Raw genomic sequence first — 57,671 nt, forward strand, 5'->3', positions numbered from 1 at the left:
TAGAACTCTTGTCGTATACATTTGTTGGGAAAAGCTCTGAGTCGTTAGATTCGGGGCTTTTTTTATGTCTGGAGGGAAAGTCTGGTTTTCTACATATGAATTGGAAATAGTTCTCATTTGTGGTTGGTTCACATTTTTAAGCGTCCATGGATGGACGCGTTAGCGAATTCCGACCTGGATGGGAGGATGAGCGAAAAATGCGAACCATCTACAAATGAGTTAACAAAGTGCGGAGCTCGCCAGAAATTCAGCTGGCAGGAGTCAGGAAGGCATTCTGCTGCTTATGCCTTTGTAATCTTTATCCCATGTTTACGAAATATATCTACCATTTCCAAAAAAACTCCAGCGGATTGATGTTTGAGAATCTTTAAAAGCAGAAAAAGAGCTCGCTCATTGTTTGTGACTTCTTTGTAGGCGATATAAAATGCGATCAATTCAAGAGGATATTGCAATTGATAATGGTTAGATGGTTTTTGATTCCATTCCTTCCAAAAGGTAGAACGCTGTAAACGAAATCGTTCCCAAAAGAACCGAAATAAAAATAGAATGACTTGAGAAGTTTTCAGAGATTTCCAGATGGTTTTGAATGTTTGCCATTGCATTCGATAAAAAAAAGGAAACAAGCTTCTTGTAACTGGCATGGTAAAGTAATTTAGATTGCCTTAATAAAAAAACAATTTGTTTTCGACAGTGATACTAAGATTTATCTCGTCGCAACTGCCTTCATTTTACTATTATTGGTTTCGGAAAAATATGAAGATAGGTAAGAATCCCTATTTGTTAAAGCAATCACCAAATATTTGGTAGGTGAAAGTTCCTGATATTCTGATGCATTTTTGGTTTCAATGTAAGTTTACTGAAGATATATATTTCTAATAAGACATTAGTGAAAGAGGAAGTAAACCGTAAGCCATATTAGGTGGAGTGGGTTGTGTTTACTGAATCATAGGGTTTTCATCAAAATTTCGATTAAAAATGAAAGAAAATGAATCGACAACTCGTCAGTAGGATAGAAAAAATAACGTTTGTCTTTATTTTTATAGAATCAAAAAGGAAATTTTAGGAACCAATGAAGAAATTAATTTTCGTAGTAACCTTGTTAGTTTTAAATATTCAAATATTTGCGAAAACTCATACTTTGGATGAGGGAAAGATTTCCTTTGAAACAGGTGATGAATTCCAACCTTTTTCTCAGGAAATAATCGATTTAAAATATCCTTCTAAACGAGCTCCTAAGTATGTGATTGGAACAAAGTCCACCAAAACATCAATTGGTTTTGATATAAAAGATAACCAAATCGAAGAAATCAATCTAGAAGATGCAAGAAAAACAATGTCGGATACGTTTTCAAAAATTATCCCAGGAATCAATTGGATTAAAAATGAACTAATAGTTGTTAATAAGAAGAAGTTTATTCTTTTTAATTTTTTATCAAATGCTATCGATACAAAAATAAATAATACAATGTTGGTTACGAATTATAATGGAAAAATGTTATTGTTTAACTTTAATTCAACGATAGATGAATACCCGAAATACAATAAGACTTTTGACCAGATCATAGAATCGATTAAAATTGAAGAAAAACAATAGGTAATTTGGCATAGGAGTTTAGTAATGAAAAAAGTAAAATACATAGGTATCACTGCGAGTATCTTGATTCTTCTTGGAGTTGTTTTTTATGGTTATATGGGTGGATTCCAGGACGTAGTTGTGAGTCGTGAATCGTTTGGTCCAACAGAGATTTACTATGCAACTCATAAAGGACCTTATAAAGAAATCGGAACTAGTTGGGAAAATTTTCAAAAAGAATGGGAGTTGCTAGGGATTACCAATTGCGATAGCCTTGCCATATATTTGGACGCACCCGATACAGAACCATCCAAGTTACGATCGATTCTTGGATGTCGATTAGAAGGATTTACTCCTGAACAAAAAAAACAAATTTCTGGGAAGTTTCACACATTTTCAATTCCTAAAATGACTGGATTGAGTGCGTCGTTTCCATTTAAGAATTTTTTATCTTATTTTTTAGCACCAACCAAAGTGTATCCAAAATTCCAAGAGATTTTAACCGTTGAATCTTCGCAAACTTCCGTCGCAATTGAAATTTATGGTGGGTCTTCTGAGTCAGTGAATTCCATTGGATTTTTTATGCCCGTAGGTGTTAGTCGAGAAATTTTTCGTTCATTGGAAGAGGCGTTTCACTAATGGTAGGGCTCTTTGCGCTAGGGATAAGAAGGGCTTGGTCTGCCGTAAGGCAGACGGAAGCGTAGCGGACCCCGGAGTAGCCCGACCCTTATTCTTTTCATCAAACAACAAGATCGATTTGGGAGCGCCCAATCTATGGTTTTGTTTTTATTTCGTTTGTTGATTTTTGATCGAAAACTTTAGAAACCTTCTAAATAAACGTATGTTAAACTAAGGATGAACGAAACAAGATTTCTTGACTTTCGTTGACCAGCCAGTCATAATGAAATTGGAAAGTGGATGAATATAAATAAGATTTTGAAATCTAAATCGAGAGAGGTTTTGTAATGTGGAATTTTAATGCAGAGGCCGGAACGACAACAATCGAAGGGATTGGAATATGGTTCCTTGTTTTTTTTGCCCTTTTCGTTTTTAATGAATTTGCAAGGAGATGGAAATGGGCTGGGTTTTTTAGTTTCATAGTCCTTCCAACGTTTCTGTCTATACTTTGGTTTTTCTTTATGAAGGAACAAACCTATACAGATTGGTTCCATTTGGTAAAAGTATACTCTGCACTTGCAGGTTGCCTTATTTTTTGGGCGATTCGCCATATTCAGAAAACTGATACAAAAGGAAATGTGCGTTGGCGATTAGCAAATGTTAAACTAGCTTTGTTTTTTCCTGCTTTGATATTGGCGGTGAATATCGTTGAGGCAGTCACGAGAGATTTTCAAGTGGGAAAGATTTATTGGAATATTTTTTCTGGGCCTATTGAAGGAGAGGTGACTGGAGTTCTTGGTGGACCTTGGAATTATATGAACGCCATTGCTGGGATTCTTAACACGGTTACTATCACTGGTTGGTTTGGCATTGTCATTCGAAAGGAAACGGATTCTGATAAGAGCAGGGATATGTTATGGCCTGACATGCTTTGGTTTTGGATTGTTGCATATGATTTGTGGAATTTTTCTTACACATACAATTGTATTCCATCCCATTCTTGGTATGCAGGTTTAGCTCTTCTTTTGGCGCCAACAGTTTGTGCGTTCACAATTGGAAAAGGAGCATGGTTGCAACATAGGGCACAAACGCTTGCTATTTGGTGTATGTTTGCACAAACTTTCCCTTCATTTTTAGATTCAGGAGCTTATCTCGTTCGCTCAACCTACCAACCTTGGATTTATAATTCTGTTGCCGGACTTGCGCTGGCAAGTAATGTTGCTGTGTTCTGTTATATGCTGTATAAGTGGATTAAAACAAAAAGAAATCCATATACTGGAGAGATTTACACAGACTTAAGTGAATACAAAACTATAAAGGCTTTGGCAGAATCTTAATTCAAATATTTAAGTTTATTGAAAAGGGTCATTCTGTCTGTGACCCTTTTTTTACATCAGATAAAGATTGATATAAATCAATGAGCTTTGAGGTGATTGATTTTTTATATGGCCAAATCATTGGCTTTTCTTTTGTTTTATTAGATTAAAATGATTTCTAACTTTTCTCTATATGGTTCTTTTGTCTTGTGAAGTATCTGTTTTATTTGGAATTCGTTACTTTGGTCTTTTTGGTTTCGAATTGCTCAAAGGTAGATTCTAGAATCATTCAAGAAACATCTGAATTTGAGATAGTAGAACCTCCTTCGGATTTTTTTCTTTCTTCGCTTTGTCCTTCCGGATGGAAAACAGTGAAAGGTCTCTGTGTTATTAATTATCAGTATATAAATTCCTTAGAAAAAAACGGTGGCTTAGGGCAAACTCTCCCCGATGTCAAACTAGATCCGAAGGTGATTGATTTAGGAAGGTATTTGTTTTTTGATCCGACCCTTTCTAGCGATAAACAGTTGTCATGTGCTCATTGCCATCACCCAGCCTATAGTTTATCGGATGGTCGAAAACAAAGTATTGGGAAAGATGGGACTGGGTATGGACCAGAACGCAAAAATGGAGTGGTATTAAAGAGGTCAGCTCCAAGTTTGTGGAATGTTCTTTATATGAAACATTTGTTTTGGGAGGGGAGAGCCGCAAATTTGGAAGACCAAGCAGAAGGTCCACTGTATTCTCCTGATGAAATGGGTAGTTCTCCTACGATCATCGAATCACGGTTAAATGAAAATCCTTTTTATCAAAAAATGTTTCGCCAGGCTTATGGCCTGAAAGGAACTAAAATTTCGGCAGAGTTAGTGGTTGATGCGATTTCTTCTTTCGAAAGATCGCTTGTTTCATTTAGCAGCAGGTTTGATAAATGGTCAACTGGAGATAAAGATGCACTTAGCGAAGAAGAATTGTTAGGTTATAATGTATTTCGTTCTTTTGTTGCCAGATGTGCAGAATGCCATCCTCCACCAATGTTTACAAATAATGTTTTTGCTACCATTGGCGTTTTGGATTCGGGGGTTAGGGATTATGGACGAGAAACCATTACCGGTCAAGATCTGCTTCGGGGATCTTTTCGTGTTCCTAGTTTACGGAATATAGCAAAAACTGCACCTTATATGCATGCAGGAAATTTGGAAACGCTTGAGGAAGTTGTAAATTTTTATAACGAAGGTGGTGGTCGGGGGAATGGTGCACCGAGCGACCTTCGAATTCATTGGCATGTTAGAAAAATGGGCCTTAGTCAAAATGAAATTACATCTCTCATTTCTTTTCTAAAGACATTGACTGATGAATCGAGTATGCCAAAATTTCCAAAGTCCGTTCCATCAGGTTTACCAGTAGCACTTGAATTAGAATCATATCATCGGAGTTCCAAAAAGTAATGAGTTTTAAAAAACTTTTCCAGTCTATTCTTTCTTTGCAAAATCGAAAAACCTATCTTCACCTATGGTTTGTTATCTTTCTAACTTTTGTCTTCACGTCCCAAGTTTTTTCACGCACAGTGGAAGTTCATGAAGGGGAGTCAATTCAGAAGGCAATTGATTCGTTAGAAAAAGGAGATACCGTAAAAGTGTTTCCTGGTATCTATCAAGAGTTTTTGTTCGTGGACAAAACTCATTTTACTCTATCGGGTGTGATTGTCAATGGCAAGTGGCCAGTGTTAGATGGAGAGGCGAAACTGAATGATGGTGTGATTGGGTCTGGTGCTAATTTTCTAATCGAAAATTTCCACATCAAAAACTATAAAGCAAATGGAGTGATGACCCAAGGTGCAGGTAATATCATTATGCGCAAACTCATTGTGGAAAATACAGGAATCTATGGAATTTATCCAACAATGGGAACTAACGTAGTCGTTGAAGATACGGTTAGTTTGGGAATTGCTGACGCGGCAATTTACATTGGGATGTGTCACAATGTTGATGTTAGACGAAATGAAGTCTACGGAAGTGTGATTGGAATTGAAATCGAAAACTCAACGAACGTTTTAATTGAAGGGAATACTGTGTATGATAATTCAGCGGGTATCGTTGCTTTTGCTTTGCCAGGCCTTCCTTTGAAAAAAGTTGAGAATGTAATCATTCGAAAGAACTTTATATTTGATAATAATCATAGAAATTTTGCTGAACCGGGTGCTCTTGTTGCCGGTGTTCCTCCTGGGATAGGAATTGGTGTTATGGCTGGTGACGCAGTTACGATTGAAGGCAATATCATTCGTAGAAATAGTTTCGCCGGAATTGGAATTGGAGATAATAATTTACTTCCTAATTCAAAATCACCTGATCCAGATGTAGAACCAAATCCTGACCGAAACAAAGTCCTTGAAAACGTTTTCATTGATAATGGATCTCGGAAGTGGAACGATTTTGTCTCTTGGATATTTTATGTGATACGAGTTGTATTTTCTGGCAATCCGATCCCTGAATCTCCTAACGGTGGGAAGGTGGGAATTTTCCCGGAAGGATATGATATTGTGGCTTCCGGGAAAGGAAAGGGCAATTGTTTGTCCTCTCCTGATTCAGTAACAAAAATCGGAACTAGCGGATACGGAATTTGTTCACCAAAAGAATCCACTGAGCAAATCAAAACAATGATTGGTGACCCTAAGTTGGGAGAAGCTAAATCAGATGCTCGGGAGCTAGGGAAACAGGTGTTTGGTGCCGTTTGTTCTGGTTGTCACTCGATGACTTTACGAACTGTGGGCCCTCCAATTAAGGAAATACAGGATAAATATAAAAAAGATGTATATGGCGTTGTTTCCTTTGCATCAATGCCCAAAAAAGTTCGAGAAGGTTTTATCGAAATGCCTTCTCAAAAGTACTTAGGAAACGAAAAGTTAACGGCAGTTGCTAATTATATTTTGAACTTGAAAGATGAAGGATCCAAAGGGGCGGCAAAATAATATGAATGCAGAAATAAAACTTCCTCAGATGAATCCGTTTCGCGGTGGGTTGATTTCGATCATTCGTTTGTTCACACCTCCGATATTAGCCTTTTTCCTAATTGTATTGGTTTGTTATGTTTCAGGTGATGTTTCTTGGAAACGTAATCTTTTGGCGGTTTCGTTTCTTTGTTATTATGTTGCCGTTTCAGTTTTGGGAACTTTACGTGCTGCATCAGCAGTAGAAGATATCCTTGGTGAAGAAGATGTTGTGGAAGATAAAACATCAAGAATGAGACGTGCAAGACATTCTGTTCGAGTTTTCTTTTCTCTTTGGTTTGTAGGTGGAGTTGCAATCCTTGCTGGATTGTATGTAGGGATGAATAAAAATAGATGGGATATGCCCATTCCACTTCCTTCGTTACAAATATTAAGTTCGATTGTTTGGGCTATTCTTTCTTCGTTATTATTACAACTAATGAGTTTTCATCGGGGCATTGTGCTTACAAAAGGTGGGTCGACAAAAGGGTATATTGCGCAAAGTATTTCCATTTATGGATTTCTCATTGTCCTGTTCCCAATTTATTTTCTGTTGTATGCAGGGAATGGTAAAATATTGAATATTCCCTATCTCGTTGCCTTCACGTTACCTACAAATATACTATTAGTTTATTTGATTATTAAAAAATATAAGTCTGTCTTAGGCATTCTTGGAGAAAATTCAGAATTATTTTTTCATCCTGACATTAAATATGCTGCAAAAAAAGCCTTTGCTGTTTTTTTCATACTCTTTCTTCTAATCAGTTTATTCTTTTTGGATTATTCACGACGAAGGAAATTGCTCTGGATTTATTCCGCTAAAGAAAATCATATTTTTCTATTTCAAGTTTTGCGTTTGACGGGCGTAAGTGTTAATGAAGTGGATGAACATAAATACACTCCACTTTTTTGGGCGATCCAAGGTGGGTCACTTCCATTTGTGAAGTCGATCATTGAAGATGGAGCAAATTTGGAAGCAACCAATGAATTTGGTCAAACTCCTTTGATTCTTGCTGTTTTACTTCAAAATGAGCCTATAGTAAAGGAATTGATATCCTTGGGATCTGATCCTAACCGGGCCGATACACTGGAGGGACAAACTCCTTTGATTTTGGCTGCAAGAGATGGGAATTTTGAAATCGTATCATTTCTCTTAGAAAAAAAAGCAAATCCATCGCTTAAAAATAAGAAAGGTAAATCAGCATTGGACTTAGCTTTAGAAAACGGTCATCTTAAAATAGTCGATTTACTAAAAAACCGATAAACAATTAGAGTCGATCTGAAATTATTTTAAATACTTTTTATTCTTCTGTACCTTTTGTCCCGTTTGTGGATGGGTTGTTAATAGATAAAATAATTTCAGATATGATCTGTGCATGGGTATGCAAAAAAGTCAATTCGAAGTTATACGATGTATATGCCTCGGTTGGTATTGTACATTCAAAAATTAGTGGATCATGCAGATATTAAATGCACATTAATCTATCTACATCTGAGTCCCAATTCTCTTCTACAAATCACAAGCCTACTGGAAAAAATTGGTAATATACGATTGGGAAATTTAGAAAACCAAAATCAGTATGGATTTCAATTTCGTTGAGATTGGTTTGAGCTGAAACGTATGAGGTGATGTCAAAACTTTGCCTGTTTCATTCGACAGAGTGCCACAATCTTTTTTATATTAGGTTCTGACATTTCAGTCGCTTCAGGTAAGTTCCCCATGTGGCTTAGACCCACGTGGATGTACCCTTTTTTCTCTCTGTTTAAAACCACCAAACAATCGGAAGCTGGAAGATTTAATTTTTTTCGAATCTTTTTCTCTTCTTCTTCTGCGGACGCAAAACCAGCTTCGGTATTTTCAAACTGATATTGTTCAATTCCGACACTGGTTTTACTTACTAGATTTACCTTTTCCATTGTCAAAATAATTTTGTCATGTGAAAGAACGATCATAGTAAAAACCAAAAGAAACTCAGACATAGAAATTACTCCTTGGCGATTTCATTCAGTATATCACATAATTCTTCTGGTTTGCTAAAAAAAGGAGAATGACTGGAATCAATTTGAAAAACCCGATCACAGGGAGAATCCTTTTGCATCTTCCTTTGGAGAAACAGTGTAACTGCTCTGTCTTGCAAACATTCGATGTAAATTTTCGGAATTTTACCATAACGTTCTTCAGTTAATTTCAATTTTTCAAATCCACCTAAGTTTGGTTCTGGTGTGAGTAAAACATTGGCTAACTCAGTGATCTCGAGTGGGCAATCATGATAAAGTGCATCATGGAAGATATGTTGGCTCAAACGATGAGTTCTGTATTTTTTTGGCAAAAAAAGATCTATCAATGTTTTTTTGTAACCAGTATAATCTTTAATCAATCGACTGGCTAGTTTTAAGGAAATTTTTGGAATTGTGTTTTGAATCACTAAAGACTTCCGATCAAGGAGAGCATATTCCATCATTGACCTTCCGTTTGGAATTAAATAGGATGCGAGGTAAATTAATTTCTCAATTTTTTCCGGGATTTTCTCAGCAACTCTGGAAATGACAATTCCGTTTCGACTATGGGCAAGTAAAATCACTTTACCTTCGATAGCTTGGATCACCTCTACCGTTTTGTTTACATAGTCACTAAGTGTTGCAAAATGTATTTTTTTTCTGTCTAGTCCATGCCCTGGCATATCAATGCTTATCGCTTGGTGTCCAAGTTGTTGTAATAACGGAACTATTTTATGCCAATTCCAAGCACCGTGGTAAGAACCATGTAGTAATATAAATGTTTTCATCTCATCTCCAAAAATGGAATGAGAATAGTTTAGGTTGAATTCAACGATTCGAAAACCCGATTCTTGCTATTTCTAAAAAAAAGTCTCGCATAGCTTAGGAAACTTACGTTTTATGAACCTGTTGGTCTATGAAACGTATCACATTATTTTTATTTAGTTTGTTTGTCCTAACAAGTGCAGTCTTTTCAGAAAAACTGGAATTAAAATCCAATCATCCCAATGAAGTCACAGAAATTACAGTGGCAGTTGCTGCGAATTTTAAAAATCCGATGGAAGAAATTCGGACCTCATTTTTAAAACAAAACCCAAAATATAAGGTCACAATCATTTGGGGTGCTTCAGGCCAACTCACAAGTCAAATTCGAAGTGGTGCACCCGTTGATTTATTTTTATCTGCTGATATGGATTTTCCAGAAGCATTGTATAAAGAAGGTTTTAGCAAAAACCAACCCAAAGTTTATGCCATTGGAAAATTGATACTCATGTCAAAAATGGGAAAAAATAAATCGAATTCGATTCAAGAACATTTGGTTAATGAGAATACCAAGTATATAGCAATCGCTAATCCAAAAACTGCACCGTATGGTAGGGCAGCGGTTGAATTACTGCATTATTATGGAATTTACGAAAAGGTAAAGGATAAACTTGTGTTTGGTGAAAGTGTCACCCAAGTAAACCAATTTATATCCACAGGATCTGCCGATTTTGGTTTTACCTCACTTTCGACTGCTCTCTCTAAAGAGAATACAAACCAATTTTGGTTGAATGTTGATCCTTTCTCTTACACACCGATCCATCAAGGTGTAATCATCATAGAAATAAATAAAAATCGATCAAAGGAAGAATTCAATTTATCCCACCAATTTTTCGAATACTTATTTTCTAAAGAAGTTCATCGTATACTCTCTGTATATGGTTACACTGCACCTCCAATATGATTGTTGTATTTGTATTATTTTGCAAAAAAAATCTTATATTTCGAGAAAAAGATGATTTTAGATTTTGATCCTCTTTGGTTGACATTAAAATTGGCACTACTCACAACTTTCGTTTTGAGTATCATCACTATACCCATTGCTTACTGGCTTACTTTTTCTTCATTTCGATTTCGTTTTGTAATAGAAACAATTTTGAACTTACCTTTGGTATTACCGCCGACTGTACTTGGCTTTTATCTTCTCATTTTATTTAGTCCCAATCATTGGTTAGGCAGATGGATTGAGGATGTATTCCATTTTCGAATTGCCTTTAGTTTTTTGGGAATTTTGATTGGATCCGTTTTGTTTAGTTTACCATTTATGTTACAAGCTTTCCAAGTTGGATTTTCGTCAGTATCTCGAATCTATATAGAAACTGCGATGGTTTTGGGAAAATCAAAGTGGACTATTTTGTTTAAGGTAATTCTTCCTAATTGTAAACCCGCAATCCTTGTTGGTATGATCTTAACATTTGCACACACCATTGGCGAATTTGGCGTCGTTCTTCTTATTGGTGGAAGTATTCCAGGTAAAACAAAAGTAGCATCCATTGCTATCTTTGAAGAAGTTGAGGCAATGAATTATCAATCTGCTCATATCTATTCAGCAATTTTGGTAGCTATATCAATGTTTGTTTTATTGGTAATTTTTCGATATAAGAGAAGTTTAACAATGGCGTTGACTTCAAAAAAATAATGCTTCGAGTTTAGAATGATCAAAGTAAATATCCAAAAGAAGTTTTCTTCAAGAGATCAGAAAACTATTGAACTTAAGTTTGAATGTGAGATTCCATTACACCAATCAAACTCTCTTTTTGGTCCATCTGGTGCAGGTAAAACCACGTTTCTAAAAATGTTAACTGGATTAGTGAAGCCAGATCTAGGTTCTATTGTTGCTGATGGACAGGTTTGGTTTGATTCTGAAAAGAATATAAACTTACCAATCGTTTCTAGGTCAATTGGATATCTATTTCAAGAATCTTCATTATTTCCAAATATGAATGTTCGGGAAAACTTGGAATTTGCTTTTCAAAAGGGAAAAGAAGATAAGAATTTCTTACAGAGGTTAATGACTACAGCCGAAATAGATAATCTTCTAAATCATAAAGTAGAAGGATTGTCCGGTGGTCAAAAACAGAGAGTTGCCCTCGTCAGGTCGCTTATCCAGAAACCTAAATTCCTTTTTTTAGATGAACCCTTTTCTTCTTTAGACCAAAGGATTCGAAGTCAACTTGTTTCACTTGTTGAATCTTTACAAAAACAGTATCAAATGACAGCCATCCTGATTAGTCATGAAATTCCAGAGGTCATCAAACTTACTAAAAAAGTTTATATGATATCCAATGGGGAAATTGTTTCTAGTGGTGATCCGATTGACTGTTTTCGACAAAAACATCATGACTTATTGGAAGGGGAAGTGATTGGCAGGACATCGAAGGATGAAGTAGCAATTTGGTATCCCAATCCTTTTGTTGTTTTAAAAAGAAATGAGAAAGATCCAATATTGAAGATCAATGAATTTTGCCTTACACAAATAAAAATCAAAAACAAAGGTGATTGAATTTTATTTCCTCCAAATCAATTTGAATTCATATAAAACTCAAGTAACTCATTACAAAACCCCCTGAACAGGGGGTATGATAAACTAAAATATTTATTCCCAACCTTATGAATTGAAACAAAGTCATCAGAATTCTTTGCAATCGTTATCAAATTTCGAAGAGCAATCGTAATTTAAACTGAGGATTTCATGATTCCAATTCCTGATCTTTCGACAATCCCCTCTACAATCGAATATTTTTGGTACAAACTTCCTTGGGCGATACCAAACTTTTTTACGACCTTTGTCGGATTGACACTCACTTCACTAGGGATACTTGCCCTCAAAAGATCTGAAAATCGCAAACTTCTATTCAGTTTCGTTTGTTTTTCATTTTCATTTGCTTCACTTGGATTTGTTTTATCATTACGTACGTTAATCCAAGACCAACCTACATTGTTATTTTGGAATCGTATTTGCTACTTTGGAGTAGTTTTATTATCCCCAGCTGCTGCTTTTCTAACGTACTATTTGACCAACCAAAAATATCGATATTTAATGATCTCCGGTTTTTTGGCTATGTTGACTCTTGCATTTGGATATTACGGACTTTTCACTCATTATGATTTTACAGGTGGTTGGTTTATATATTCTTTTGGCAAATATCCGATTGCGGAACTTCCTCTTAAGATTTGGGGGGTTGTTTTATTCATTAATTATATATTTGTATACACTCCTACCTCCATTCATTATTGGATGAAGCATCAAGTAGACTTTGAATCAAAGAAGATTATGTTCTTAGGTCTTCATATATGTAGCTTTTTTTTGATTACCAATTTGTTGAGTTTGGTAGGATACCCAGTATTTCCGCTGAGTAGTTTCGCATTTCTTCCGTTATCAATTCTCGGATATGGAATTTTTCGATCAGATTTTTTAAATCTAAATGATTTGTTATTCAAACAAAGGGGATTGTTTTACTTTCTATCGGGATTTATCACAACGATTTTAATCATAATCGCATATTTAGTTTCTTTTTACCTTCATCCGAGTGAACAGATAACAGCATACACTCGACCTTATTTTTTGATTCCACTTCTCTCTAGTGTTGTGGTATTTGCTTTGGCCATTTATATCGCTGGAAGTAATCCTGATATTAAATTGAATATGTTGGCTTCCATATCATTTTTTTTAGCAGGTGCTTTTACTATCGTAATGGTTACATTTAAATTTGATTTGCCATTAATTGTTCATAGAAGGTTAGAACAAATTTTTTATACATTGTTTGTATTCACTCCAGGCATCCATTTGCGTTTCTGTTATGCATTATTCGGTCAAAAGTCTCCGAAACTAATACGGTTTTTTGATTTTGGATCTTTGCTTTTGGCTTTTATCGTTTGGACTCCTTATTTTTTTAGTGGATTTTATGAATACTCCTTCGGTCGGATGTCTGCAGGTGGCCTTGGTCTGAATGCCTTTGGATTACTTGGTATGATAGGGATGGTATTTTTTTTTAAAGATTGGATCCAGATATGGAAAGAGACCCATAATCAAATGGCCAATCTTATTGTGCTTTCTTTGTTTTTCGGAGACTTCCTTATTTTCTTCAATTTACCCGCAACAATGGGAATTCCGTTGTATTCAATTGGTGAATTACAATTTATCCCTGCACTTTTGATTTCAATTTTTATTATCAAACTAGGAGCCATTCCAACTTCAGGACAAGCGACTTTAATTGGAAATCGCGTTTCACTAATGATACTATTCTTTGTGCCGATATCAATGTCCTTTTATGTTTTAAACTTAATAGATGTTTATCCATTAAGTATTGCAATTTATCACGCAATATTTGTAGCATCACCGGTTGCACTTGCTTTTTACCTTGTATCATTTGTATTTTTACGTTCTACCGCAGTAAAGTTAGATCAAACAATACTTGCACTGGCCAAAGAAAAAGTGAAAGCTGATAATGCTCTTATCCAATCTGAAGAAGCCAAAAAAGAAATTGAAGCCATCAATCATTTAACTAATTTAATCAATACTGAATCTGAATTGCCAAAAATCATTAGTGCCATTGCAGAATACGTGAATCAAAAATATGGGATTTTGGCTTCTTGGTTATTTTTATTAGATGAAAACCAAGAAGAAATCAAAAGTGTGCATGCTGAAACATTTGTTGATGCCTCTGATGAACAAAGAGCATTTGTAAATAATTTAAGGATTCCTTTGAATGAATCAGGGGGAGTTGCTTATTTGGTATGGAAGCGGAAAAAAAGTATGATACTTCCGCAAGTCAAACGATTTGGATTCGAAATTGATAAACAAATCAGTGAAGGCGTTAAAGCTACTTCTTTTTTACATGTTCCTTTGGTTTTAAAAGGTGAAACCATTGGAATTATCATGTTCTCTAATTTTATAGAGCGATTGGATTTAACAAAATCTCAAGCAAGATCCATTGAACATCTCTGTGCACAAGTTGCAGGTGTCATTCAGAGAGTTCACCTCCTAAGGCAAACGGAAAAGCAAAAGAAAGATATCCTAGCATTGAATGGATTTATCAAAGATATCAACGAAAAAATGGATATCCATTTGATCATGAAAAAGATACACAACTATGTAAAAACGAATTTTGGAATTATGTACTATTCGTTGTTAGTTGCAGATGGTGAAAAAAAATACTTACGTTTTATAGAAATGGAGATCCCTGAGTATGTTACGGAATTCCAGAAAAAAAGAATTTATGAAATGAGAGTGCCTTTGAAGGGCGCAGCAGGAGGCCACCAGATGACCCTGCGTAAGAAAAAGCCTATTTATATGTCGAAAGATCTGGAAAAGATAGAAAGATTGCTTTCAGAAGATGAAAAATGGGTGATTGATGTTTGTAAGATCACATCGTTTCTTTTTATCCCAATGATTTTGAATGGAGAAGTTGTAGGGTTACTTGATTTATCAAATTCAGACAAATCGATGGACTTAACTGATGAGGATATTTCAAAACTCTCTATCTTAGGAGAACAATTAGCGGGCATTATATATGGTTCTGCTTTATTTCAAGAATTGGAGATTTCTAGAAATATTGCCGAAGAAGAGAGACGGAAAAACGAAAAACTTTTGCTCAATATTTTGCCTGTTGATATTGCCCAGGAGTTGAAGGAAAAAGGTGCCACAGAACCAATCTTATACGAAAATGTGAGTGTTATGTTTACTGACTTTAAAGGATTTACGCAAATCGCAGAAGTTTTATCGCCACAAGAACTGATTCGAGATTTGGATGCTTGTTTTGTTCAGTTCGATAAAATTACAGAAAGATACAAACTAGAGAAACTGAAGACGATTGGGGATAGTTATATGTGTGCTGGAGGAATTCCAAAGCGTAACCAAACACATGCAATCGATTCTGTTCTTGCCGCCTTGGAAATCCAGGCATTTATGAATCTCATGAAACAAATCAAAGAGGATCAAGGATTGCCATTTTGGGAACTCAGATTAGGAATTCATTCAGGTCCCTTAGTTGCAGGTGTCATTGGAGAAAAAAAATTCGCCTATGATGTTTGGGGAGATACTGTGAACACTGCGTCTAGGATGGAATCTTCCGGGACTCCAGGAAAAATCAATGTGAGTGGCGAAACATATGATATGATTAAAGATGTTTTTGAATGTGAATACAGAGGAAAAATTAATGCCAAAAACAAAGGAGAGGTGGAAATGTTCTACGTTCTAGGATTAAAAACGGAATTTTCCTTATCTGAAGACAAACGGACTCCTAATGAAAATTTTTGGAAGTACTACGAAACATTGGCAGGAACGAGAGAACATGTCGCATAAAAACGAAAGTATAAACGATTCTAATGCGATCAAAATTGGAATTTTAGAAAATGACAATTTCTTTCTGGAAGAGCTAAAAAACCGAATTTCTGAATTGGACAATGTATCGGAGATTCTCTCATGGAAAACAGGAGAGATGCTTTTACGCGATCCTCAACATAAAAACATCGATATTCTATTTTTGGATATCATGTTGCCTGGCATTAACGGAATTGAGGTGGTTAAAATTTTATCAGAAAAAAACGAAAACATAAAAGTAATTATGTTAACCAACATGAATTCCGATGAGATGATTTTTAATTCGATTAAAAATGGAGCACTTGGTTACCTCTTAAAATCTGAGTTAGGACAAATAAAAAATATTGCTGATGTTTTATTAGGTGGTGGTGCTTATATTACACCAACCATTGCGCTAAGAGTATTTTCTAGCTTTAGGCGTCCTATCGATAAACCAAAAATATATTTAACAGATCGGGAAAAACAAATTCTTGAATTATTAATCAAAGGAAAAACAATTCCTTTGGTCTCAAAGTTTTTGGACTTAAGTGAACATACTGTGCAGGGTTATGTAAAATCAATTTATCGAAAATTACAGGTCCATAATCGATCTGAATTAGCACTTAAAGTGCAAGAGTTTTCTATTTTATAATGAAATGTATTGGAAAGATTTTTATATTTTTGATTATTACAACAATTCCGGTAAATTGTTACCAAAGATTAGCGGAAAAATACCAAAATTACGCTTACATAGATTTATCTGAAACCAATTGGGAAACTGCTCTTCCGATTAATTTATCATCTGGTTGGGAGTTTTATTGGAACCAGCTTTTGGATCCAAAGGATTTCCTGAATAATTCTACTTTTGGCGATGTGCCAGTAGTAGAATTCCGGCCTTGGACGAATCTAAGTTTTCCCGATCGGAAGTTTCCAGCAAAAGGTTATGCTACCTATCATAAAAAAATAAAGGTTCAAAAGAGTTTTAAGGTAAAACAGTTCTCAATTTATTTTATGCATTTGTTTTCTTCTTCTAAGGTTTACATCAATGGTGAACTGATTCAGGAAAAAGGAAAAGTTTCGGCGCAACTTTCTGAAATTATACCTGATAGAACAAATTCAACTATTGAGTTTCTAACAGATCAATTGGATTTAGATATTGTGATACAAATTGCCAATCAAGACTTTTATCAGGGTGGTCCAAGAGGTGAGTTTTTGATTGCTTCTCCTTCACGAATGCATTTGTATAAAAGTAAAAATCTTATCGTTGAAATTTTTGTCTTTGGGCTTATATTTGGATCGGTCTTATATCATTTGTCATTTTATTTTATTAATCGTGAGCAGCGGGCATTTTTATATTTTTCAATCGTTTGTATTACCTTCCTAATAAGAATCCCTTTTTTAAATAGTAAATCACACAGTTATTTTATTCCTATACAAAGTTTTGAAATTCAATCTATATGGCTGCATTATGTAAATATTTTTTCCTTTGTTTTTTCTATTTTATTTTTGAGCGAGTTGTTTAAATCGAAACAATACAAATACGTAAAAAATTTCTTTTATGTCGGTGCAATTTTGGCTTTGTATTTTCCTTTTGTTCCCAAAACGTTTCAATACTATTTGAATTTTCTTTATCTAGTTGTTTATTTGGTAATGTTTTTGGCGTTCTCTTGTTTTCTCCTTTATAAACATAAAAAAGAGGCTCAAGGATTATATTCGATGGCAATTGCCCTATTCTCACTTGCATTGTTTTGTACTTTATCGATTTCACTTAACTTTTATGGCGTTCATGGAGGGTTATATTTAATTATTGGCTATTTGTTTTATGTAATTTTCCAAACGGTGTCTTTAAGTAAATTTTTTGCCTATGCGATTGAATCTAGAGCAAATATAGAAATGGCCCTATACGAAGAATCGTTACATGCATTGTCAAAACAAAGGGCCGAAATGCAGTTGATGGTTCACGACCAATTGGGCGCAAATCTGACGGATTTAAAAGTCTATTTGGAAAGAAAACTGGCCAATGTGAGTGATTCAGTGAAGTATACTTTTGATTTGGATCATATCTATGATCGAGTTGTTTCAATCATTCAGTCACTTCGGAACCAATTACTTTATATCGAAGATCAGAATTTAATTTTTGAAAACTTTGTCACTGGTTTGCATTTAACTTTGTTAAGAAGGTATTCCGATGTGGGAAGAGAATTTGAGTTTTTACCTTCAAATGATTTTTTAAATTATTTCAGCGAAATAAAAATTATTGGTAAAAACCAAAGTTATTTTTTGAATATATTTTATATGTTGTATGAAGTTTGTACGAATGATATCAAATACGGTAGAGGAGAATCTGTTTGGGAGTTAGATTATGAGAACGGTTCCTTTTGTATTGATCAAAGAAATTTATTGAACTTACCACTTGAAAAGCAAAAGAGTAATCTAGAGTTAAAAAGCATCAAACAACGATTATCGCAATTAAATGGGAAATTGGAGGTTCGGATTTTGGATGAAAGTTATAAGTTAAAAATTCAATTTCCTACTTGAGTAATTTTTAAATAAACCGTTCCATTTATTATTTATTTTCTGTTGATTCCCAGCCGCTATACCCTCCATCAAAACGAAAGACATTAATTTCACGCGATTGCAAAAGATTCATTGCATTCACAGATAACAAACAAAGTGGTCCTCGGCAATATACGATCACCTCTTTGGTTTTAGGAAATTTGTGTGTGAAAAGGTCGTTATATGGGACATTGATTGCATCTGGGATATGTCCTTTTTTATATTCTTCTTTCGAACGGACATCAATGAGGAGGGCTCCCCCTTTTTTAATTTTTTTTTGGAGTTCCGAGAGGCTCATATTGTTTTTTATATTTGGTGTATTTCCCCTGGTTGTGCTTTGTCCTTCGGCAATACTAAACAGAGCAAACTTTTCTAAAGCAAAGAATAAATCTTTCAATGGTCCTTGTTCCCAACGGTAAAGAATTCTTTTCCCATCTCGTCTTGTGGTGACCATAGTCGCTTTTTTCAAAGCCTGGAGGTGTTGTGAGGTATTCGCAACAGGAATACCGGATTCTTCGGACAAAATCTCTACTGATTTTTCACCATTGGACAGCAGTTGGAGTAAAATTAGACGTGATTCGTTCCCGAGCATACTCGCAATTTCGCTCATACGCGGTATGGTTTCCATACTTCTCATAGACAATCTCACTAAAAAAGGTAATTCAATTTTTCGGCAAGAAATTTTGTAGAGGAATCTAAAAAACTATAGACATTCTATCATTCAATAAAACAATTGAATGATAGAATGAATGTTGGAGGATATTATGGATTTTCTTTTATTGGATTTAGGAAAGATCGTTCTTATTGGAATAGGGGCTACGGCAACTATGGACATTTGGAGGTTTCTTTTGCAAAAAACTGCCGGGGTGAGTTCGCTTGATCTTGGGCTTTTGGGACGTTGGGTTGGTAATTTGTTTCGAGGAAAAATTTTTCACACATCGATTGCTAAGGCTGAGGTGATCCCAAATGAAACCAAACTTGGCTGGGCCTCGCATTATGCCATAGGGATTTTCTTTTCCTTTCTTTTGCCTATCCTTTGGGGAGAAGGTTGGTTAAAGAATCCGACGATTTTTCCGGCAATTTTTGTGGGTGTTGGAACCGTTGTGGCACCTTGGTTTTTTATGCAACCAGCTATGGGGATTGGAATTGCTGCGTCCAAAACACCCAAACCTTATCAAGTGCGACTCAGAAATATTGCCATTCATACGGTTTATGGTTTTGGACTCTATGGATCAGCACTACTAATGAATGTTTGGTTCCATTAAAATTAGGATTCGGATTTTTTTATGAAATATATTATTGTTACTGCTATCATTGTTCTCTTGGGATTTTTTTCCGTGGGAATTCCCATTGCAACTCTTCCTGGTTTTATCAAAGGAACCTTAGGTTTGAGTGATGTTTGGCTTGGAATTATACTGGGAACCCAGTCACTTGTAACCTTACTGAGTCGGCATCATTCCGGTTCTATATCTGATTTAAAAGGACCAAAAGTTGCTGTTCTTCGAGGAATATTTTTTGCTGTGATTTCTGGAATTGTCAGCTTGGGTGTTGTATACTTTCAAGGAACATTAGGACTTGTAATTCTCCTTGTTGGAAGAATCATTTTAGGATACTCAGAGAGTTTACTCATCACGGGAGCCCTTTCTTGGGGAGTTGGTTTGGTGGGACCATCTAACGCTGGTCGTGTGATGGCATGGAGTGGTATGGCCATGTATGCGGCGATGGCAATCTCTGCTCCTCTAGGATATTTGATGGTCCATCAATTTGGATTTCAAGGAGGAGTGGTTCTATCAATTCTATTTCCTATCTTTGCAGGAATCATTTCTTTTTTTGTTCCTATGGTTCCTCAAGTAAGTCAGGTGAGGATTCCATTTTATCAAGTGGTTCCCAAAGTATGGAAACATGGACTGGGTCTTTTTTTCGCAGCCGTATGTTTTGCGGGGATTGCCGGTTTTAGTACATTACTTTTTAAAGAAAAAGGATGGGAAAATGCTCATTGGGTGATGGTCATTTTTGGTACTGCCTATGTTTTGGCTCGTATCTTCTTTGCACAAACGGTGGACAAATATGGTGGTAAAAAAATTGCTATGATCTTCTCTGCTGTTGCGATTTTTGGACAAGGTTTGTTATGGCAGGCGAATCATTCTTCCTTGGCTTTTTTAGGTGCTGCACTCACTGGATTTGGTTACTCACTTGTGTTTCCTGCCTTTGGTGTGGAAGCAGTTAAAAATATGGAGCCAAAATTTCGCGGAGTTGCTCTTGGAGCTTATGTAGCTTTTTTTGATCTCGCATTGGGTGTGACGGGACCTTTAGCAGGTTTTGTGGCAAATCAATTTGGTTATGCAGCGGTGTATGCATTTGGAATGGTCACTTGTATCGTTTCTTTTCTCATTGCTTTGAACTTAAAAGAAATAAAAAAAACAAACGAAACTTAATAATATTGAATCGCCTTAGTCAAAAGAGAAATTCTTTGATTTGCTTTTTTTGACTAAGGTTTGTATTTTTTTCGGAACTCGGAAGGTGTTAGATTTGTTAAATCTTTAAATGCTCGGATAAAAGCATTTTTGGAATTGAATCCAACATCAAAACCAACCCGAAGGATGGGTGTATCGGATTCTATTAAAACTTTTTTTGCAAACTCAATTCTTTTTCATTTAGTAAATTTTCTAAATGTTTTCCTAATTCATTTAATTTTTGATCCGATAGATAAGACTTTTGGTATTTGTTTTGGTTGGAACGTAAAATTTGGTGGTTATCTTTTCCTTTTTGGTCAAGATAAATTCTGTGCCAAGCAAATCCTAGAATCCAAAACGAAAAACCAATGTTAGATATAGTTTCGGAAATTTGGCCTGGGAATAAAACACAAAACAACATACAAAGCAATAACCAAAAGACCAAAATCAAAATATAACGAGAAAAAAGTTTTTCTTCTCTGAGAAAATCATCGGAAAATTCTCCAAAGACCAATCGAAATCGGTAGTATGTGCGCAAAAAAACAATCAGAGAAAAAAATAAAGTCATCATTTGGAACAAGTTTGACTCACTCAATATTTGATTTTGAGGATTGTTTCGGAGAGATAAAATTTTGTTTTCTCCACTCAAAAGAAAAAATGGAATATGAATTAATAAAAATGAAACTGGCACGAATAGAAACATTCCGAACCAAATTCGATTTTCTTTGGGGATTCCAAAATATCTTGTCACAGCAAAAGAGAAAAACGGAGATATACAAAATCCAAATAGATATCCTAGTTTGATCAGATGTGGAAATTCAAATAAGTTGCCTGAAAAATAAATCAGGTTACAAATCATGATGAGGGAAAGGAAAAAGAAAAAATAACTTAAGTCACGACTGAACTTCCTTCCTGTATTTGCTTCACGATAGAAATAAAGACCAAGAAAGACAGACTGTATAAAACCCGCGCTGAGTAAGATAGTTCCAATCATTTGGGAGATTATTCCTAAACTGTCAGATGATCCAAAGATTGGAATTAGTTTTTTTATAAAAGATAGGTCCCGTCCGATGGGGTGGGACGACAAGACATTTGATTTGAGTTACACTGATTTCAGAAAAGGAAAAAAATGAAATTAGATCTTTGGTTTTTAATATTCATTATCGTTTTGATACAACATCCAATTTTCGGAAATACTAAGTTATCAAAAGAAGAATACAGTGTTAATTTTTTTCGTGCCCCTTCCATTGGAGGAGAATATAGAAAAGACCAGTTCTCTATTCACGGAGGTTATTATCTTACCAGTTTTGATCCGGGAATCACAACTGAGTTTTATAAAGTTGGAATTGGGTATTGGTTTTTCCTAGCCAAGTTAAATGCATCTGTAGAACAACCTTCATCGTTTTATATATATTTATCCTATGGAAAAGGTGTGAATCTAGAGTATAAAAACAAAGATACGATTATGTATGAATTGGGTTATCGATTAATGTTGTGGAAGGGTTTGAGTTTTCGGTTTGGTATCATTTTACTTACTGCAAATGGTGCACCTTCAGAACTCAATCCAACACCGGGAATCAGTTATTCTATATTTTTTTAAAGAGGAAAGTATGCAAAATCAATCAATCAAAATGAATCGTTATATGGGAATGATATTCATTATGATTCCCTTTCTCATTCAAATACCCTATACAATGTTAATCGTGAATTTTCAATATCCTGATATATTACGGCTACCATCGGGAACAATATTAACAGAATTTCAGAAAGGTGGTTCTTTCCTTGTATGGACTTGGTGGTTTTTTGGGATTTCTGGTCTTCCGCTTCTTTTTGGTTACCTTCATTTGTATCAAATTACAAAAAGAAATAACCCGCTTTTGTCTTTAGCCGCTGTTATGTTTGGTATTGTTTCTTTGTTTTTCCAACTGATCGGACTACTTAGATGGGTTTTTGTTGTGCCTATACTTGCCAATTTGTATTCTGATCCACTTAGTTCTGATATAGTGAAAGATGCGGTTTTAGTCAATTTCCAAACCATTCATCATTTGTTTGGAGTTTTGATTGGTGAACATTTAGGCCAACTCTTTACCATTTTTTGGATGGGGATGGTTTCATTTATGATTTGGAAAGATCAGGTTTTTCCTAAGTGGACTGCTATTTTTGGAATGGTTTCTTCTTTGGTTTATATTTTTGCGCAATGGGAATTGTTTGCCATAGTGATCCCAGAAGTAAAAGAAATTCCTCTGGCTGGTCTTTTAGGGAGTTTGTGTTGGTTACTTTGGATGGTTTCTCTGGGAATACAAATCATAAAAAAAAGTTTAGCAAAAAATTGATTCTGAATATAAGAATATGAATGTATATCTATGTATTTTTGATATTGAAAAATCCTATCCTTAATGACAGGAATGGCTTACTGGTAGGCTATATTTATTGGAAAGATAACACTCTACAATTTCCCTATCACTTGTGGAAAGTGCTTGGTCGTAATAGATCAAATCTCCCATAAAACCATCTAAATAATCACCATCAAAAGGAGGAAGTCCTCCATAATAAAACCTGCCAATATCGAGGTTTCCACCTCCGCAATTGTAGGCAGGTGCTCCGAAACTTGAGGAAGCTTCAACGGCTCCTCCTTTATAAATATTTCCTGAAGTGCCATTATAATCAAGAGACATTAATGTGATTTCGTTGACACTACTGTAATTTGCGTTAGAGATTAAGCGACTTGTGTTTCCTATTTGGTCAAATAAGCTGAGTCGGTTCCCAGGGCCATCCGGTAAATATAATATCTTACCTGTGCCAAAGGCACCATTTTGAAAAAGTCCGTCGCTCCCACCTCCATCTAAATCGTTGAATACCGCAAAAATAGTATTGGCGACGGTGTTTAATTCAGGAACACAAGCTCTCGATAAAACTGTTCCTGCCGTATTTGAATAACGTAAACCCTTTGATCCATTGATGCCAGTAGCACTAAAAATTGGCTGTTGGGACCCAGTTCCTTGGCTCACATGAAAGCCATTCCCGCTGCGGTCGTCTACAATCCCAATACAATTGGATCCGCCACTGCAAGCTCCTGGTCCAAAGGATGCAGCTTCCGGCATGAGAAAAAATTTCAAACTACTACTAGCAGGTATTTGGTTCCAAGTGCTGACTTGTGTGGGATAAGCACCGGAGAGAGTACGGATTTCGGATAAAGAAAGAACTCGGTTATAAATCCGAATTTCATCAAGGACACCTGAAAATTGGCCAGCGCCATCGAGACGTCTTCCTACTTCTAGGCTTGGACCGGCTACTGTAGACCAAGTCGGCATTGAGGCTGAAACACGTAAAACACCATTCTCATAAACTTCAACATTTGGGGAATTATAGGTCCCGCAGAGATGCATCCATTGGTTTCGAAAACCTTCGTGAAAGATCGTAACATCATCAGACACACCAAACATACCTGTGACAGTATCCGAAACCACAAGCCCGTTTCCTTGTGAATTTATAAAAGATCCATATCCCACAATGTATTCCCCAAAAGTACTTGTTTTATTAAACCATCCACAAATGGTTCTTGGGTCAGTCGCCATTGGCAATCCAGTGGGACTTAATTTTTGCATAAAGGAGGCACCGTTAAAGAGGTAAGCACTATTTGGGTTGCCACTGCGATCGGAGGTGGGGGCAGCTCCAGTTACTGATAAATCATTTTTTTCTGTGCCATAGTCTTTTGTATTTCCGTTGAACGGATAGTAGGTGACAAGGCCTGCCGGAATTTGCACAGCCATCCTTCGTATGGACTCATCATCTATTGCCCCTTTAAAAAACCGAACATCAGAAACTTTCCCTTTGTAATAAAAACCATTCCCAGCATCTCCTACCTTGAATGTGCCAGTGGGAAGATTCGGATTTGTCGTAAATACCAAAGGATCTTGTAATCCATTGATGTAGATTTTCCAGTTTGGATAGGAACGTTGGAGTACCACATGTGACCATTGGTTGAGCGGTAATCTCGCTGTCGTGTTTCCACTTGGCCCAACGGCACCTAGGGACACAGACAAAGTTCTGGAGGAACCTGAGCTTGCAAAATTGAGACCAAATCCATCGGTACCACCTTGCCCATTGTAAAAGATAAATTGAGAACCGACTCCCCCAGCAGGAAATACCCAGGCAGAGATAGTAAGATTATCCGAAATCTGAGGAGTAATGATATCTGTGGTGGATTGAATGAATTCACCACCTCCATGAAGTTCGTATGCTCCATTCGCTAGAGCATTTTCATCGGTTGTTTGAGTGGGGGATCCTGCAATTGTACCATGGTTCGTTCCAATGGAGTCGTTTGTGTTTCCATCGAAAGTATAACGCAAAATTTCAGATGGTTCTATTCTTCTGAGAGAATGATTCCCTGTATCTGCAATGTAAATATTCTGACCATCTGACAATAGATAACCGGGGAAATTCAAAAGACCATTCCCACCTGTGTTGTCGGAATACCCGGAACTACTTCCAACAAGAGTTGTGACATTATTGGTTGTTAGGTTTAAATGTCTGATTTTATGTCCAGACCATTCTGAGATAAATAAATTGGTCCCATCCGTTGTGAGTCCGTGAGGATCATTGAACTGGGCCAAAGTACCAATTCCATCTGTGGAAGCTTGCACTCCATCTCCCGCAATGGTATCGACTGGGTTGGTTCCTGCGAGGGCTATCCTGCGGACCTTATGTCCGCCACCAACACCAATGTCTGTGACATAGAGGTAACTACCGAGTCCAACCACAGCAATTGGTGATACAAAACGAGCATTCGTTCCTACTGGGTCGTTGGCAAAACTGCAAAGGGTTGGTCCACCTGCAAGTGTACTCACCGCAGTAGTGATGGGATTAATGACTCGAATTGTACAATTCCCACGATCCACAACATAAAGGTTTCCGTTAAAAAGTGAAATCCAGGAAGGATTGTTGAAGGAAGCAAGAATTCCAGATGTGTTATCCGCTGCAGCAGCATTCCCAGATCCAGCAAAAGTGGAAACAACGGAGGTTGCTAAGTTTACCTTACGAATTCTTCTTCCACTTGATTCTAATACGAATAAATTATTCCCATCATTCGTAAGACCTGCGATTCCATTGAATTCTGCGGCAGTACCTACACCATCTCTACAGTTAGTTGTAACTGTACCCGGACAAACTGTACCTCCCCCAGAGTTTCCTCCTGCTAGGATGGTTGTTGTTCCGTTGGATTTGTCAATCTTTCGTATGACTGCGTTGGCAGAATCAGCTAAGTAAACAAAATTACTATCCGCTGTGATCATATTGGGTCCATTAAAACGAGCAAGACTTGCAGTGGCACTGGCAACAGCACCTCCAGTGATGGCTCCGCCTCCACCCGCATTGATTGGAAAAGAACCTGCGATTGTTTTTACAAAGGTCTTTCTTCCAATTAAGTTGGTTCCAAGATCCGAACCGGCAGTGGGATGGATGTTTCCACCTACGACATATCCATTCACACATGTGATAAATATAGTAACATTAGCAGTTGCCATTGTCCCAACAGTCAGTGTGGGATCATCGAACGAACAGATTGTTCCGGCAGGCCATGCTGTCAGGGTGACCGCATAATTGGATCCAGTGGAAAGGAGAGTTGTAAATTTTGTTAGTCCGTTTGTGGCTATGTTTAAAGTTTCGGCTCCGTTGTTTTGAACGGTAATGGTGCCACTGAGTCCTGAAACATTTACACCTACTTCATAAAAGTTAGCACCGATTCCACAAGTGATACTAATGTTTGTTATGTTGCTATTTTGAACTACACCCTGGGCGTTGGCAATGGAACAAGTGAGTCCGGCCCCATTGGTAACAAAGCTGACATTGTAATTTTGGCCCGAACTGAGTTTTGTCGGAAAGGTAAAATTTCCATCTGCGGCTACTGTAACTGATTCTTGGTTGTTTGTTAAGGTTACCGATGTTCCTGGAAGTAGACCTGAAACTGCTCCACCAATACTATGTCCCGTAAATTGTGGTCCTGTGAAAAACCGAAGGAAGGCTAAAAATTCTAGAGGATCTCTGACAAGTGAGGGCAATCCACAGGAAGAGAGGAAAAAAAATACCAGTGGTAGTGTCAATCTCTTCATTAGGGAAACCCGTCGCTTTATGGAACTATGGAATGATTGGTATATTTATCAAGATATTTCGGTTTAAAAAACCTTCGATCCGAAATAAATTACTACTAGTATAAATTTGGTTTGGGTGTCCGTTTTTGGATTATTTTTGTTGTTCGATGCAAAGTAAATAATACGGGTTTGCACAAACTAAAGAAGCATTAGAAAGTGATACAGTAAGATATTGCATTAATCGTCTTTTTTCTTATTTTGTGCAATCTAACTTATTTTTCATCTCTATCCTTTTTTCTGTTTTATTTTGTAAACCAACAGATTTGGAAAATGCAAACGATTCTTATAGTCGTGAATTTAATGAAACGCAAATACTCAGTTGTTTGCTCCAAGGTCCTTATCAACGTCTTCTGGAAATAAAGTTTCATTTTTAGGATTCGGATACGATGCCCTTGCTGATTATACAATCCCATTGAACATTTGGTCGCACATTTGTTCATCATATAGCGGAGGGAATACGGTAAGTATCTATGTGAATGGGAACTTTATCGCAAACCCTGCATTTGTTGGTTCTGGTCCACTCAATACTACTTCCGGAGCATTTGTCATTGGGACTTGGACTGGAAGTGGTGGTTTGGCTTATTACTGGTGGGGTGATTCCGATGATATGCGAGTCTATGATATTGCATTAAACGCAATACAAATCGGTTAGGTTTATCGATTGGGAGCTGCCTATTTACAGTAGTCATCGAAAAGCAAACTATAGGTTGGTAGTGCGTTTTGTATGTCGTTTGGTTTTGATAATTTCGAAATAACCAAATTTTTTCAATTCTTCCGTTCTGAAATATATATCCGAACGACTGCTAGGCACAATTCCTTTATACTCTTGTGTCAAGATGAAAAAATATATATGCGACCTAATTTGCACCTTTGGCCAATTTTGTAAATCATCCTACACAATCTTCTTTTTCTTAATATTTGTTTTGGATTGTAATCCTTCTGATTTTAATAATGCAGGGGATGTTTATAGTCGCGAGTTTAATGAAACCCAAATACTTATTTGCCTTCTAAAAGGTAAGAATTGTTTACCTTGTACAGGGAGTAATTCTTTATCCTATCCACAAAACACCTACCTTTTGGGACAAAATTTCCCGGTTTCTATCAAATCAGATTTATGCAGTCAGATCACAACATGTAATGTTTCACCTACACTCCCAACAGGACTTACGATAAACAATGAAACTTGTGAAATCAGTGGCTCTCCTGCGATTCTAACCAATTATACTGATTACAAGGTCACCGCGACAACGAGTGCAGGAGATACAAATACAACCGTGCGCATCGCTGTTGAAATTGGATCCTTAGTCCATTTGAAATTTACTAATGGATCTTTGGAGAATTCAGGCATCCAGCCATTAACGCTAACAGCTGGACCTACTCTTTCCCAAACGACTGGATATGAAGGAGACGCAAATGGCGCAATACATCTCAATAATACAGATATAAGTTCTCAAATTGGGGGCGATAGTATGTTGCCAAGCGGGACATTGCCAAGAACCATTTGTATTTGGCTTAAGCCAGACGCACTCCTCGGATCTGGAGTGCAAGAATTGATATTTTCTTATGGAACACTATTTAGTAATGCTTGTGGCTTTGGACTGCAAAACACTGCAGGAGTAACTGGGTTATATTTTACTCGAGCAAACTTTAGTGCGAAACAAACCTTTGCTCCACCTGCAAGTGTCTGGACACATATTTGTATTGTTTTTGACGGCACAAATTCTTCCTTTTATACCAATGGTACCTTTTTGGGTACACCAGCTACGACTGGTTCAGGTTTAGTAGACACGATTTTACAAAAAATTACTTTTGGAAGTTGGGGTGGCGGATATTATTACCATGGTGCCATTGATGGGTATCGCGTATTTGGTTCTGCTCTCAGTGCCACAGCAGTAAATCAAATCTACCAAGGATTACCTGTAGTTGGCCCTTAACCGTTGTTATGGATTCTTGGAAACACTGGACTGCTTGAATTGCAAAGGACTTACCCCCGTGGCTTTTTTAAATTCCACATTGAAGGCAGTTTTGGAACCAAAACCTGTTGCATATGCGATTGAAAGAATAGACATCTCTGGTTTTTCTATCAGGATTTTTTTGGCATCGGTGATGCGAAAGGAATTTAGATAACTACGAAAACTAATCCCCAATTTGGAATTGAGTAATTCAGAAGTTTGTTGGACAGTGAGACCTATTGCTCTAGAAGCAATTTCTAAATCCAACTTTTCATCTAAATAAGGTTTTGATTGTCTCATCCATGAATCTAATTTTGAAAGAGACTCTTCGGTGTTTACAGCGTTTAACTTTGACTTCACATAACGAGTTGTTGGCACATTATTCAAGGTTACAATGCGGTGGAAAATTTCGTTTCGTTCGCCTTCTAATGTCTCATATTTCTGTAAGAGATTGAATAATAAAAAAAATAGATCAATAGGGAATATAAACACAGCAGAATAAAGTAGAGGAATAGAATATGGTAAAATTCCTAAAAGATAAAACATTGTATTGTAACTAATGATAAAATAAGATCCCCAACTGATTAGAAAAAATAGGATACGTTTTTCTCCTTTGAAATAAATTTGTAAGGCAGTTCCCAGAATTAAAGGAATGGAGATAAGATAAATATAAGTTGCGATTCTAGAAAAAATTTTAGTTGTATCGGAAATTAGAATCGCAGGAACACAAAAGAAGGCCAAAATCCCCATGATCAGTAAAATTTTGTCAATTCTTTTGTTGTGTAATTTTGTATTTAAAAACATTCGCACAAATTGGAAGGAAAATGGAATTCCAAGTGTGGAAAATGTTAAAATGGCTTTGTTCTGCCACCAAGGAAATTCTGGCCATAGGACATCATAAGCGTTTCCATATTGACCATTGTACCAGAGGACAGTGCAGACTACATATCCTGCATAAAAGAAAAATTCGCTTAATCCAAAAGCAAAAAAATAAAAAAGAGCAAATACAAACATCACCGCGCAGACACCCAAAATCAGCCAAGTCACTGAGGTTTCTAAAATCATACGTTTGTTAAATGATTTTTCATCTAAAGAAAGAATGGGAAAAGAGATTAAGGATTTTGATTGAATTCGAATATAAAAATATTCATTTTTAATTTGGTTTGGAATTTGGAAGCTTGGGTAAAGAGCTTCTGGCAGTGTCCATAGTGATTTGGGGATTGTGTCTCCAGTTTTATATAATTGAAATTTTTCGGATTTTTCTGGATAAAATAAAATAGCTTCGTCAAGAGCCTTCCATTCCAAAGAAAGAATCTTACCTTTTGCAAATTTCTCATCAGAAGTTTTTCCTCGAAGCCAAATGACATCATTAGTAAAATTAAACGAGAGTTGGTGTTCGTAAATTGGTTCCCAATGTTTAAATTTTTGAATTTGGTTCAATGGAGTTTCTGTAGAAGTATCTCTCAAAAATTCGAATTGATTGGTTACGTTTTGGTTACCTGAACCAACGGGTGCACATGAGGTTCCTACTAAGAGTAGGAGCAAGAAAATGACCCGCCAAATATATTTCATCGAAGCCAATAGTTGTTTCGAATAATATAGTTTGACAAGCCTTTTTGCAAAAATGTGTTCAAATGGAAATCTAGGCGAAGAATCATTCTGCTTAGTTCTTCTACACTTTCGTTTGGAATTAAATTGAAAGTGGGAAAAAATTGAGTGATTAGAGTGATTCGTTTTTATCGAGTCTTTGTGACGTTAGGATTCTTTAGGAAACTCTAAAGTGAAGAGACTTCCTTTTCCTTCCTCTGACTGGACTTGGATGCTTCCTCCATGAAGGCGCATTAATTCAAAACAAAGTTTAAGCCCAATCCCAAATCCTTTTTCTCCCATGGTACCAAGAGAAGTCATGGGTTTTGAAAACAAATCTATTTGTCGTTCGATTGGAATGCCTTTGCCATTGTCTTCAATACAAATCTCTGTGAACATTTGATTATGACTCGTGCTAACTTTGATCCATCCATTCGGATGACTAAATTTAATAGCATTGGATATCAAATTACGAAGAATTTCAAGGAGAAGGGATGTGTCTGCATAAACAAAAGTTGTTTCGGGAACAGCTAATTCTAGCTGTAATGATTTCTTTTTTAATTCAAAAGAAAAGGATTCGGCCAAAGGTTTTATGATCTCAGACAATTGGTTTTCAGATAAATGCAAATGAATTTGACCTTGGTCCAATTTAAATCTGTTTAAATTCAGAAGATGTTCTACAGTCGCCATTGCATTTTCTAAAATAACAAACACTTGTTTTGATATATGAGTTTTTTCTTCTTCGGTTGAGTTTTTATCTGTAACGATAGTTAATGCTGAGTAAACGGTACTTAGAGGTGACCTAAGATCATGCGCCACAAGAGAGATCAATTTATCTTTCCATTGATTGGCTTCTTCTGCAATTTGTTTTGCTTCTTTATATTCCTTGGTTCTTAGAACAACAGTCTTTTCTAAAGATTCATTGAGTGATGCTAATTCTTTTCCCAATGTTTCATTTTTGATAAATGATTTCGTAAAGTAAGAAGCTAAAACCAATGATTGGAGGAGGACAGTGGACAAGTAGGAATATTTAAGAATCAAAAAATAGTTAAAAATGCCATAGAGATATAATGTGTCGTTGATGGCACTTAAAAACAATAAAACTTGGATGAGAAGAAACGGAATGGCCATTTCCTTTTTCTGGAAAACTGCATAAATGATGCAAACGATGGAATAAAATAAACCAAAAATCGTAAGGAATAATCCATAAAATGTAGTCTTTGAACCTAATTCTGAAGGTGTGAGTAAAACAAAAAGATATAAAGTCGTACAAGATATAACAAAGAACTGAGTGATGGATTTTGAAAAATGATCGGGGAATCGTTTGGTTAAAAATAAAAGATAAAATGGCATTGCTAAATAGAATATTAAAGAAAGAGCAAATGCGATTCGGTAAGGGACTTCTGGGAATAAAAAATAGAGAGAATCTCCATTTAAAGAAATGGAATGGAGAGCAATCACCAAACTATACAAACCAAAATACAGAATTAATGATCGGTTCCTTCGAAATAAAAAAACGACAAAATGATAAAATGCCATAAATAACAAAGCTCCAGTCAAAAGAGAATCTCTGATAGCTTCATGAAACATTTGTTTATTGGTATTTTGGTAAAGTCCTAATGTGGGAGGATACCAGAATGCCCCATCATCATGGAAAAAATTAGAAACATGTACAAGAATTTCTGTTTCTGAACTTGGATGGGGAAGGATGAGAATCCCTGAACTGCGAGTGGGGGACATGGTATCTTGGGAGGTTCCCACTTTTCCCAATTCTAATCCTAATTTCCCATTGATGTACACGGACATGGCTGCCCCACCTGTTTGGAAAAACCGTAATGCGTAAATGTTTTCTTTTGATACTTCAGGGAATAAAACTTTTATTTGGTAAGTGGAAAAACCGGTCCCTTTGTATTTTTCTTTCCAACGTTCTCCTATCAGTTGGAAATTTTTTGTGTCTGGAGAGACTTGTTTGAATGGTTCTTTGTTGTTTCGTATATCGGATATTAGGTGATTTGGAAAGATAAGTTCTTCCCAATTAAATTTCCATTCTCCGGAAAGAGGAATTGTCTTTTGGAAATCCCAATGCCTAAGGTCAATTTCACCTTGGACGGCCACCGGATTTTCTGTATTTTGTGAAAGAGCTGTGCAAGTAGAAAAAAGGAAACACAACCCAATCAAAAGTATCTTTTTCATTTTCAAAAAACCGAAGTTCGGATTTTACCCGCCACTGCCATCGTGAAAACAGGGAAGATACTGTCACAGGTTATTTTGATTTTCCAAATGAAAGGTTTGTTTTGTCACTCCCCACCCCAATTTTTGTCAGTGTAAACACTAGTTTGTTTCTTCTTTTGTATTCTTACTGAAACTTAATTTTAATTTTTGTTTGGTTCGTTGTTACATTTGCAGTTTTCTTTTTGAAATCAATTGAGTCGATGGAATCGTATTCGATGGGAATGACAACGTTCCCTTTTTTGTTGATGGCTCCATACTTTCCTCCGACAATTCGACTATGTTCTCCATCTGATTTTGATTCGCAAGAATTACAGACAATGGAAAGTCCATTCTCAAAAGGAAAAACAAAATCATAGGTAGCGGGGATTTGTTTTTTGCATTGAGGATTGAAAAATCCAAACTTTTTGTTTTCCACAAATCGTGCGAGTTTTTCTGAGTATTCATCCGGACCATTATCATAAGGAAATACTTCCAATAGAATTTTGTTTTGTGTATTGATACACAGCCATCGGTTTTCACTGACGACAAATCCTACCAATTCTTTGGAGAAATCCATTGCATGTTGGTATTGTGGTTTGATGATTACTTTACCGGATTTATTTTGATAACCATAAAGTCCATTTTCTTCAAAGGCAACGGGACGATTGGGATTTGCCAAGAGCGGAAACACAAATAGGAAAAGAATAAAAGTTTTTTTCATAAGACCTACAGATATCAATTTTTTAATTTTTCTAATCACCTACAGGGTGGATTTTTTTATTTTTTCGATACGCAATGAATACAAACAATTAGCGTAAAAAAAAGACAATTCAAAATGATTCTAAAAAAGTAGAACCACATCCGACCCAAAGGTCTTGTTAGAATGGTAAAAATACCTTCGATGTCAAGTTCTTTGGATTCATTCTAAATTTTTATAACAGATACTGGTTAAACTGAACAGCATTATATAATTACAATATGAATGATAATGTATATAGGATATATCTATTCCCTAAATGAGTTAATTGTTTTCGTTTTGAATTATAAATTTTGTGGTTGGGATTTTTAAGGAACTTGCATCTTATAAACAATCAGGCAGGAATAAAATGGAACAAGTGGTTCACGATGATGAAAAAATGAAATTTTGGATGTCTCTTGTTGATCGGATTTTTTGGAATACAAAACCATCAATAGTTTATGATAAAGGTGATGATGGTCTTTACCACTGGTTCCCTGATGGAGTTTTGAATACTTCCTATTTGGCTTTAGATTTTCATGTTGAAGCAGGTAAAGGGGAAGAGACAGCCATTATTTATGATTCACCTGTAACCAAAACAAAATCCAAATTATCCTATCGCGAACTTTTAGAATCTGTTGAGAAAATGGCATTCACTTTGGATTCGTTAGGTGTGAAGAAAGGCGATACGGTTGTTATATATATGCCGATGATTCCGGAAGCACTTGTTTCTATGTTGGCCTGTGCAAGGATTGGAGCTGTCCACTCTGTTGTGTTTGGAGGATTTGCACCTCATGAATTAGCTGTTAGGTTAGATGATTGTCGCCCAAAAATTGTAATTACAGCTTCTTATGGAGTTGAAATTTCGAAAATAATTCCTTATAAACCATTGTTAGATGAAGCAATGCATCTTTCTTCTCATAAACCAGATTATGTGATTCTCAAATCAAGACCAAACTTGGAAGTGATCATGCATACAGGAAGAGATTTTGATTGGGATGAATTGATGGAGACAGCTGGCAAAAAAAAGGCAGTAAACGTTTCTTCAGGAGACCCACTTTATATCCTTTATACTTCTGGGACAACAGGAAAACCGAAAGGTGTTGTCAGGGATAACGGAGGTCATGCGATCGCTATGCATTACTCCATGGAAGTTATTTATGATATGAAACCTGGAGAAGTTTTTTTTGCTGCTTCTGATGTAGGTTGGGTTGTCGGACATTCTTATATTGTTTACGCACCGCTCATTTATGGCTGTACCACTGTATTGTATGAAGGAAAACCTGTCCGAACACCAGATGCAGGAGCTTTTTACCGAATCATAGAAGAATATAAAGTTAAAACGTTGTTTTGTGCACCGACTGCTTTTCGGGCCATTCGAAAAGAAGATCCAGATGGTAAGGAACTTTCTAAATACAATATTAGTTCATTGAAATATTTGTTTTTAGCAGGAGAAAGAACAGACCCAGTGACATACGATTGGGCTTGTGAACTTTTAAAAGTTCCGGTTGTAGACCATTGGTGGCAAACGGAAACGGGTTGGGCCATTGCTGCCAATATGATGGGAGCTTCTCCTCTTCCAACAAAGGCTGGTTCGGCGACAAAGCCAGTTTCAGGTTTTGATGTCCGAATTTTGGATGAAGAAGGTCATGAACTAAACCATGGCGAAAAAGGAAATATTGTGATCAAACTACCTTTGCCTCCTGGATGTTTGCCAACACTTTGGAATGATCATACCAATTTTGAATCTTCTTATTTATCTCATTACCCAGGTTATTATCTAACAGGAGACGGTGGTTATTTTGATGAAGATGGATATCTTTTTATTCTTGGGCGAATCGATGATGTGATCAATGTGGCAGGTCATAGACTTTCTACGGGAGAGATGGAGGAAATTGTAGCAGAAAATTCTTCCATCGCAGAATCGGCGGTGATAGGCATTGCTGATGAAATCAAAGGGCAAGTCCCGTTGGCAATTGTTGTTTGTAAAGATGGAATTACAATCGACCAAAAATCGATTGAATTTGATATCACACATCGAATTCGAGAAAAAATTGGAGCAATTGCATCTTTAAAGGCAGTTGTATTTGTAAAAAGACTACCAAAAACTCGTTCTGGAAAAATTCTACGTAAAACAATGCGTAAGATGATCGACGGCGAAACATATTCTGTTCCATCCACCATTGACGATCCTTCTATTTTGGATGAAGTGATGGATGTTGTTCGGATAAAATTTCCTAGAACAAGTAATTGATTTAAATAAATAAAACATCGTTTCATCAAACAAAAAAAATCACGGTAGTGTCTATTTGAATCTTGATGAAGCAAAATTAATCTTTGGTATTTCTCAGTTCCGTGGAAATCAGGAACATATTATCCAACACATTCTTTCTGGACAGGATGCGTTGGTACTTATGCCGACGGGAATGGGCAAGTCTTTGTGTTATCAAATCCCGGCAATCACTCTGCCAGGTATTTGTATAGTCATTTCTCCATTGATCGCTTTGATGAAGGATCAAGTAGCCGCATTACAAAGAAAAGGTGTATCAGCCGAATATATCAACTCTAGTTTAGGAAAAGCAGAGCGAACGGAACGGTATACAAAACTTAAATCAGGTGATTATAAAATTTTATACGTTTCTCCAGAACGTTTTCAGAAAAAAGAATTTTTGGATGCACTGAGTGGCCTTGCCGTTTCCTTATTGGCAATTGATGAAGCACATTGCATTAGCCAATGGGGTCATGACTTTCGGCCTGACTATACAAAGATATCTTGGTTTCGCGAAATATTAGGTTATCCAGTAGCAGTGGCACTGACTGCTACTGCTTCTAAACATGTCCAAAAAGACATCATTTCTCAATTGGGCATCTCAAAAGAAAAAATCAAAATTTTTGACGATGGATTGTTTCGTCCTAATTTGAAATTATCCGTGGTGGATTGTTTTGATTTAGAGGCAAAATACAAAGCCATTTTAGATGATTTAAACCATACACATGGAGCAACGATCATTTATTTTAGCCTTATCCAAGAGTTGGAAAAATTTAGTCACTGGCTTGATACAAAGCAGAAACGACATTTTGTATATCATGGCAAACTTTCTCCAACACACAGAAATAAAATACAATCTTCTTTTCTCAAATCGGAAGAAGGGATTCTTCTCGCAACAAATGCATTTGGGATGGGAATTGATAAACCTAACATTCGTAATGTCTATCATGCACAGATTCCGGGGAGTATCGAATCTTATTATCAAGAAATAGGGCGTGCCGGTAGAGATGGTGATCCTTCTGATTGTAAACTCTATTATCAACAAGAAGACCTAACTGTTCAAATGGAATTTATTGAATGGCAAAATCCTGACCGAACATATCTAAAGAAACTATTTGGAACCTTGTTACAAAAACAAAATGAATTGTCTGGTTTAGATTATGAAACCTTACAAGGTTATATGAGTTTTAAAAATAAAGGGGACCACCGAATCCAAACAGCCTTGAGTTTGCTAGCAAGTAAAGGGTTAATTTCTGGGGAGTTAGAGAAAGGGACATTGCAGATTGAGTCTGAATGGTCTGACTCCTTTTTTTCTGAAGCCGAATTACTTGAGAAAAAGAAAGAAAATCAAAAGAGGTTGTACCAAACTGTATTGTATACCAAAACAGAAACATGTCGGAGAGAATTCATTCATAACTATTTTGATTCTGAATTTAAAGAATGCGGAAACTGTGATTTATGTGAGAAAAAAGTTTAAATACCCTTGTTGTGTGATACGGTTTCGATAACTTATCAATTTTTAAATCAATTAATTCGTTTGGCATCTCTTGTTTTATTCTTAAAAACCGGTTACAATGGTTATTAGAAAGTGAGCATGAATGTGATCTCCTTTCATCGGACTGGTCATTGTGTGATGAAACAGAAAGTGTATTTGAATATCGGTGAAGCTTATTTTACTTCGGGGATATATGAAATTCGGACAATTTTGGGTTCTTGTGTTTCTGTATGTTTGTTTCATGAAAGAACAAGACACAGTGCCATCAATCACATTCTTTTACCGGGAAGTTTGGGTAAATTAGAAGAAAAACAAAGTTTACGATATGGAATTACTTCCATGGAATTATTGATTAACGAATTTGTGAAATTGAATATCCCTAGGGATGAACTAAAAGCAAAAATTTTTGGTGGCTCTCAAACTCTGAAATTAACAACAAACAATGCAGGTCCGAAGAATATAATGTTTGTTAAGGATTTTTTGCAGACTGAAAAAATTCCAATTATCAGCGAAGACACAGGCGGCGAATTATATCGAAAACTAGTTTTTCATACAGATAATTACGATGTTTTTATTACTAAACTTCAAGCAAATGGATCAAACGAAATTCTAACGCAAGAGCGTCACTTCGAAACTAAGGTTCGTGAAAGAATGGTTAAAAAAACATCAGTATTTACTTTTTAATCCGCTGACCCATTCATTAAAAATGGGTTTAGGATCGGTCTTTTATACTATTTCAACTTAACCGATAATTTTCTTTAATACTTCAATTAAATCTTCATCATCAAATGGTTTGACAATCCATGCCTTTACTCCCGCATCCTTTCCTGCTTGGCGCAGGTGGTCACTCGATTCAGTTGATACGATCAAAATATTTGCACCATTTCCTTTTGGGTGAGCTAAAAAGTCTCGAGACAACTCAATTCCATTTTTTCCAGGCATATTGACGTCAAAAACACAACCGTCGAAAGGTCCATTGAGTTCTAAACTTTTCATTGCTTGTTCTGCATTTTCGGCTTTGAAAATTTCATAACCTTCATCTCCAAGTACCATTTCCATTAATTTCAATGCAGTTGGTGCATCATCGCATAGTAATATTTTTTTTGACATTTTTTAACTCCCTTATGATTCTAAAATTTGTAAAATAACGTTGGGTATATTAGAAAGGCTGACTTGTTTTTCGACAGCACCTAATAAAAAAGCTTCTTTGGGCATTCCATAAACGACACTTGATTCTTCATCTTGTCCAACAGTCCTCCCACCAGCATCTTTTATACCTTTTAATCCGATTGCTCCATCTCTGCCCATTCCTGTTAATAAAACAGCCAAACAGTCGTTACCCATTTTTCCTTTTGCAATGGAATTAAATAACACATCGACAGAAGGGCGATGACCACTCACTTTATCAAATACTTCTAATTCTAAATAATACCGACCTGCCATGCGTCGGACAAGTAGATGTTGATCCCCAGGAGCAAGATATACGTGGCCGGTCTCAAGGATATCACCATGTGCTGCTTCTTTGACAGGAAGTCCCGTAGTTTGATTCAGTCGTTGTGCAAACAAAGTTGTAAAATGTTCTGGCATATGTTGGACCACAACAATGGGCGGAAGATCATTCGGTAATTGATGTAAGATAAAATCCAGGGCTTGCGTACCTCCGGTAGAAGCACCAATTGCGATCAATTTGATATTGGTTTGTTTCCCTTTGAGACCTGTTAGTTTTGAATTGGCTGTTGGTATTATATATTGTTTAGGTTTTGTAAGGATTCCCAGTTTTTTTATTTTAAATGTTAATTCTTCTAACATTCGCAAAAAATCAGATTCAGTACCATCTGGTTTTTTTACAAAATCCATAGCACCTCGTTGCAGAGCTTGGATTGTTGCATTTGCTCCAGTGACCGTATATGTACTTAACATAATCACCGGAGTGGGAAAATTTGGAATTAGCCAATCTAAAAATTCAATGCCACTCATTCCTGGCATATCAACATCCAAACTAATGACATCTGGACGTAGCTGAGGAACTAACCTTTTTGCTTCTAAGGCATTAGCAGCAGTACCAACAACTTGTATGGTTTTGTTATTGGCAAACATTTCCGAAAGCACATTTCTTACTACGTTTTGGTCATCAACAATCAATAGTTTGATCATGATTCGCTTCGGTGCATTTTCTGGAAAATAGACTTAACATCTAAAATTAAACTTACGTTTCCACTACCAAGAATTGTAAAACCATTCACTCCATTTGCTTCTTCTAAAATTCCTTGTAGCGGTTTGATGACTACATTTTGATTTCCAACAATTTCATCGACTCGTATGCCTAATAATTTTTTTTCATATTCGAGAACAATCATCAAAGGATCTAAACCTTCATAAACAATCTCTTCTCTATGGTTTAGGATTTGGTTGATATCAAAGATGGGAATAAAAGTACCTCGAACATCAATTACTTTCTGGTTGTCTTCCAGTGGAATTTCTTTTTTCTCTCGAAGGCTTACAAACTCTCTTAGTTCAATGGTTTGAATTGTAAAAAACTTTTTACCAATACGAACCACGGTTCCTTCCATAATTCCAAGAGAAAGTGGAATCCTTAGAATAAAACTTGTACCTTTCTGCAAGCGGCTATGGATTTCAATTTTTCCCCCCATTTTTTCAATATTTTGACGGACAATATCCATACCGACACCTCTACCGGAAATATCTGTTATGGTCTCCGCTGTAGACAAACCTGGAACAAAAATTAGATTATATACTTCTTGGTCTGACAAGTGTTCGGTGTCTCCGCTAAGAATTCCTCTTTCAATTGATTTTTGGATGATTTTCTCTCGATTCAACCCACGGCCATCATCACGGATCATGACCCAAACTTCATTGACTGATTGTCTTGCACTTAGTTGGATGGTACCGACTTCTGCTTTGCCATATAACATTCGTTCTTCATTAGTTTCGATTCCATGATCGATCGAATTTCTAAGAATGTGAATAATGGGGTCGGCAATTAAATCCACAATGGATTTATCTATTTCGGTCTCCTCTCCACTAATGTATAAAGCAACTTTTTTGTTTGCTTTTTTCTGAAGATCACGAACCAAACGTGACATCTTTTGAAAAACACCGCTAATGGGTATCATTCTGGTAGATAATGCAACCTCTTGCAAATCTAACACAATTTTGTGGAGACGATTGATAGAAGAATTAAAATCTTCATTTCGTAAAGATTTGAGAAGTGGATGTTGGGTTACATTCGATTCAGCAATCACTAACTCTCCCACTAAATCCATGAGTGCGTCCAATTTTTCATTTGCTACTTTGATTTCTTTTTTCTGAATGGTCGCGGTGGTAGCAATGGGTTCTTTATCTAATTGTGTTTTTTCCGGTTTTATTATTTCTGTAGTTTTTTTCTCCGGGTTATTTGTTTCCGCATGATAGTGTTCGTTTGTTATTTTGGATTCAGTTGGAGATGTATTTGGAGATTCACCGAAAATTTCAAACGCAGGTTTTTTTCTCGTAACCGTTGTTTCTGTTTTTGGTTCTTCTTCACCAAATATTTCAAAACTTTTTTTCTTTTTAGGAATTGGGATTTCTGATTCGGTAATTTGATTTTCGGAATTTAACTGTTTGATTTCTCGTTTTAATACTTCAATAATAGCATCTGATTCATCATCTAACTCTGGGTTTGATTTCGTTTCATCGACTTTGTGCAGTAACCTTCGCAACTGATCACAGGTATTGATGAGTACTTGGCAAATGTCTTCATTAGGAAATTTTTTTTCTTTGCGTAAAATATCCATCAGAGTCTCAGCTTCGTGAGATATCTTTACTAAACTTTCTAACTTTAGTAATCCCGTCGAACCTTTGAAGGTATGTACTGCACGGAACAGATTGTTGATCAGATCTTCATCATATTCCCCGGATTGGTCATTGATTTCCTCGATTGAGAGGATTGCTGATTCGCAAACTTCAATGAGTTCAAAACCTTCAGGAATGAAGTCGAGTAAGAGTTGTTCTCTTCCCATAACTTATCTCAAAATTTTTCAGTTAAGGAGTTATGTTCGATTCCCGAACCAAAACCGTTGGATGATTTATTGTTTTTTCCAAATTCTGCTGCTATGTTCTTAAGATCACCTGGTCTGTTCGTGTTATTTTTCTTTTGTTTTGCTAAAGCAATTTTTTCTTGATCAATATTTACGAGTGTTCCCATAATTTCCATTAGGTGGCCAGATTGTTCTTTGAGCTCATTGGATGTAGCGGCAAGTTCTTCTGAAGAGGAGGCAGCAATCTGAGTTGTTTGATCCATTTGTGTCATTGCGAGTGAAATCTGATTGATACCGGAGGATTGTTCCCTTGATGCATCTGCAATAGAAGAAACGAGTTCTGCTGTTTTGCTAATGCTTGGAACAATTTCTTCGATCACCTTTCCGGCTTCTTCGGCAAGCGAAACACTATTATATGAAAGTTGATTAATTTCTTGTGCAGCTACTTGGCTCCTTTCGGCGAGTTTTCTTACTTCATCTGCAACAACAGCAAATCCTTTTCCATGTTTGCCTGCTCGGGCCGCTTCAATTGCTGCATTTAGCGCAAGTAAGTTGGTTTGGTAAGCAATTTCTTCAATGATTTTGATTTTAGAAGAAATATTCTTCATTGCGTCGAGGGTTTTGAAAACAGATTCTCTGCCTTTGGTTGTTTCCTTTGCTGAGTTAGATGCAATCTCATTTGTTTCAATTGCGGCTTGTGAGTTTTGGGTCACAGAAGATGACATTTCTTCAATTGAAGCTGTTGATTCTTCAATTGATGCGGCTTGTTCACTGGCCCCTTGGCTCAGCGAATAGGCAGTAGAGGAAACCTGTTCTGCGGCAGTTGATACGGTGGTTGCAATTTCAACAGCAGAGTTCAGCGCTTTGGTGATGCTGACGATAATCCAGGCAGCGATCAGGATAGAAACGATAGCAGATACGATAAAGAGACCTGCCATGAAAAAAAATATCGCCTGATAGTATTCATCTGTTAATTTATTCGCTTCATCCATATCTGCCGCAGCCATAGAAGCAATGTCATCTGCAATGGCGTCAAATTTATCTGCAGCGGGACGTCCTTTCTCACTTGATATGTCTTGTGCTTGTTGGGTTAAATTCTTTAATGCTACAACTTTTACTTCTTCAAAAGCAGCTGCATAATCGTCATATGCTGCTCTTAATTCTTTCAGTTTTTCTTTATCTTTTTGATTTCCTAGTTTCTCTAAGTCTTCAATAAACTTAAAAAGGTCGCTTGAGTATTTTTTTCTTGCAGTCAACCTTTGGTTCATTAGTTCCATTGTTTGATCAAGGATTAAGTTTTTTTCGTTTCGGGCAAGCCATATGAATTTAGTTCTGATTTTTTCAGAGAGTTGCACTTTCGGTGAATAAATTAAAACTAAATCAGTTACTTTATTGTTAAATATGTTTACGCTATAAATCCCTGATCCTGTACCAACACCAATAAAAAATATTAGCAAACTGAACCCAAGGATCAGTTTGCCTTTGACTGTCATTGATTTTAAACTTAACATATTTTGTTCCTTCTTTTAAGATTGATTGCTAATAGCTGCATCTAATGCGAGTTTGTCTTCGTCTTTAAGTAGTTTTTCGATATTGAGCAACACTTTTACTTCATCACTCACCTTTGCTATTGATTTAATAAATTGGTTACCTTGGTGTTCTCCAAATTTTGGTGCTTCTTCCATATTGTTGGGAGGAATTTTAATTACTTCTTTGACCGTATCAACAATTAGCCCAATCAACTGTTGATTTACGCTGAGAATGATTACGCAGGTTTTGTCATTATATCCTATTGATTGCATTCGAAAACGATCGCGAACATCAATCAGAGCAATTACTTTTCCTCGAAGGTTGATGACTCCTTTGATAAAAGTTGGCATGTCTGGAATCTCTGTAATGTTTTGCATACCAACAATTTCAGTGATGAATTTGATTTCGATTCCATAACTTCGATCGGCAAGGGAGAAGATAAGGTAACGGCCTTCTAAAGTGTCTTCATCATCATAGTCATCGTTTTCATCCGATAGGGATTCAATTTCTAAGTTATTCATTTTCTCACCTATGTGTTAGCGAAGAATCTTATAATCAAATGTATGTACAGAATAAAAGTTGAATTATTCTAATTTATGGAACAATATCGAACTCTAAAGTAACAGAAACCTCGGATGATTGTTCATTATAAATATTGGAATCTAAAAGGTTGAGGTAAATTTTAGCATTCATATCTTCTAAAATCTTTTTCACAATTGGTAATCCAAGTCCCAATCCAAATTCTTCTTTTGAAAAACGTTCATCCACATATTTGTTTACTCGGTAAAAAGGTTGAAACAAAATGATTTCTTCTGATTTTTTGAAATCGATTTGTTGGATTGACTGATCCATCGGTGCGTTTAAAATTTTAAGTGAAAGTTTTTCACCAACTTTCATAAAAAGAATATAGATACTTGAACTTTCGGGGCCGTATTTCATTGCGTTGATGAGCAGCTCTCTAATTGCAGTTCTTAATAATTTGAAATGGGATTGAAACTTACTTTCTGCGCCTGATTGTAAATTTGAAATGTGAAACTTTTGGTTTTTGATGGTAGTCATATCTGAAAGATATGTTACCTCTTCTTGAATCATATTGCGAAAGTCTTTTAGAGTTGTTGTTTCTGTTTTTGCGGCACTGCCTTCAAATACAATTTGAGCTTCAGCCAATGTTTGTACTAATTTTTTTGTACTACTAAAATTTTCTTCTAACAATTCATAAATGGTTGAAGGGATGATGTGATGATTCCCTTCTTTTTTTGCTTTCCTGAGTAAGGAGCCAACGGTAGTGACCAATGCACCAAGCCCTGAACCTTGCATCAAAGAAGTGTTTAAATTGGGGAGTGCTTTTTCCATCCAATCTCTGTGATTGCCTTTTCCTTCAATTTCATGTCTCCAATTGAAGATTTTAATGATTTCTTTATGTAGGTTTTCTTCATATTGGATCACTGAACGCTCTACTTCCAATAAATCTCTATCAGGTTCTTCCTCCGTCTCCAATGCAGAGAATAAAACAAACTTTTCGGACTGTGATGGAAACACACAAGGTGCAAGTTGAATGACTAATTGGAATTTAGGAAATGAATATCGGGCTACAAAGGAAGTTCCTGATCCAATCACTTGGGTGAAGGATTCTTTGAGTGAGGCAAATGATTCGGGTAGAAAGTCTTGAAATGATTTCCCAATACTAGATTGATCAATGCCCCATGGGTTTGATTTGGAAGGAACTGCTTCTAGTACATTCCCGTTTTCTGAAAGAAGAACATAGTTCCCATTAGGAAGAGAGGAAAACAAGGCATTTGCAAAATCTTTAATTGTGGTATCTGTGGACATCCCTGCCATTTTCCCTACTAAACCAAAATTTGAATCCGTTGCGAACGGCTTTCATTTATAACATAATCAAAAATAAATACAAGAGGTCGTATGAAAAAAAGTTCCTCAATACTGAGGAAAGACACGGCGGAAACTATGTCGTATGTCCATTGGATTTTGGCCAGTAGGTAGGATTTTGCATTCGTTCGAGAAGTATTGCTTTGAGAATATTAGAGTAAAAATAAATTAGAATATTTTGATTTACAAAATATATTAATTATTTATTTCCCTATTTTTTTTATGTTGTTTATTAAAGAATAGAATTTTGATAAAATAGGGTTTTCTCTTTTAAAGAGAAGAAGCTAGCGTTTTTTCTTGTGTCAGAAGATATTATTTTTGCAAAAATCCGATCAATCATTTTGTTCCATCTTTGCATCCTTCATAAAAAGATTATCAGTTTATTTATAATGAAACGGATTTAATATTATGAAATTATGTTTGGTGTAAATTAATAGTCTATTGGTATATTGATTCATTTTTTTGTCTGTTGTAAGATATAGAATGGTTTGAGTTCCTTATTTTGCTAAAGTTTGATTGTGATAATTGTAGTTAGTTGATTGGTTTATAACATCTGATGTCAATGCATTCGCTACAGAGATTGTATTCTGGTGAATTTATAAAATATTTTTTTTCTCCAGATTCCCGTCCCAGGACGACAGTATAAAATTTATCAAGTAACATCCTTTTATAGAATATTATGTTCTTTCTAGTGGAGGATAACTTGAAGACAAATAGAGTATGGAAACATATAACAATTACAAAGACGTTATTAATTTTGTTCACGGGAATGTTTACTTTTGTTTTGGTAAATTGTTCTGACGGAAAAAAAGATGATACGTCGAGTGCATTACTTGCGCCGCTTCTTCTCTTGACTTATGCGCCAAACCCCGATTTACCTGAGCCAGCATTGAATTCTGTGAATTTAACGATTGGAAATGATAAGTTTACAAAGACAATCGGTGTTTGTAGAGGGAATTTCGGAGTAGATGATAATATAATGATTCCTGGTAATGATTTCTCTTTACCATCATTCTTTCTTCATAAAGTCGATTTTACTAAAACTAGTGATGTCTCTGTAACTCCTGCAGGTAGTTTTCTGTTAAACGTAGATACTCAAAACGGCAGTTACGATCCAGTATCATCTTGCCCTGTCAAGATTATGGAAAACTCGAATACGGTGTATGACATTCAGGTAAAAGATTGTCCTGTCGATAAAATTGTTGGTGCTGTAACACCACCAACTAACATCATTTCGTTTCGTGTGAGATGTACGAAAGGTCTATAAAAAAACAGAAAGTTTATCCATAAGAGAATTATGGTATAGTTGAAATTTAGTTCCGATACATCGGTTTCGATGTATCGGTTATAAAAAACAAAGGGTAATTTTGTGGCAAAAATTCAAATTCTTAAGTCAAGTGGTTTTGTTTTACTTCTTGTTTTATCTGTATTCTTAAATTGTAGGAATGAAAAGAGTTCTGATAAAGAGGGAGTGTTAGAGTCTTATGCATTGTTGTTAGGTTCTAGCACTCCTCTTGCGGAAATTACGGATGCAGATTGCACAGACCCTGCACCTACTTTTGCAACTCTTGGCCAGGCTGGAACAACTACAACTTGCGCCAATTGTCATAACGCTGGTAACGCTAATGCTGGTTTTGACATCACTTCATATAACAGCACTAAAAATAGAATCACCGTTGGAAATCCAAGGGGAAGTTTGTTATTTAATAAAATTAATACGGGATCGATGCGTATATACAATACAAATTCTATCAATAAAGCTGTCTATTGTTGGACGCTTAAAGGCGCAAACCCCTGATTCCTTCTAATACAAAGAGCCTGTTTCTTCTTTTGTGGATCGTAACAACCAACCTTTATGCTGACAAAAAAATCAAAGAATTGGTCGTAAAAGAAGCAAAAATCCAATTTATAAGTGAAGCACCTCAGGAAACGATTCGAGGTAACGTAACAAAAGTTTTTGGGTCTGCAAATTTAGAAACGAAAAAAGTTTCCATTCAAATCGATTTGAAAGCGTTAAATATTCCGAGTCGGATGATGAATCGTCACATGCACGAGAACTATCTCGAAACGGAACTATATCCAAATACAAACTTTGTTGGAGTGATTAAAAGATGGGATATTAAATCTAAAATTGTGGAAATTGAAGGAGACCTCACTCTACACGGAGTCACTAAGAAAAAATTTAAGATCCAAGGAAACATTGAAGAAACTGAAAAAGATTTTTTGATTCGTTCGAATTTCGAAATTCATCTAGCTGATTTTAAAATCGAAGTACCAAAGTTAGTGATTTTAAAACTAAACGATACGATCCAAATCGAATCTGAAATTTTATGGAAGGATCAAGAATGAATTATTGTTTATTTAATTTTATTTTTTCACTCATTTTCCTTTCGTTTGTATTACCAGTTTACTCTCAAGAACTAAGGAAAACTGCTTTTTTAGGAACTAGTTTGATTCATATGCCGAGTACGGAAGATGTCGGCAAAAACGGAATTGATTTTCGATTCAATCACCGCTTTGGAGATGCAAAGTCCACTTCCTATGATTTTTTTGGTTTGGATCAGGGTGCCAATACGCAGCTATCTTTGGATTATGGAGTTACAGATCGAATCACCGTTGGAATAGCTAGAACTTCATTTCAGAAAACTTATGAAGCTAGATCTAAGGTCCGTTTGTTGACTCAGGATTCTGATTTTCCTTTAACGATTAGTGTATTCGGAGTTTTTGGTCAGGAAACTTCAAAACAAGAACAATTTTTTGGTCCACACCTTCGTCCTTCAACAGGAATTCCGGCTTTGGATACAAATCTCGAAAAACAATTAAACACTTATGAATTGAGTGATATGGATCGACAAAGCACTTTATCTTCAATATTGATTTCGAGAAGATTCAATGACTTTCTTTCGATTCAGATATCTCCTATGTTTGTTCACCGAAATTACGTAAAAGAACATCTTTCTAATGATCGAACAGGTTTAGATTTGTCTTTTCGTTTCCATCTTTTTAAGCGACTAGACTTAACGTTTGCAACAATTTTGACTCCCAAAAGGGATTACATCGGTGATTCATATGAAAGCGAGGATCGTAAAACAAAAATTGGTGGTGTGGAATATTCCGTTTCTGAAGTGAATGATTTGATCGCAAAGGGAAGGTTGGTCGATGCTTTTGTAAACAACGTAATTCTTTCTAAACCTGTGGAATATACTTCTGTGCCATTTAGTACGGGAATTGATTTCGAAACAGGAGGCCATGTCTTTCAGTTTTTTGTCACGAACAGTCGTGCGATTGCGCACACGCAACTACTTCGAGGTGCCGATTACAATTACAATAAAAAAGAATGGACTATTGGTTTTAATATCCATCGTTATTTTTCTTTGTAAAAAAACTTATCAATTTACAATCAATTGTCCCAAATCGTTTCAATGAAATTCTTGATCCTAACCTTACAAAATTTTTATCGAATTTGGTGCTTATTCGTATCTTAACATAGAACATCCTAACTCCAATGTAGTTTCAATTTGAAAGTTATGGGAGTTTTCACATTCATGGTTTTATTTCTAATCATTCACCTTTATTATTCTAACCTGGCACGATTTGCAAATAAAAATGTATTAAAATTTCCGTTTTCGTCTTCGATCCAAACTATACTTTGTAATGCGACGCATGTATATTCATTCACTTGGGGATTAAAGGTTGAAGAAACAGAAATAATTCCTTCAGGCAATGGGGGGCCGTCTGCGGGCTCCCAAAGATATTCGAATGCATCAAAACCTAACAGTCCCCCTGTATTATGATCAAAGCCCTCAACACTTATATTCGCAAACGTAATGCCATTACCATGTTTGTATTTTGCTTTAAAATTCCACTGTCCAGCTACATTCGTTACTTCTATACAATGTCCGTTGCAATCTCCAATGGTGGTTGGAGCAAGTGCTGCTCCTAAACAATCACGGTTGTGAGAGAAATTGATTTCTTTGGAAGATGATCCAAATTCATTTCTTGCTACAAGGATTAGTTTTTGTTTTTGATTGGACCGATGGATAAAACTAAACCAAATCGCTCCTCCAGGATTTGGAGTGGCCGGTGTTAACGTTTTAAAGTTTGTCGCATTCACTACTGTCCCATCAGGTTCTAATCTTAAGTTTCTTTTTCCGATATATGCAGTAATCGTTGTTTGGTCATGAACTGGTAATTGGAAACTAATGTTATCAATTAAAATTTTTCCGTAAATTCCGAATTGGTCATCCACTAAGGGAGCATTGTTCACATGGGTTTGCGGATCGTTCAGTATAGGGGCATTTAGAGGTTGTCCAGGATTGGCGGGCGGACCGACAACAGGTGGGATGGGTGGCAACAATCCTCCGCCTGACTCGTCGTTGTTAGAGTTTGTGGATGTCTGAGTTCCCGTTGCCAAACCCAATAGTCCAAGTGTATTTGTTTTGTCTGAATTTTTTTCTTCCTTTGCACAATTAATAAACAATAAAGAAAGAAATAGAACAAAATAGAAAACCGTTAAATACAACATCCGTTCTAATGATTTATTTTTTATAAAATAGAATGAACTGTTCGCCAGATCTTTTACCTTAAACATCAGAAAGTCTCCAAAACCAATTGAAAAAGTTTTATTAATAATCAATTGTATTCTAATTCGGTTTGAATTTTCTGTCTTCCTGGGACGGGAATCAGGAGTGAAATTTTGACTTTTTTGGAATCGAAACAACCATCTAGTTTTCAAATCTAGATAATGGTGTAAGAAAAAAAATTACACAAATGGATTTGGAAATTTATTTTCTGTTATATGGAATCAGATGTGGAAGTTTTTTGTCTGAATTCAGAAGCAGTAATTTTTAGTTCTTTTTTGAATGCGTCGTAAAAACTGGAAAGCGATTTATAACCCACTTCAAAACCAATTTCACTTACATTTTTTTCTGGGTATTTGAGTAAAAGATCTTTTGCTTCTTTGATTCTATAACTGTGTAGAAAGGAATTAAAGGTTGTTTGTTTTTTACCGTTTAAAAATTCTGAAAGTTGCCTTGGGTGTAACTCCAATTCTTCGGCAAGAACTTCGAGAGATAAATCTTCATTCAAATAAATTTTTTCTATTTCCATTAAATGGGATAGCCGATTTTGAACTCGTTCCAAGTCCACTTGTAATAAACGAGACTTTGTATATTTTTGTTGGTCTCCTCCTCTTTGGTAAGTGCTTGCAAATAGAGAATGTCTTTCCAGCGCCAAACGCAAACGATCTTCCGAAATGGGTTTTGGGATAAAGTCAATGACACCATATTCAAATGCTCTAATTGCATTGTCAGTGTTTGCGGAGACTACAATGGTATTGGTAAAAAGAGTAGGGATCCTCTCTAAAATATCAAATCCATCGAATCCAAAAATATTAAGATCTAAAAAAAGAAGATTGGTTGGCGATTGTTTTAATTCCTTATCAGCTTCATCAATGGAAGTCACATGTTTGATTTCACTTATCGCTGATTCGAAAATTATATGCAATAATTTGGTTAGAAATTTTGCGTGAACTGGTTCGTCTTCTAATATCAATATTTTCATTTTAGGTAATCTGAATTTGGATGAGAACTCGGTATCCTTTTTTAGACTTTCCATGTTGTAAAGACCACTTGCCCGAAAAGGATTCCTCCAATCGGAGTCTTACATATTCCAAACCAGTTCCAGATCCAGTCTTTGAAACTTCTGGTTCCTTGGTCTTACAGTGGTTATACACAATAAAACAATAGACTGAAAATAAATTCTCTCCTTTTTTGATGTTTTTTTTAAGGATAACAAAACTCAATTTTGCTTTAATTGAATCTTCGTGTGTAAATGCATTTTCAATGAGAGTGTGGAAAATGAGAGGTGGAATTCCTTCATTCGGATTGATTCCGAAAGTTCTAAACCGATACTCTTTTTCCATACGTAATTTCATGACACCGATATGATACTTGCATAATTCGATTTCATCGCCAATGGGAATTAATTGTTTGGAAGCAACTTTTAAGATGATACGGAGTTCTCCCACAAGAGAATCTAAAATTTCTGCAGATTTAACTGGGCTTTCAGAAACCCAATATCGGATTGCCGAAAGTGAATTCATCAGAAAATGAGGTTGGATCGTTTTTTTATACAACTCCAATTCCATTCGTTTAGAAAGGATATTGGATCGATAAATGTTTTCTTTTAATGAAACGGTTTGTTCCAATTCAATTTTTTGTTTTTCAACTGTTGTATATAGTTTAGAATATTTTTTTGATAAGAAAAAGGACTGAGAGAAAAATAAAACAAATGTCCCTAGTGGACCATACACTTCGGTTTTAATGATATTTTTTTCAAATAAGATGTCATTTAAGACAGTTAGAAATAAAAAGAGAAAGCCCAATAAAAAACCAGCTGCATTTTCTCTTTTGTTTGTTAATGCCTTGAATAAAATCCAGAAAATGTAAATACAACAAAACAACATTGTTATTTCCGCAGGGAATAATGTTTCTTCTATCCATGTTGATTCGGAAAATAAAACAAAGATGGAGAATGAAAAAAATATAAATTGGAATATATAGTAAGGCTTTTTATTGATTTCACTTGGGAATACTTTTTCAATAAAAATTAGTAAAAATGGAAAAGTTAAATAAACTGAAAGGAAAAAAATTTTAATCAACCATCTCCATTCAAAATCGGGAAATAATATTAGTAAAAAGAATTCTCCGCTCGTGAATTTATAAACCATACTGACAAATGAATATAACGAAAAGTAAAGTAGGCTTTGGTCATTTTTCTTTAAAAGGTAAAGAGTAAAATGGTAGAGTGATATTACGAACAAACTTGCGATTAAAAAAATATCCAAAGACAAACGAACTTGTTTTGTTCTAAGCATTGATTCTTGGGTTCCAAATTCAATACTTTGCCTAAAACCTGCATTTAAGGATTTGTAATTTGCAACTTGAAGAATTATTTCTAAGTCTTCCGAAGTTGGTGTAAAAAATACAATTTTAGGTAACCAGTATTCTTTAGTTTCTATTTCAGAGGATCCGACAGTCCCGTTTTCAGAAATGAGGATGTCATTTAGATACATGCGATAAGTTGTGAATGCATGTGGGATATAAAACGAAAATTGCCCATTAAGAAATGATTTTGGTAAAGTTAAGTGTAGGCGAAATGTGCTATAGGTTTGCGGTGAATAAACTTTTCCTTCCCGTTTTATTTCATTCCAAAATCCCGGAAGAACTAAAGTATCATTCTTTAATATTGAACTGTTTTTTTTTATTTCTTCTGAACTAAGAAGTTTTTGATAATAAAAATCCCATTCACCATCTAATTTAATCGAAGTTTGGTTTTGAAACATGGCTTCTGTCAGAAACATCTTTCCCGCTTTTGCTTTCGGCAAACTGCTATCAGTTGGTTTGTTTTGGCATGAAATCAGAAGTAAAACCACAATAAGTTTTTTTATGTGGTCAATTGCCCTACGGGAAATCCTTGGATTTGAATCATCTGTTTTTATTGGTGATTGAAAGAGAGAATTTAACAACCCGATAACACTCCAAATTCCCGTCCCAGGAAGACAGATTTCATCTTTTGAATTAAATTACAACTTATGTTAATCTTTGTTAAGAAGCAAATCAATATTGTAAATATATTATTGAGTTTCTTTTTGATCCTTTTTACTTTGCGCTGTGCACCATCCAAATTAAATGGAGCTTGTGATCCAGAAAGTGAGAATTTTCTTTTTTCCGCATTATTAGAGTTTGGTTCTTCGGATGGGAAGTTTTTGTGTCCTTTATTTTCAGGTACTACTCCTCTGCGATTGGATTATGGAACAGATTTCCTTGTGTTCAAACAAGATGAACCTATCGGTAACTTAAAGCCTTTCATTTCTGAACCAATTGACCATTGTGAATCAACACCTCAGTTGCCCTCTGGTGTAATTTTAAATAATAACAATTGTGAGATATCGGGAACACCGTCTGTGGGGTTGAATGCAACTAAATATTTAATCACAGCAAAAAATCAAAATAAACAGATAACAACTCCTTTGGTGATCAAATCATTATTTATACCTAAATTTGTTTTTGTTGCTAATCTTGGGTCGGGGCTAATTAACTCGTTTACGATTGATGCAAATACAGGAGTTTTAAATGCATCTGGTGCTGTCGCTGCAGGAGGAGGGCCTGAGTCGATGGCGCTTAGTCCCAATCAAAAATTCCTTACAGTAGCCAATCGAAATACAAACAATATTAACCAATTTTTAATTAATCAAACTAACGGAAGTTTGACTTTAGTTGAAACTGTTCTAAGTGGAGGTAATACACCTATCTCAGTAAATTATCATCCGACCAAAGACCTGATTTATATACGAAATACAGATAACTTTTCAACATTTTCTGTAAACCCTCTTACCGGAAATTTAGTCTTAATCAATACGATTCCTATGGCATATGCCGCTGGAGAGTCTCTCGTAGATCATTTTGGAAATTTTTTATATGATCCATTTTACAATGGGAATTTAATCGAGTCTTATCAAATAGATAGGATCACAGGACTCCTTAGTCCAAACCCGATTCAAGTTATCCCTTCGGATATTCGACCCAAAAGAATGGCATTTCATGCCAACGGAAAGACATTGTATGTGTCGCACGATACTGGTAGTAACATCTCTACCTATCAAATTGACAGTAATACTGGTTTGATGAGTTCTGTTTTTCCCCAAACTCCATCGAGTGGAGTTGTTTCTGGTTCCATAGCAACTGATCCCCTGGGGCGATTTATGTATAAGACGAATAGAGATACGAATACTGTCTCTATGTTTGCGACGAACGCCGTTACTGGTGAACTGAGCCCTTTACCACCAAATACGATTCCCACAGGAACGGAACCTTTGGGAATCACAGTGGATCCCTCAGGTAAATTTTTGTACAATACAAATATTGCAAGTGGAACGGTTGGGATATTTTCAATCAACCAGTCCAACGGAAGTTTAACTACGAATGGGACAGCGCCTACAAGCACTAGTCCAGCTGTGATTGTTACCGCAGGTTCCAATCCATAAATTTGAATATAGGTCAATTCGGCAAACTTCTGTAAGTTGGAAGTAGAAATCCATTCTAGGATATTTTTTACTGTTTTGTTTCGTGTGTCGCTTAATATGCTACATTAAAATGTTTGATTCGGATTTATAACCAAACTTTGGCGATAAATTTCATTAATCAGGATCTTACGACTCCGGATTCCCGTCCCCGGACGACAAACTCTCTCTTTTGGATTAGTATGCACACTAAGGGAATGTATCGTGAAGGATCAATTTTATTTAATTCGTTTGTTTTTTATAATTTTTTTACTTTTCTTAAATTCTCAGTGCAGCCCAGCAAACTTAAATTCTACTTGTGACCCTAACAGCAAAAGTTTTCTAGTATCCGCATTACTCGAGTTTGGTTCCACTGATGGAAAGTTTCTTTGTGCAGGTTTCGGAGGATTAAGTCCGTTTCGTTTACACTACGGTTCGGATTTTCTTGTCGTTCGGCAAAATGAACCGATTGGTCCTATCATACCGTTTGCTTCAGAGCAAGTTGAAACCTGTAGTTCTTCACCGAGTTTACCGGCAGGTTTAACTTTAAACGAATCTACTTGTGTTATATCAGGTACCCCACTCGTGGGAATGAACTCAACAAAATATTTGATCACTGCTAATAGTAGCAGTAGTCAAACTACTATCTCTCTGATCATAAAATCATTGTTTGCACCTAAGTTTGCTTATGTTGTGAATACAAATTCTAGTTTAGTAAATTCTTATTCAATAAATGCAACGACAGGTCTTTTGAATTCAACTGGGTTTGTTGCTGCCGGAGGTGGGCCAGAATCAATAGGCATTAGTCCAAGTCAAAAATACTTAACTGTACCCAATAGAAGTTCCAATGATATTTCGCAGTTTTCGATCAATCAAACAAACGGAAATTTGACGAGCTTAGGAAATGTCGCTAGTGGCGGAAATTCTCCATCAAGTTTAGTATACCATCCTTATAAGGATATAGTTTATATTCGAAATTTTGAAAATGTAAATACTTTTGTTGTGAACCAAGCAACTGGAACTTTATCATCAGTATATACGATGGCAGTAAACACTGGTGCATCTAGCTTAATGATAGATCCTTTGGGAAATTATTTATATGTTCTTAATTATAGCGGAAGGAGTATAGATGTCTTTCATATAGATCCAACAACGGGTTTACCTAATCCTACTGTAATACAATCGATTGGAACGGGAACCTTCCCGAGAAGCTTGGTAATCTTATCGAATGGTAAAAATCTTTACCTCGTTAATGATTCAGATAATAATATTTCATCTTACCGAATCAATCCTGATAATGGAATGTTGGAATCATTAGGTTCAGCAACAACCGCGATAGGTATAAATGCAAGGGACATTACTGCTGATCCTGCAGGGAAATATATTTATATGACTTATCAAGGATCTGATTTAGTCTCTATGTACAGAGTTGATCCGTTCAATGGTAGTTTGTCTCAAGGACCTACTTATCTGGTCAACCAAGGAGATGCCCCAAAAGGAATTTCTACAGATTCCTCTGGAAAATTTTTGTATTTAACTAATGTAAATTCTGCTTCAGTCGGTATGTTTAGGATCAATTTGAGTGATGGAAGTTTGTCACCCAATGGAAATGTAGGTGCCAGTACTTTGCCAAGTGCGATAGTTACATCTGGATCAAATCCTTAAAATATAAAAAATGATTAAGCGTACTGTTGTTAGGTGATGTTGGCGTGGCTATTTTTAAAAAGTTTCTAGTCTGTCTCCTCAACCTACGGATATTGGATTTAAAAAAAAGAAGTATACAAAGGTCAATGACTGGGTTTTGGACTACTGATATCCCTGGTTATTTTTATGAAGACAATGAGAATGATGGTAAAACAAAAGTTTATTGGTATCAAGATAAAACAATAAGAGGATCGTCTTTTATTGTTGAGGGAAATGACGGAATACCAATTTCAGCTGAAAACTTATTGTTGGAAACGCCGAAAAATTTAGAAGTCATAAAATATTCTAATAATCTGCTTTTGGGATGGGCGACAATAGAACTTATCAATGAAGATGGGAAGGAATTTTATTTTCTAACTGGCAATATTGCGACGAATAACAATCTATGTCATGTTACAATTAGTTTTGAATATGAAACTGATAAAGAGTGGGCAATCAATATCTGGAAGTCTACAAAATTCCATAATTAAACTTAGTCTTTCATCATTTATTCTTTAGAATACTCCCTAAATATTGTATTTAGTAAATTCGATTTTATTATCTAACCCTCTCATTTGACACTTGAAGATGTAGACATTCTTTTTCAAATATGCTTAATATAGAATATTATTCCAACCTAACTCTACTATGGAAGAAATCAATGCTAAGGGTTCCGTTTCCATCCTCTATCGCAATATTACTCTGTATTTCAAGGCAAATATTATCTTTACCTTCTTGGTTGAGAGTTGTCGCAACAGAAGTAACTCCTGGTTGTAATGGGGGGAAGGCTGGATCATCCCAAATATAACTGAAATATCCTGGTGTCAGAAGAAACCCTCCCGTTTTGGGAGAGAGGCCATAAAAATCAAATTCTAGATAAGTAATTTCTCCGTGTTTGAGTTTTGATTTGAATTCCAAATTTCCTGCAATGTTTGTGATTTCAAAACAATGTTGGTCGCAATCTCCAATAGTAATGGGCACAAGAGGTGCACCGATGCAGTTTCTATTGTGAGAAAAATCAATTTCTTTCGAAGATGCACCAAATTCATTTCGTGCCACAAGAATTAGTTCCTGCTTTCGATCTGAAGGAAATTTAAAATTAAACCAAAATGCGCCTCCATTAGGATTCAGTGGAGTTAATGTCTTAAAGTTTGTAGCATTTACAACCGTCCCATCCTGTTCTAGCATCATATTACGTTTTCCAATATAGGCAGTAACTGTTGTCTGATTATGTACTGGTAGTTGAAAGCTAATGTGATCGATTAGAATATTACCATGAAATCCACTCGGATCTTCTGACACAGCTGCATTGTTTATATGAGTCTGAGGATGATTCAAGATGGGAGCGTTCAGCGGTTGTCCTGGAGGAGCAGGTGCACCAACCACTGGAGGAATAGGAGGTAATACTCCTGCTGGATTACTATCGTCAGAACTTATGGATGTTTGGTTTCCTACTGGTAAACCTAATAATCCGACTGTATCTGATGGATCTATTTTTTTTTCTTCCTTTGCGCAACTGACAAATGTTAGAGAAATCAATAAACAAAAGTATAAGGTTATTATAGAAAATATCTTTGTTGTTAATTTTCTATTTTCTGCGTTAAACGAACTAATCAATGAATCATTTGCTCTAAATATCAAAGTCTCCTAAATCGGATGAGCGAGTTTTATTAAGTATCGTTATGATTCTAATTCGTTTTGGTTTTTCTGTCGTCCTAGGACGGGAATCAAGAGCAGATTTTGTAAGTTTTTTTTAATCAAACAATCTTTTTTTCTTCAATTTTGGTATTTGAATCAGACATTAATGAAATTGTTAGTTTCGGTGGTGTTAGAGATTATAGAGGAAATGAAAGTCCTCTGTCGATATTCTGATGCGGTAATTTTCTGCTCTTTTTTGAAAGCATCATAAAAATTAGAAAGTGATTTGTATCCAACTGCAAATCCAATATCGCTGACTTTTTTCTCGGGATATTTTTCTAAAAGGTATTTGGCTTCTTTGATTCGGTAACTATGTAAAAAAGAACTAAAGTTAGTGCTTTTTTTTTCATTCAAATATTCAGAAAGTTGTCTTGGGTGTAACTCTAGTTCTTCTGCAAGAACTTCGAGAGATAAATCTTCGTTCTGATAAATTTTTTCTACTTCCATCAGTTGGGATAGACGGTTTTCGAGCTGGTCTAAGTTTACTTTTAACAATCGTGATTTTGTATTATTTTTGTTTTTTCTTAAGTTGGCATTTGTAAAAAATGAATATCTTTCTAAGGACAATCTTAATCTTTCTTCTGAGACTGGTTTTGCGAGGAAGTCAATGACACCGTATTCAAAAGCCCGGACTGCATTTTCTGGATTGGCCGAAACAACAATAGTATTTATCGACTTTTCGGGGAATCTGTCCAAAACCTCGAAACTATCAGAACCGAAAATATTGAGATCTAAAAAAAATAAATCGATAGATGTTTG

The 57,671-nt window shown here is 35.8% G+C and carries 49 protein-coding genes (1 of these 49 running past the window's edge); 29 read left to right on the forward strand and 20 right to left on the reverse strand.

Going from position 1 to position 57,671, the window contains the following annotated elements:
• The first annotated feature begins 1,069 nt into the window (after window positions 1-1,069).
• The 7 genes from EHQ47_RS10380 (at window position 1,070) to EHQ47_RS10410 (ending at window position 8,090) form a co-directional block, all read left to right on the forward strand.
• The gene (locus EHQ47_RS10380; protein ID WP_135750065.1) at window positions 1,070-1,594 is read left to right on the forward strand and encodes a hypothetical protein; all 525 of its coding nucleotides are present in this window, start codon (window positions 1,070-1,072) and stop codon (window positions 1,592-1,594) included.
• Window positions 1,595-1,618: 24 nt separating this feature from the next.
• A complete protein-coding gene (locus EHQ47_RS10385; protein ID WP_135746849.1) occupies window positions 1,619-2,212 on the forward strand; it encodes a hypothetical protein in 594 nt (197 codons plus the stop codon).
• A 326-nt stretch (window positions 2,213-2,538) separates the two neighbouring features.
• Window positions 2,539-3,528, forward strand: a complete 990-nt coding sequence (locus EHQ47_RS10390; RefSeq protein WP_135777141.1) for a DUF5692 family protein — start codon at window positions 2,539-2,541, stop codon at window positions 3,526-3,528.
• Between the two features lie 350 nt (window positions 3,529-3,878).
• On the forward strand, window positions 3,879-4,952 hold the full coding sequence (locus EHQ47_RS10395) for a cytochrome-c peroxidase (RefSeq protein ID WP_244290302.1): 1,074 nt from the start codon (window positions 3,879-3,881) through the stop codon (window positions 4,950-4,952).
• Complete coding sequence (locus EHQ47_RS10400) at window positions 4,952-6,472, forward strand: parallel beta-helix domain-containing protein (RefSeq protein WP_135777143.1); 1,521 nt, start codon at window positions 4,952-4,954, stop codon at window positions 6,470-6,472. Before EHQ47_RS10395 ends, EHQ47_RS10400 begins: the two co-directional genes overlap by 1 nt.
• 1 nt (window position 6,473) lies before the next feature.
• Window positions 6,474-7,754, forward strand: a complete 1,281-nt coding sequence (locus EHQ47_RS10405) for an ankyrin repeat domain-containing protein (RefSeq protein ID WP_135746853.1) — start codon at window positions 6,474-6,476, stop codon at window positions 7,752-7,754.
• A 108-nt stretch (window positions 7,755-7,862) separates the two neighbouring features.
• On the forward strand, window positions 7,863-8,090 hold the full coding sequence (locus EHQ47_RS10410) for a hypothetical protein (protein WP_244290303.1): 228 nt from the start codon (window positions 7,863-7,865) through the stop codon (window positions 8,088-8,090).
• Window positions 8,091-8,122: 32 nt separating this feature from the next.
• On the opposite strand, the gene EHQ47_RS10415 is transcribed toward EHQ47_RS10410, so the two are convergent.
• Window positions 8,123-8,470 carry a hypothetical protein gene (locus tag EHQ47_RS10415; protein ID WP_135746854.1) on the reverse strand — a complete coding sequence of 116 codons (348 nt, stop codon included), beginning with the start codon at window positions 8,468-8,470 and terminating at the stop codon, window positions 8,123-8,125.
• Between the two features lie 5 nt (window positions 8,471-8,475).
• On the reverse strand, window positions 8,476-9,276 hold the full coding sequence (locus EHQ47_RS10420; RefSeq protein WP_135746855.1) for an alpha/beta fold hydrolase: 801 nt from the start codon (window positions 9,274-9,276) through the stop codon (window positions 8,476-8,478).
• 128 nt (window positions 9,277-9,404) lie between these two features.
• Here EHQ47_RS10420 and modA point away from each other — a divergent pair, with 128 nt between their 5' ends.
• The 6 genes from modA to EHQ47_RS10450 all read left to right on the forward strand — a co-directional run bounded on the left by modA (window position 9,405) and on the right by EHQ47_RS10450 (window position 18,149).
• Entirely contained in the window at window positions 9,405-10,214 is an 810-nt protein-coding gene (modA, locus tag EHQ47_RS10425; protein WP_135746856.1) for a molybdate ABC transporter substrate-binding protein, read from the forward strand.
• A 51-nt stretch (window positions 10,215-10,265) separates the two neighbouring features.
• Complete coding sequence (modB, locus tag EHQ47_RS10430) at window positions 10,266-10,949, forward strand: molybdate ABC transporter permease subunit (protein ID WP_135777144.1); 684 nt, start codon at window positions 10,266-10,268, stop codon at window positions 10,947-10,949.
• 15 nt (window positions 10,950-10,964) lie between these two features.
• Entirely contained in the window at window positions 10,965-11,813 is an 849-nt protein-coding gene (locus tag EHQ47_RS10435) for an ATP-binding cassette domain-containing protein (protein WP_135746858.1), read from the forward strand.
• A 189-nt stretch (window positions 11,814-12,002) separates the two neighbouring features.
• A complete protein-coding gene (locus EHQ47_RS10440) occupies window positions 12,003-15,614 on the forward strand; it encodes an adenylate/guanylate cyclase domain-containing protein (RefSeq protein WP_135777145.1) in 3,612 nt (1,203 codons plus the stop codon).
• Window positions 15,604-16,263: a response regulator transcription factor gene (locus tag EHQ47_RS10445; RefSeq protein WP_135777146.1), complete on the forward strand. Its 660-nt coding sequence runs from the start codon at window positions 15,604-15,606 to the stop codon at window positions 16,261-16,263. The genes EHQ47_RS10440 and EHQ47_RS10445 overlap by 11 nt, the downstream gene beginning before the upstream one ends.
• 29 nt (window positions 16,264-16,292) lie before the next feature.
• Entirely contained in the window at window positions 16,293-18,149 is a 1,857-nt protein-coding gene (locus tag EHQ47_RS10450; protein WP_244290304.1) for a 7TM-DISM domain-containing protein, read from the forward strand.
• 28 nt (window positions 18,150-18,177) lie between these two features.
• Here the strand turns inward: EHQ47_RS10450 and EHQ47_RS10455 are convergent, their stop codons facing one another.
• Window positions 18,178-18,795 carry an ArsR/SmtB family transcription factor gene (locus tag EHQ47_RS10455; RefSeq protein ID WP_244290305.1) on the reverse strand — a complete coding sequence of 206 codons (618 nt, stop codon included), beginning with the start codon at window positions 18,793-18,795 and terminating at the stop codon, window positions 18,178-18,180.
• A 136-nt stretch (window positions 18,796-18,931) separates the two neighbouring features.
• On the opposite strand from EHQ47_RS10455, the gene EHQ47_RS10460 reads away from it, so the two are divergent.
• Together EHQ47_RS10460 and EHQ47_RS10465 are read left to right on the forward strand one after the other, a co-directional pair.
• The gene (locus EHQ47_RS10460) at window positions 18,932-19,432 is read left to right on the forward strand and encodes a DUF2938 domain-containing protein (RefSeq protein WP_135777148.1); all 501 of its coding nucleotides are present in this window, start codon (window positions 18,932-18,934) and stop codon (window positions 19,430-19,432) included.
• A gap of 21 nt (window positions 19,433-19,453) precedes the next feature.
• The gene (locus tag EHQ47_RS10465; protein WP_135777149.1) at window positions 19,454-20,602 is read left to right on the forward strand and encodes an MFS transporter; all 1,149 of its coding nucleotides are present in this window, start codon (window positions 19,454-19,456) and stop codon (window positions 20,600-20,602) included.
• A gap of 53 nt (window positions 20,603-20,655) precedes the next feature.
• On the opposite strand, the gene EHQ47_RS19835 is transcribed toward EHQ47_RS10465, so the two are convergent.
• Both EHQ47_RS19835 and EHQ47_RS10470 read right to left on the reverse strand, forming a co-directional pair.
• On the reverse strand, window positions 20,656-20,811 hold the full coding sequence (locus tag EHQ47_RS19835; protein ID WP_341867461.1) for a helix-turn-helix domain-containing protein: 156 nt from the start codon (window positions 20,809-20,811) through the stop codon (window positions 20,656-20,658).
• Entirely contained in the window at window positions 20,787-21,614 is an 828-nt protein-coding gene (locus EHQ47_RS10470) for an AraC family transcriptional regulator (RefSeq protein ID WP_244290306.1), read from the reverse strand. The genes EHQ47_RS19835 and EHQ47_RS10470 overlap by 25 nt, the downstream gene beginning before the upstream one ends.
• Before the next feature lie 135 nt (window positions 21,615-21,749).
• Between EHQ47_RS10470 and EHQ47_RS10475 the strand changes: the two genes are divergently transcribed.
• Window positions 21,750-22,220 carry a hypothetical protein gene (locus tag EHQ47_RS10475; protein ID WP_135777150.1) on the forward strand — a complete coding sequence of 157 codons (471 nt, stop codon included), beginning with the start codon at window positions 21,750-21,752 and terminating at the stop codon, window positions 22,218-22,220.
• A 10-nt stretch (window positions 22,221-22,230) separates the two neighbouring features.
• The gene (locus tag EHQ47_RS10480; RefSeq protein WP_135777151.1) at window positions 22,231-22,953 is read left to right on the forward strand and encodes a DUF4386 domain-containing protein; all 723 of its coding nucleotides are present in this window, start codon (window positions 22,231-22,233) and stop codon (window positions 22,951-22,953) included.
• A gap of 60 nt (window positions 22,954-23,013) precedes the next feature.
• Here EHQ47_RS10480 and EHQ47_RS10485 read toward each other — a convergent pair whose 3' ends face one another.
• Window positions 23,014-26,727 (reverse strand): LamG-like jellyroll fold domain-containing protein, encoded by a 3,714-nt coding sequence (locus EHQ47_RS10485; RefSeq protein ID WP_135777152.1) that lies wholly within the window; start codon window positions 26,725-26,727, stop codon window positions 23,014-23,016.
• Window positions 26,728-27,085: 358 nt separating this feature from the next.
• Here EHQ47_RS10485 and EHQ47_RS10490 point away from each other — a divergent pair, with 358 nt between their 5' ends.
• Both EHQ47_RS10490 and EHQ47_RS10495 read left to right on the forward strand, forming a co-directional pair.
• A complete protein-coding gene (locus EHQ47_RS10490) occupies window positions 27,086-27,418 on the forward strand; it encodes a LamG-like jellyroll fold domain-containing protein (RefSeq protein ID WP_135777153.1) in 333 nt (110 codons plus the stop codon).
• A 424-nt stretch (window positions 27,419-27,842) separates the two neighbouring features.
• Complete coding sequence (locus tag EHQ47_RS10495) at window positions 27,843-28,700, forward strand: LamG domain-containing protein (protein ID WP_425269572.1); 858 nt, start codon at window positions 27,843-27,845, stop codon at window positions 28,698-28,700.
• 6 nt (window positions 28,701-28,706) lie between these two features.
• On the opposite strand, the gene EHQ47_RS10500 is transcribed toward EHQ47_RS10495, so the two are convergent.
• The 3 genes from EHQ47_RS10500 to EHQ47_RS10510 form a co-directional block, all read right to left on the reverse strand.
• A complete protein-coding gene (locus EHQ47_RS10500) occupies window positions 28,707-30,290 on the reverse strand; it encodes a 7TM diverse intracellular signaling domain-containing protein (RefSeq protein WP_135777154.1) in 1,584 nt (527 codons plus the stop codon).
• A gap of 183 nt (window positions 30,291-30,473) precedes the next feature.
• The gene (locus EHQ47_RS10505) at window positions 30,474-32,498 is read right to left on the reverse strand and encodes a sensor histidine kinase (protein ID WP_135749709.1); all 2,025 of its coding nucleotides are present in this window, start codon (window positions 32,496-32,498) and stop codon (window positions 30,474-30,476) included.
• 163 nt (window positions 32,499-32,661) lie between these two features.
• Entirely contained in the window at window positions 32,662-33,237 is a 576-nt protein-coding gene (locus EHQ47_RS10510; protein ID WP_135749710.1) for a WG repeat-containing protein, read from the reverse strand.
• Between the two features lie 385 nt (window positions 33,238-33,622).
• Here EHQ47_RS10510 and EHQ47_RS10515 point away from each other — a divergent pair, with 385 nt between their 5' ends.
• The 3 genes from EHQ47_RS10515 (at window position 33,623) to EHQ47_RS10525 (ending at window position 37,700) form a co-directional block, all read left to right on the forward strand.
• Window positions 33,623-35,506, forward strand: coding sequence for an AMP-binding protein (locus tag EHQ47_RS10515; protein WP_135748270.1), 1,884 nt, complete (start codon window positions 33,623-33,625; stop codon window positions 35,504-35,506).
• 55 nt (window positions 35,507-35,561) lie between these two features.
• The gene (locus EHQ47_RS10520) at window positions 35,562-36,998 is read left to right on the forward strand and encodes a RecQ family ATP-dependent DNA helicase (RefSeq protein ID WP_135777155.1); all 1,437 of its coding nucleotides are present in this window, start codon (window positions 35,562-35,564) and stop codon (window positions 36,996-36,998) included.
• A gap of 117 nt (window positions 36,999-37,115) precedes the next feature.
• Window positions 37,116-37,700 carry a chemotaxis protein CheD gene (locus tag EHQ47_RS10525; protein WP_135748268.1) on the forward strand — a complete coding sequence of 195 codons (585 nt, stop codon included), beginning with the start codon at window positions 37,116-37,118 and terminating at the stop codon, window positions 37,698-37,700.
• A gap of 57 nt (window positions 37,701-37,757) precedes the next feature.
• Here the strand turns inward: EHQ47_RS10525 and EHQ47_RS10530 are convergent, their stop codons facing one another.
• The 6 genes from EHQ47_RS10530 to EHQ47_RS10555 form a co-directional block, all read right to left on the reverse strand.
• The gene (locus tag EHQ47_RS10530; RefSeq protein WP_004784508.1) at window positions 37,758-38,126 is read right to left on the reverse strand and encodes a response regulator; all 369 of its coding nucleotides are present in this window, start codon (window positions 38,124-38,126) and stop codon (window positions 37,758-37,760) included.
• Window positions 38,127-38,138: 12 nt separating this feature from the next.
• Window positions 38,139-39,170, reverse strand: coding sequence for a protein-glutamate methylesterase/protein-glutamine glutaminase (locus EHQ47_RS10535; protein ID WP_135748267.1), 1,032 nt, complete (start codon window positions 39,168-39,170; stop codon window positions 38,139-38,141).
• On the reverse strand, window positions 39,167-41,035 hold the full coding sequence (locus EHQ47_RS10540; protein WP_135748266.1) for a chemotaxis protein CheA: 1,869 nt from the start codon (window positions 41,033-41,035) through the stop codon (window positions 39,167-39,169). The genes EHQ47_RS10535 and EHQ47_RS10540 overlap by 4 nt, the downstream gene beginning before the upstream one ends.
• An 8-nt stretch (window positions 41,036-41,043) precedes the next feature.
• Window positions 41,044-42,564 carry a HAMP domain-containing methyl-accepting chemotaxis protein gene (locus EHQ47_RS19935; RefSeq protein ID WP_135748265.1) on the reverse strand — a complete coding sequence of 507 codons (1,521 nt, stop codon included), beginning with the start codon at window positions 42,562-42,564 and terminating at the stop codon, window positions 41,044-41,046.
• Window positions 42,565-42,579: 15 nt separating this feature from the next.
• Window positions 42,580-43,104, reverse strand: a complete 525-nt coding sequence (locus tag EHQ47_RS10550; RefSeq protein WP_135748264.1) for a chemotaxis protein CheW — start codon at window positions 43,102-43,104, stop codon at window positions 42,580-42,582.
• Window positions 43,105-43,177: 73 nt separating this feature from the next.
• Window positions 43,178-44,413 carry an ATP-binding protein gene (locus tag EHQ47_RS10555; RefSeq protein ID WP_135748263.1) on the reverse strand — a complete coding sequence of 412 codons (1,236 nt, stop codon included), beginning with the start codon at window positions 44,411-44,413 and terminating at the stop codon, window positions 43,178-43,180.
• 760 nt (window positions 44,414-45,173) lie between these two features.
• On the opposite strand from EHQ47_RS10555, the gene EHQ47_RS10560 reads away from it, so the two are divergent.
• The 4 genes from EHQ47_RS10560 to EHQ47_RS10575 all read left to right on the forward strand — a co-directional run bounded on the left by EHQ47_RS10560 (window position 45,174) and on the right by EHQ47_RS10575 (window position 47,850).
• Window positions 45,174-45,737, forward strand: a complete 564-nt coding sequence (locus tag EHQ47_RS10560) for a hypothetical protein (protein WP_244290307.1) — start codon at window positions 45,174-45,176, stop codon at window positions 45,735-45,737.
• A 111-nt stretch (window positions 45,738-45,848) separates the two neighbouring features.
• Complete coding sequence (locus tag EHQ47_RS10565; RefSeq protein ID WP_414467805.1) at window positions 45,849-46,268, forward strand: LIC11213 family lipoprotein; 420 nt, start codon at window positions 45,849-45,851, stop codon at window positions 46,266-46,268.
• Complete coding sequence (locus EHQ47_RS10570; RefSeq protein WP_135749849.1) at window positions 46,265-46,819, forward strand: YceI family protein; 555 nt, start codon at window positions 46,265-46,267, stop codon at window positions 46,817-46,819. The genes EHQ47_RS10565 and EHQ47_RS10570 overlap by 4 nt, the downstream gene beginning before the upstream one ends.
• On the forward strand, window positions 46,801-47,850 hold the full coding sequence (locus EHQ47_RS10575; protein ID WP_425269573.1) for a DUF5777 family beta-barrel protein: 1,050 nt from the start codon (window positions 46,801-46,803) through the stop codon (window positions 47,848-47,850). The genes EHQ47_RS10570 and EHQ47_RS10575 overlap by 19 nt, the downstream gene beginning before the upstream one ends.
• Window positions 47,851-48,044: 194 nt before the next feature.
• Here the strand turns inward: EHQ47_RS10575 and EHQ47_RS10580 are convergent, their stop codons facing one another.
• From EHQ47_RS10580 to EHQ47_RS10590, 3 genes are all read right to left on the reverse strand, one after another.
• Window positions 48,045-49,061 carry a hypothetical protein gene (locus EHQ47_RS10580; RefSeq protein ID WP_135749851.1) on the reverse strand — a complete coding sequence of 339 codons (1,017 nt, stop codon included), beginning with the start codon at window positions 49,059-49,061 and terminating at the stop codon, window positions 48,045-48,047.
• Window positions 49,062-49,264: 203 nt separating this feature from the next.
• Window positions 49,265-50,032, reverse strand: coding sequence for a response regulator transcription factor (locus EHQ47_RS10585; RefSeq protein ID WP_135749852.1), 768 nt, complete (start codon window positions 50,030-50,032; stop codon window positions 49,265-49,267).
• A 1-nt stretch (window position 50,033) separates the two neighbouring features.
• Window positions 50,034-51,833: a sensor histidine kinase gene (locus EHQ47_RS10590; RefSeq protein ID WP_341867462.1), complete on the reverse strand. Its 1,800-nt coding sequence runs from the start codon at window positions 51,831-51,833 to the stop codon at window positions 50,034-50,036.
• Between the two features lie 231 nt (window positions 51,834-52,064).
• On the opposite strand from EHQ47_RS10590, the gene EHQ47_RS10595 reads away from it, so the two are divergent.
• The 3 genes from EHQ47_RS10595 to EHQ47_RS10605 all read left to right on the forward strand — a co-directional run bounded on the left by EHQ47_RS10595 (window position 52,065) and on the right by EHQ47_RS10605 (window position 55,705).
• The gene (locus EHQ47_RS10595; protein ID WP_135777158.1) at window positions 52,065-53,516 is read left to right on the forward strand and encodes a lactonase family protein; all 1,452 of its coding nucleotides are present in this window, start codon (window positions 52,065-52,067) and stop codon (window positions 53,514-53,516) included.
• A gap of 240 nt (window positions 53,517-53,756) precedes the next feature.
• Window positions 53,757-55,196 (forward strand): lactonase family protein, encoded by a 1,440-nt coding sequence (locus tag EHQ47_RS10600; protein ID WP_135777159.1) that lies wholly within the window; start codon window positions 53,757-53,759, stop codon window positions 55,194-55,196.
• Window positions 55,197-55,288: 92 nt separating this feature from the next.
• Complete coding sequence (locus EHQ47_RS10605) at window positions 55,289-55,705, forward strand: hypothetical protein (protein WP_135746880.1); 417 nt, start codon at window positions 55,289-55,291, stop codon at window positions 55,703-55,705.
• A gap of 136 nt (window positions 55,706-55,841) precedes the next feature.
• On the opposite strand, the gene EHQ47_RS10610 is transcribed toward EHQ47_RS10605, so the two are convergent.
• Window positions 55,842-56,855 carry a hypothetical protein gene (locus EHQ47_RS10610; RefSeq protein ID WP_244290309.1) on the reverse strand — a complete coding sequence of 338 codons (1,014 nt, stop codon included), beginning with the start codon at window positions 56,853-56,855 and terminating at the stop codon, window positions 55,842-55,844.
• Between the two features lie 153 nt (window positions 56,856-57,008).
• Window positions 57,009-57,671 carry the 3' portion of a response regulator transcription factor gene (locus EHQ47_RS10615; RefSeq protein WP_135750069.1) on the reverse strand. The gene runs 135 nt beyond the window's last position, so the window shows 663 of its 798 coding nt (coding positions 136-798); its start codon lies beyond the right edge, outside the window — the gene reads right to left on this strand; its stop codon occupies window positions 57,009-57,011.

This window comes from Leptospira bourretii (assembly GCF_004770145.1).
Lineage (GTDB): Bacteria > Spirochaetota > Leptospiria > Leptospirales > Leptospiraceae > Leptospira_A > Leptospira_A bourretii.

Bases quoted from the DNA above. Each gene is read 5' to 3' on its own strand.
- EHQ47_RS10380 (WP_135750065.1), top strand. From the start codon at position 1,070: ATGAAGAAATTAATTTTCGTAGTAACCTTGTTAGTTTTAAATATTCAA.
- EHQ47_RS10385 (WP_135746849.1), top strand. From the start codon at position 1,619: ATGAAAAAAGTAAAATACATAGGTATCACTGCGAGTATCTTGATTCTT.
- EHQ47_RS10390 (WP_135777141.1), top strand. From the start codon at position 2,539: ATGTGGAATTTTAATGCAGAGGCCGGAACGACAACAATCGAAGGGATT.
- EHQ47_RS10400 (WP_135777143.1), top strand. From the start codon at position 4,952: ATGAGTTTTAAAAAACTTTTCCAGTCTATTCTTTCTTTGCAAAATCGA.
- EHQ47_RS10405 (WP_135746853.1), top strand. From the start codon at position 6,474: ATGAATGCAGAAATAAAACTTCCTCAGATGAATCCGTTTCGCGGTGGG.
- EHQ47_RS10415 (WP_135746854.1), bottom strand. From the start codon at position 8,470: ATGTCTGAGTTTCTTTTGGTTTTTACTATGATCGTTCTTTCACATGAC.
- EHQ47_RS10420 (WP_135746855.1), bottom strand. From the start codon at position 9,276: ATGAAAACATTTATATTACTACATGGTTCTTACCACGGTGCTTGGAAT.
- modA (WP_135746856.1), top strand. From the start codon at position 9,405: ATGAAACGTATCACATTATTTTTATTTAGTTTGTTTGTCCTAACAAGT.
- modB (WP_135777144.1), top strand. From the start codon at position 10,266: ATGATTTTAGATTTTGATCCTCTTTGGTTGACATTAAAATTGGCACTA.
- EHQ47_RS10435 (WP_135746858.1), top strand. From the start codon at position 10,965: ATGATCAAAGTAAATATCCAAAAGAAGTTTTCTTCAAGAGATCAGAAA.
- EHQ47_RS10440 (WP_135777145.1), top strand. From the start codon at position 12,003: ATGATTCCAATTCCTGATCTTTCGACAATCCCCTCTACAATCGAATAT.
- EHQ47_RS10445 (WP_135777146.1), top strand. From the start codon at position 15,604: ATGTCGCATAAAAACGAAAGTATAAACGATTCTAATGCGATCAAAATT.
- EHQ47_RS10455 (WP_244290305.1), bottom strand. From the start codon at position 18,795: ATGGAAACCATACCGCGTATGAGCGAAATTGCGAGTATGCTCGGGAAC.
- EHQ47_RS10460 (WP_135777148.1), top strand. From the start codon at position 18,932: ATGGATTTTCTTTTATTGGATTTAGGAAAGATCGTTCTTATTGGAATA.
- EHQ47_RS10465 (WP_135777149.1), top strand. From the start codon at position 19,454: ATGAAATATATTATTGTTACTGCTATCATTGTTCTCTTGGGATTTTTT.
- EHQ47_RS10470 (WP_244290306.1), bottom strand. From the start codon at position 21,614: ATGATTGGAACTATCTTACTCAGCGCGGGTTTTATACAGTCTGTCTTT.
- EHQ47_RS10475 (WP_135777150.1), top strand. From the start codon at position 21,750: ATGAAATTAGATCTTTGGTTTTTAATATTCATTATCGTTTTGATACAA.
- EHQ47_RS10480 (WP_135777151.1), top strand. From the start codon at position 22,231: ATGCAAAATCAATCAATCAAAATGAATCGTTATATGGGAATGATATTC.
- EHQ47_RS10485 (WP_135777152.1), bottom strand. From the start codon at position 26,727: ATGAAGAGATTGACACTACCACTGGTATTTTTTTTCCTCTCTTCCTGT.
- EHQ47_RS10500 (WP_135777154.1), bottom strand. From the start codon at position 30,290: ATGAAATATATTTGGCGGGTCATTTTCTTGCTCCTACTCTTAGTAGGA.
- EHQ47_RS10505 (WP_135749709.1), bottom strand. From the start codon at position 32,498: ATGAAAAAGATACTTTTGATTGGGTTGTGTTTCCTTTTTTCTACTTGC.
- EHQ47_RS10510 (WP_135749710.1), bottom strand. From the start codon at position 33,237: ATGAAAAAAACTTTTATTCTTTTCCTATTTGTGTTTCCGCTCTTGGCA.
- EHQ47_RS10515 (WP_135748270.1), top strand. From the start codon at position 33,623: ATGGAACAAGTGGTTCACGATGATGAAAAAATGAAATTTTGGATGTCT.
- EHQ47_RS10525 (WP_135748268.1), top strand. From the start codon at position 37,116: ATGAATGTGATCTCCTTTCATCGGACTGGTCATTGTGTGATGAAACAG.
- EHQ47_RS10530 (WP_004784508.1), bottom strand. From the start codon at position 38,126: ATGTCAAAAAAAATATTACTATGCGATGATGCACCAACTGCATTGAAA.
- EHQ47_RS10535 (WP_135748267.1), bottom strand. From the start codon at position 39,170: ATGATCAAACTATTGATTGTTGATGACCAAAACGTAGTAAGAAATGTG.
- EHQ47_RS10540 (WP_135748266.1), bottom strand. From the start codon at position 41,035: ATGGGAAGAGAACAACTCTTACTCGACTTCATTCCTGAAGGTTTTGAA.
- EHQ47_RS19935 (WP_135748265.1), bottom strand. From the start codon at position 42,564: ATGTTAAGTTTAAAATCAATGACAGTCAAAGGCAAACTGATCCTTGGG.
- EHQ47_RS10550 (WP_135748264.1), bottom strand. From the start codon at position 43,104: ATGAATAACTTAGAAATTGAATCCCTATCGGATGAAAACGATGACTAT.
- EHQ47_RS10555 (WP_135748263.1), bottom strand. From the start codon at position 44,413: ATGTCCACAGATACCACAATTAAAGATTTTGCAAATGCCTTGTTTTCC.
- EHQ47_RS10575 (WP_425269573.1), top strand. From the start codon at position 46,801: ATGGAAGGATCAAGAATGAATTATTGTTTATTTAATTTTATTTTTTCA.
- EHQ47_RS10580 (WP_135749851.1), bottom strand. From the start codon at position 49,061: ATGTTTAAGGTAAAAGATCTGGCGAACAGTTCATTCTATTTTATAAAA.
- EHQ47_RS10585 (WP_135749852.1), bottom strand. From the start codon at position 50,032: ATGAAAATATTGATATTAGAAGACGAACCAGTTCACGCAAAATTTCTA.
- EHQ47_RS10590 (WP_341867462.1), bottom strand. From the start codon at position 51,833: ATGTTTCTGACAGAAGCCATGTTTCAAAACCAAACTTCGATTAAATTA.
- EHQ47_RS10595 (WP_135777158.1), top strand. From the start codon at position 52,065: ATGTTAATCTTTGTTAAGAAGCAAATCAATATTGTAAATATATTATTG.